Raw genomic sequence first — 43,026 nt, 5'->3', positions numbered from 1 at the left:
GTTTACGGATAGGATTGGCAATCTTTGGCAGACGAGTCATGATGAGCACCCATTCGGCTACATCCAGCCTAAAATCTGCACAAGCTCAACATAACAGGCTTTTAGCTTCTCTTTATAAATCAGCTCTTAGGGTTTAGGGCAAATCTCGACAGGATTTAACCTAAACCGTATTTATGGCGGTGGACTAGATGGGTTCGAGTCCTGGTTGGTGGGTGGAGATTGTGGGCGATCGCCGATGGCCATTGCGGCTACCGTTGACGGAGGGGGCCATGCCCAACTGTTGCATGAGCTGGTTGCGTAGCGCAATCACTAACGGATCGGGGTCGTGTTGCAACATGGGCAGCAACTCGCGCAGCGTCCGTGGCGAGGCCACCTTTAGGTAAGACAACACACTTTCGCGTACAAAGCCGATGGGATGCCGCAACCCGGCGATTGTTTGCTCGGGAGTAATGCCCCAGCGCTGGTGTCGTGCCAGGTGAAAACAGCAGGCCAGCGACCAATCCGACAAAAAGTGGCGTAGCTCTAGCAAGGTGCGCAAGCGATCGCTCGGGGCCAAGGGCGTATGGGTAATAAAATCGGCCAAATCCCGCAGCTTTTCCCGTGGGGTGCCGGGTTCCAGCACGCCCAGCAACGTTTGTTTACTTTGAATATCGAGCGTATTGTCCAAAATTTCCAGGCCGCGGGCGTTGTTCTCGGAAGAGTCGGACTGGAGGTTAAACGCCGCCGCCTGGATGGTGCCAGAGGAGTATAAAAAGCGCATCAACAAAAAAATCCGCTGCTTGGCATCTTCAACTAGGTCAAAGAGCGATCGCCGTAATAGCTCAGCTTCGCGCCCCTGCACCACCTGCGGATCTAAGTCCAGCACGCTAGCGTATACCTGTCCCACAAACGACAATTCTTGGTTGATTAACATTTCAATGCCGCTACGGCCTAACAAATCGGCCACTGCATCAATGCCGCTCTCGTTAGGGAGCTTCAGCAAAATGCGCATAATGGAGCGGCGAGTCGTTCCCCAAGCGGTCATCATGTGCGATACCAGTGCATTAATCGCCTCGACACTGCCAATTTGTCCCAGAGTTTTCCAGGCGCAGGTGCGAAGCAGCTCTGGTTTGTAGATATCCTCTCCCAATGAAACCAGTAGAGGAATCGCGTCATCCCCCAACCGCACCAAAGCTTCCATCGCGGCCTCGCGGGTGGACTTGTACTGCAACCCTCGCAGCAGCGATGGATAAAACTCTTCAAGCCGCGTGGCTGCGATCGCCTCTAACAGGGCACAGCGCACCCGCAGCGATTCGTCTTGCAACAAAGGTCGAATATACAGCCGCAGGGCTTGCAAATACAGCGCCTCTCCCAAGGCCCGACACCCCATCACCCGTTCGCGTTCGCGCTTGTGGGTGAGCATGCGCCGCAGCGTATCGGTTGCTTCGGCTTTTTGCTGGGGATTGCCTCGCCGCAGCATCAGAGAAGCCGCCGTACCGCGCACTTCGGGATCTACATCTGGGGCCAAATAATCGCGCAACTGGTCAATATTGGGGTCGGTTTCCGTCAGCCACACATAGCGCAACGCCAGCGCCAGCACTTCTGGTGTAGGCCGTTGCTCAATCAGCGATCGCACATTGTCTAAATAGGCGGGATTCGGTACCTCGTTCATCGCCTTAAGGCTCATGCGCTGGAGTTCGGGCGACAGCTGCGACAGCAGCGGAGCCAACACCTCCGACACATTCTTGGGGTCAAGATGCATCAACAGTTCAACGCACGCTTTTTGGTCATCTTCGTTGCGTTCGCCCATCGCATCGGCAATCTGCCGCTTAAACGATCGCAAATCCACTTCCGAGAGGCTCAGCTCGCCTCGGGCTGCCGTCATCACTAACAGATTGAGATAGCGCGATCGCAACCGCCACACCGTCAGCAACCAGGCCAAACTGCACAGCGCAATCACCCCCAAAAAGGCCAAACTCTGCCCCTGTTGAATTGTTTCTTCTCCGGCTGGCCCTAGCAGCCTTCGGCAAACCCAAATCACCCCCAGCATTACCACCCCAATCATGCCGGAGGAAATCGGCTCCGCAATGCCTCGCACAAACGATTGCATTCGGCTGCGGTTGATATCGGGAATCGGCTGAAATAGCACGGGGCCAGTACTTGCTAGCAGCGTGTATCGCAGCAGCTCGTCCACAAACCGCAGCACAATCATGCCCCAAAAAATGCTGAACACGCCGCCCAGCGACAGGGCACTCACCACAAAAATGAGCGCTGGAGACGACATCGTGACAATAAATACGCCCAGGCGCTCAATCATGCGGCTAGACACAAACCACTGCACCGCCAACTCAAACGCGCCCAAAATCGCGCTAAAGAAGGCCAAAAAGTCGGCGATCGTACTCACATCCATATTGCGCTCTAGCTGAGCTAAGTACTGGAAATCCAGCAGCAGCCACAGCACTTGCGCCATCACAAAAAACGCCACCAGCAGCACCACATAGCGCTGCATTGGTCCCTTGAGCCGACGCGTGGTGAAGTCGGGTTGGCGCTCTTCGAGTCGTCGCTTAGGTGAATCAGGAAAGAACTGGTGATAGGTCTGGCTTAAGTAATACAAAATGCCCGCCCCAATAAACAGCAGCAGGCAGGCCATTAGGATGACGTTGGGTAGACCAATCCACTGTCGCAAGATGGGAAATGACAGGCCACTCACCACGTCGGCTGCAAGGACGCCACTGCTAATGAGCGGAAAGGTCCGTTTAATTTCGCGAATATTGAAGAGCTGGTTCGCAGTAATGGAAGTATTCAGCTCATTCAGAATGTAAATTGCTTCCATCCACAGCCGCATCAGGAAGACAGTCAGGCCCACCAGTACGGCAGTATCCAGCCCAATCCGTAATAACGGCAGCGGCAACGCCATCAACACCGCAATGATGACAATAGTGCGGCGCAAGGGCAAAAACTTTTGCAACAGGGAGTAAAACGAGCCTAGTACGGTGCCAATGCCCGCACTCACAATGTAAATCCACGGCAGCGATTCTGCCCCATATTCATCCAAAAACAGAGCGGCTACGCTCACCTCTAGCCAAAGAATGCCAATGGAGGTGGCGGTGTAGTAGGCAAACATGAGGAAGGTGCGTTCACTTTCCTCGGGTCGTAAGTTGAGCCATGTCAGCACCCGTCGCCCTAGCATTCCGGTATTTCGGGGGGGAGTTAGTTCTTTTACATCCATACCGTGGTTTATTGCTGGCTTATGTCTTCTTGTATTCCCTGCTAATGCCTAACATCTAACCACGCCTGTTTTGTTTCGGGTCATCTTTGCAGCTTGTGTTGCGTTTTGTTGCAACATAGACCGCCTGGATGTCGTCGTGTGGGCTCGTCTCCCGTAAATCCGCAAAGATAAATCCGCAAAAAATAAGCAGCACCCCATTGGTTTGAACAGGGTGCTGGAGAACTTGGACGGGCGATCGCCCTGACTCAAGCTATTGGACAAATGCGAGGCAGCCCAACCATGCGCCTTAGACTTTTTTGGGGCCAAGCATCATGATCATATTTTTGCCTTCTTGCTTGGGAGCTTGCTGAATTTCGGCAAGCTCCTGCAAGTCGGTTGCCAAGCGGTTGAGCAAGGTTTCAGCAATATCTTTGTGCTGAATCTCGCGACCCCGAAACATGACAGTTGCCTTGACTTTGTCACCCGATTTTAGAAAACGCTCGGCTCGGTTGACGCACACGTTGTAGTCGTGCTGCTCGATCTTGTAGCGCATCTTCACTTCTTTGATTTCGGAAGTATGCTGCTTTTTCCGGGCTTCGCGGGCTTTCTTTTCTTGTTCAAACTTGTATTTGCCGTAGTCCATAATGCGGCAAACCGGAGGATCTGCCTTTTCGCCGCTTACAAGAACAAGGTCTAGATCCTTCTCCTCAGCAATTCTCAGCGCTTCTCGGGGTGGCATGACCCCTAGATTGCCGCCATCTGAGTCAATCACTCTTACCTGTGGGAACCGAATACGTTCGTTAATGGAAGGTAAATCGCGGTTGGGTTTATTCAGAGCCATGGGCAGCTAAGTTTTTCCGTTATCTCTCTAGTAAGTGGGTACGAAATTGATGAATTGGGTGAACGTGTGCCAGATGAGAAGACAAAGAGGTAAGACTATGTTAATTCCTGCACGATGGTGCGGAATTATAGATTTGTTAACGATCTTTTCCTGTTTCTCATTCGCGGTTATCGCGGTGGGGGCGATCGCTCAGTTCAACCCTATAACGGAGTTACGTGTCTCGTCTATCCTGGTTTCAACCGATTTTAAACTTGGTGGTGTCGGGGCGCTGTGCACTGTGTAAGCGCACGGCGGCGATCGCATTTTGTCAGGATTGTGAGCGACAGTTGCATCAATGCCAGTTGGATGCGCCACACGCATGTTGGCAGGGCGAATTACCAATGCTGGCTTGGGGCCGCTATGAAGGAACGCTAAAACGGGCGATCGCCACCCTCAAGTACGAAAACCACCCAGAACTCGCCCAGCCGCTGGGACGCCTAGCGGCAAGCCCTTGGCAGCGAGTGCCCAAGCAAACGGGTGCTGCCGCTCGGCGCAAACTGCTGGTAGTGCCCATTCCCATCCATGCCGAGAAGCGACAGCAACGAGGATTTAATCAAGCAGAATTGCTGGCTGCCGCATTTTGCCGTGCGACCGGCCTACCACTAGCAACACAGGGACTACAGCGCATCAAAGCCACAACGGCGCAGTTTGGCCTATCCGTATCGGCACGGGAGCATAACATGACTGGTGCATTTGCCGTTGGCCCTACGTTCAAGCGACCAATGCGGAATACTGAAATTTTACTCTTCGATGATATTTACACAACGGGATCAACGGCACGAGCCGCAGCCACCACCCTCAGGCAAGAAGGGCTAACGGTCGCTGGAATTGTAGCGATCGCCAAAGCGTTCTAGTGCATAGCCACTCAGGCTCCTAGCGCGATAGGCCTAGGAGGTGCGTTCTACCGACGGAGACGGGGGCCGCTCTTGTGGGCCAAATACCGGAGCAGGGTCAAGTCCTGTAATTTGTTGAAACTGGTCAGGACTGAGGGTGCTGCTAATGGGATCGACCTCCCAAATGCGCAGCTTGCGATGGGTATAGGCCAAAAACTTGGTGCCACGCGGCATGGGCGTAGTGAGCCAATGATCGACCAACGACTCGACCAACGCCAGCTCAACCAGCGGCGACGGATAATGCGACAGCAATTCTTGTAAATACAAATTGCAAGAATCGTGCTCTTCGCCATCCAATCGGTAGCTGTTCACAATGTGTTTTACTCGCTGACGGTTCAGCTCTTCTTGAATATCCATAACCCATCAACAACAAAAATTAGAATTGGCGCGGTTGGGGAGTTGGGGACGGCAGTAAAGCCACCTGTTAGGATGATGCGAATAATTCGGAATACACTGATTCTGAAATCGATCGCGTTTTGACGCGCTACTGTTTTCTCAATTCTTTACATCATAGAGTTATGGCACAAACAGGCTTGCGATCGCGCATTTTCCGCTTTTCTTCGCTATCGTTGGTGGCGGCTGGGGTGACCTTGGCCGGGGTGCCAACGGCTCCGGCGCAGGCATTTTTCACACCTGACTATCGATTCAATCCCAACGCTCGAGACTATGCTTCTTGCACCAGCAGCCTAATTGATACGGGCATTGGTGAAGCCACAGCCGCGAGTGCCTGTGCCTCTGCCCTGAAGCCGCAGGATGTGTCGCGCTGCGTTACGGGCATCAACCGCGATAGCCTAGCAGCAACGGATGTCCTGGAGGCCTGTACGCGGGTGCGTCGTCCAATTGATTTGGCCACCTGCGTCAACCAAATTGGTCAAGAAGAGGATCAGCCTGTGCTGGTAAGCGTCATGGACAATTGCCGCCGCAGCTTGCTGCCTGAGCGCTTTGCTGACTGCGTAACGGGTGTGCGAAATGCCTCTGCACTCACCACCCCTCAAGCGATGCAAACCTGTATTTCAGCGGGCGATCGCTCTCGCCTCACGCAAGAGTAGTCATCATTTTTCAAGCAAACGTCATCGACATGCTCAACGGCTGGTGGGAATTCCGCACCAGCCGTTGAGTGTATTTGGGGGATGATAATTCGCAATGATGATAATTCGAAAGGCGGAAATCGATCCGCAGAATACCGATTACCAACTGCCTTCCCTAAACCTTCTGCACGAATGGCTTGTTGAAGCATGAATCGTTGTCCTGAGTCGGACAACGATTCATGTAGGCAGTCTACTCATCAAGAGCTTTTACTCCCGAATCTTTTGCCAACCTGGCCAATTTTACTGGCCAATTTTTATAAATTGGCGACGGCTTGCTGAGCAGCTTGGCACTCAGTGCGGCTTTGCTGATCGGTCAGTTGGTTAATGCGGCTATTAGTGCGGCAGCTTTCCCAGGCTAGGCGCATACGCACATTGAGCGGTAGCTGAGACACCTGTTCCAGCGCTTGACCAAAGAAGGTTGTACTTTCCTGATCTTTGCCTTGCTTCACCAAAATTTGCGCTTTGAGGTACAACAATTCGGGGTTGTCTGGCGTTTCTTCCAGGGCTTGATTGACCGCTTGTAGAGCTTGCTCTGGCTGGTTAAGGTCACGATAGGCGATCGCCACACCCCGATTCACCAAATAGGATGGCCCTGCATTCGTCTGAAAACGCTCAATCGCCTGGGCCGGGTTCGAAAAGGGCAAATTCACCGCCAGCATCAAATCCATAAAGCCGCGCAGCAAGTTCAGCTCTGGATCGGCAGCATCAATCGCTTCGGCTTGACGCAGGTGATCAAACACTTGCTGAAGCTTGCCCAGCACACGCGGAGTTGCCGCAACCAAACCCTGAGTTTCAATCAGGTAGCCCCCTTCCAAAAAGTGGCCCCCGGCCAAGTAAATATTGCCCCGCAGTGGATCACGCTGCGCCAAACGCTCGGCAGACTCCAGCGTGAGTCGAGCGTACTCTCCAAGCTGGCTCTTGTCGCCATTAAGGTAAGCAATAGAAGCTCTGAGTCCGTGGGTGAGGGGTTCATCTGCCGAGGCCGAGTTGAGAAATTCTGCGGCCTGCACATAATCTCCATCTCGAAACATGGCCTCAAATGCAGCCTCGGCCTGGGAGTCAACTTGGCGAGGCGCACTGCTCCGAAATGGATCGGCCAAGCCGGCTGCAGCCAGTAAACTGAGGGTAATTGCCACACTGCCCGTCAGAGTCGTAACAGCGCGCTTTGCCGTGTACCACCTTGCCCGCAGTGTTTTGGCAGAGGAACATGAACCGGCGTGAATCGGGTTAGAACGAGAAAAATTCATACTCTTTGGCAACGCAATGGTGAACAACAAACACGCAAAAAATGGGGCAGACACGGCGGGGCAATTGAACAATTCTGACGCACTGCCCATCGCATAGTTCCATTATTTGCCACAATTGAGAGAACTTGCCGTGCCCGATTGTTATCCCTCCTCATGCTGAGAATTCAAAATCTCGTTTACCATCCTGCCGCAACACCAGAGCCCATTCTAAAATCCATTAGCCTGGAGCTGGAACCACGGCAGTTGGGGTTGGTGATCGGCCCTAGCGGATCGGGCAAAAGCACCTTTTTAGAGATCATGTCGGGTCTGGCGAAAAAAACCTCGGGCAACATTATGTGGCGCGATCAGGAATTAACTCCTGACGATTTGCAACAGCTGGGTGGGTTGGTGTTTCAGTTTCCAGAGCGCCACTTTTGCGGCAGCACCATTTTGGAAGAGTTGCGGCTGGGCCATCCTGAATTGACCAAGGAGCGCATCGATCAAGCATTGGAGGATGTAGGCTTGGGCCATGTTTCGCTCAGTGAGTCGCCGCGATCGCTCAGCGGTGGGCAGCAGCGACGATTGGCGTTGGCGGTGCAGCTCATTCGTCAGCCGTTTCTACTGTTGCTCGATGAACCGACGGCGGGGTTGGATTGGTCAATGCGGCAGCAATTGGTCAATGTGCTCACCAAACTGAAGACGGAATGGAGCTTGTTGATTGTGTCGCATGATGCGGGCGAGTTGGCGGCGATCGCCGATCGCTGCTGGACGCTCAACCACGGCATTTTGGAATCGGTCGAACCCTCTCAACTGATGAAAACTCAGGTTCCCTCCTAACGGCACACAGATCGGTTTGCCACATGCCCATTTTTTGTTGATTTACCAAAATTTCTGCTTCACGATTCCATGGCTCACCCTTCTGCTCCTGCCCTTCCTGTGTTGCTCGACTGCTGGCAATCGACCCTTGGCTGGCGGCCGACAGACGTGCAACAGGCTCAGTTTCAGGCGCTGTACGAGCAAATTTTGGTCGCGAACCGTAGCCTTAACCTCACGCGCATTACCGAGCCAGAAGAGTTTTGGGAAAAGCACTTGTGGGATTCACTCAGCGGTGTGCAGTGGATGCTGGCCAATCCGGCAGAGGTTGCATCCTCCCGGTTGATTGACATTGGCACAGGGGCAGGATTTCCTGGTGTACCCGTGGCGATCGCCCTTCCCCAACTTTCCGTCACCCTTATGGACTCCACCCGCAAGAAAATCTTGTTCCTGGATGGGTTCATTGAGCAGCTGCCGTTGCCCAATGCCCAAACGGTGAGCGATCGCGTCGAGGCATTGGGACAAGATCCTCATCATCGCGAGCAGTACGACCTGGCGACGCTGCGAGCCGTGGCTGCGGCCAATGTTTGCGCGGAGTATGCGCTGCCGCTGGTGGCGGTGGGTGGCCATGCCGTGCTGTATCGCGGGCAATGGACACCTGAAGAAGAAAAAAAACTGGCGATCGCGGCAAAGAGCTTAGGTGGGGCGATCGCCCAGGTAGAGCAATTCTCAACTCCCCTTAGCCACAGCATCCGCACCTGCATCCATTTGCAAAAAGTTGCACCCACTCCCAGTGAGTTTCCGAGAGGGGTTGGTGTTCCCAGTCAAAAACCCTTGGGGGGTTAGGGTGTTGGGTGTTGGGTGTTTGGGCGGAAAGCGAATACACTGGGCGAAGCCGAACTCCGGCTATTGCTGCGACAGCCGCTTCACATCTGCGCCGCCTAGCAACTGGTGTGCCTCGGCCAGAACTTGGGGAATGATGGCGGCGTTGGGGCTATTGACCAAGCAAGCGCGCAGGTCGAGTTCGTGTACGGTGTCGGCTTTCGTGCCAGGAACCCAGTGGCCCGCATTGCCCAGCATGTTGTAGCGGGTGCGGGCGTACTCTTCTAGCCCAAATGCCAGCGCCAGGTTGCGCAGCAGCAAAATGGTGCGAATGTTCATGCCGCCGGGGGTGTCTTCGCGGCGGGGTAGGCCCACTTCCCAGGTTTTGTACCAGCGTTCGCCCAGCACGCGAATGGCTTCTTGCTCCAAACGCTCCAGAATCGGCGGTAGGACTTCCGATGCGCGATCGAGCAGGGGCAGCGTTTTCAGATGCTCGTCAAAGTCCTGGGGATTGGATGCGCCAATGCTGAGGGTGTGAACTTGAGAATGGCTGAGGCAAAACAAGTTATTGAACACGATTGGGCTGAGCGGAGCGCACAAATCCACTAGCTTTTGCGGGGGTTTGTACAGCATACCGCCTTTGTCGGATGGGCTAATGATGAACACGCCCATATCGTGCTGGGTTGCCGCTTCGATCGCCCTCCAGTTGATTTGGTTGACGTAGTACCAGTGCAGGTTCACGTAGTCGAACTGGTTGGTGGCGATCGCCTCCACAATCACCTCGGTAGGCGCATGAGTCGAAAAGCCAATAAACCGCACCCGACCCTTGGCCTGGTACTGTTTGGCAATCTCCAAACAACCGCCAGGGCGCATGGTCCACTCCAGGATCTCGGGTGTGTTGATGCCGTGAATGCCTAGCAGATCCACGTAATCCAGCTTGAGGTTGGCGAGCGATCGCTCTAAATCAGCTCGAAAGGCTTTTGGATCAGCGTTGGGCGACACCTTGGTTTGCACAATCATGTCGGTGCGGGGCAGCTTGGGTAAAATTTGCCCCAACTGCACTTCCGAGGTGCCATAGCCCCGAGCTGTTTCAATATGGTTGATGCCGACTTCTAGCGCACGGCGAATCGTGGCCTCCAGGTTGTCCTGGCTCGCTTTGGGAATTTGCCATGCAGGCATATCTTTCCACTGATGCTGATAGCGCATGCCGCCGCAGGAAAACACCGGCATGGAAAGTTCAGTTCGTCCAAATCTGCGATAGTCCATTGGGAAAAATACGCCAAAACAAACGTAAAACGGGTAAACGGCTCAACAACGCGGGACTAGATGGCTACGGGCATTCACCCCACAACCGGAGAGCCGTTTGGGTTACACAGCCGCACCAAGGGTTTGGCCTAGAAACCGCTCGTATCCTTGCTTGAATCTCTCTTTCCCATTTTGCTCCACGATACTGCCGTGAGCCACAATCACTCGCTCAAAATCCCAGCGCAACACCCGTTCAACCGCCGCTTTTACGGCTTGCTTGTCGTGGGTTGCCACCTGTTCCAATAACGATGGACTGAGGGTGTTGTAACTGCCGACGATTCTGGTGGCCAGTTGCGTGATGAGGGGAAAGCTCTCATCAAAATTGAATGCCGTATCCGTCAATATCAGTGTCCGGCTTGCCGCATGAAACAAGACGCATTCGTTTAGATCGTCAAATCTCGCCACACCAACGGTTCTAAATCCATCCAGCATCACGGACTCAAGGCCATTCCACGGGCTATTTCCGTTCTGCGGAATGATTTGGTCGATCGCCAAGTTGGGTTGTTTTGTCTCTAAGCCGGGTACTGCCCAAAACGTCGCATGGGGATAAGCTGCTTTGAAATCTGCGGCAAACAGGTAGTGATACAAATTGGGCGCAATAATGTGCTGAACGGTACCTAGTTCCTCCAGCTGGCTCGACAGTTCATTTGTAATCTGAATGGGAGAAATCACGACCAGCTCTTGATTGTCCAGCCGAATCACCGTCATTCTGGTGCCAATGCTGAGTCCAAAGTAGCGAAATGGCTGTTCGGCAACCCAAATGTCTCTATCAACGTCTCTCAGCATTCCAAAACATTAGGCTCTACCTTTCCAAAAGTAGCAACAATCCACCGATTTGCGGGGTTCAGGGCACGACAAAAGCCAACGTAAGTCCTGGCCCAAAAAAAGATGCAAGAAAAACCAAGTGGCTTCCCTTGCACCTTTTGGAGACTGAGGAAGGGCGATCGCCCTTCCCACCTCAACATCAAATTCAATGCCTACATTTCGCGCACAATGGGCATTCCGTCTTTGATTTCGCCAATCAGCACTTTATCAGTGACGCCAACAAAGAGGCCATTTTCCACCACACCGGGAATGTTGTTCAGGGTTTGCTCCAAGCCAGCGGGGTCGTCGATGCCGCCCTCGTACTTCACATCCACAATTAGGTTGCCATTGTCTGTCACCACAGGACCAGCCTTCTTCACGCCCATGCGCAGGGTTGGCATACCGCCCAACTGTTGGATTTTGCGCATGACGGGGGTAATGGCCATCGGCACCACTTCTACAGGCAGCAAAAAGGTGGTGCCCAGCTTATCCACGATCTTGGAACCATCCACCACCACGATGAACTGCTCGGCCAAGCAATCCACAATTTTTTCTTGAGTGTGGGCTGCACCACCGCCCTTGATCAGGTTCTTGTGGGGATCAACTTCATCCGCTCCATCGATGGCGATATCGATGTGATCGACTTCGTCCAGGGTGGTGAGGGGAATGCCGTACTGCTTGGCCAGCACCGACCCCTGAAACGAGGTGGGAATGCCCTTAATATCGGTGAGTTCGCCCGATTTGAGCTTTTCTCCCAAAAACTGAATCATGAATGCGGCGGTTGATCCCGTGCCCAACCCAACAATCGATCCAGATTTGACAAGATCGGCGGCAGCTTTGCCAACCTGTTGTTTCATCACTGTGGAGGGATCTTGCCCTTCAGCCATGAGATTGCTCCTTCTAAACTCCCAATTTCAAAGGCTATCATCTTGAGGGATACTCGTTGCGGATGATTTGGCGTGCGTTCATCAAAAAAGGCCAATGAAGATTGTGAAGCGTTGGATGGGAACGTGCCGCTAGAGGCAGGAGCCGATGAAGGCGATCGCCCATTTTCGCTGTTTGCCGCCAAGTTTACGTTGGCTCAGTGCCAGCAGCAGTTAGCCAGTGCCGCACTATCTGCCCAAGAGCGATCGCACCTATTGACTCGAATGGCGATTCTGTCGTTAAGCCGGGGGGAACCTCAGCAGGCGATCACCCATTGCAACACAGCATTAACCCACCAACCCGATGCACCATTGGCTCACTACTATCGCGGCCTGGCCTGGATAGAGCTGGGCCAGCCCACTCAAGCGCTCTGCTGTTTTGACCAAGCGATCGCCTGTAGTGCTACGCCAATGGTGCAGGTATGGAGCGATCGCGGCCATGTTCAGCGCAGTTTGGGCCAATATGCCAATGCCATCCAAAGCTATACCCAGGCGCTCAAGATTGAGCCAGAGAATGCACTACTACTCAGCGCCATTTCGTCGCTGCTGGCCATCACTGGAAAGCGAAAACAGGCCCATAAGTTGTGCGATCGCGCGATCGCCCTTCAGCCAGAACTTGCAGACGGGTGGAACAGCCGGGGCGTTATTTTCTTAGTGGAGCAACGGCTGCAGTTGGCTCTGGACAGCTTTCGCAAAGCCGTGGAGCTATCGCCAACGTTTGCTCGCGCTTGGTGCAACCAGGGAACCACACTGCTGCGGTTGGGGCGTTGGGCAGAAGCGATCGCCAGCTTTGACCAGTCCCTTGCGTTGGTTAGCCATCCCGAAGCGTGGAATGGTTTGGCCTGGATCAATCGCGGCTTGGCCTATCTGCGGCTGGGGCAGTATTCAGAAGCGATCGCCAGCTTTGATCAGGCGCTTCAGCGCAAGCCCAAGGACTACATGGCCTCCCTATATCGCGTAGGGAGTCTCGTGATGAGTGGAACCATCCTTCACCATGTTGTACATCCCGCTCAGCGACGCGCTCTGGGTCAAAATCTTTTCACCATCCTCAACTTTCTCAAGGTACGCTTGGCGGTGCTGGTGGCCTTGTTTCTGGTGTTTGCCTATGCACAGGGCCAGTGGATGGAGCAGTTGCGGGCTGGGCTGCCGGGGCTTCTGGCAGTGGGCATTGTGGGATTGCTAGCAGTTGACCTGTGGAGGCATCGGTCTCGGTTTCGCGTCATTTGGCAAACGTATTTTCACCATCCTTGGCTGACTTATATACGGGCCTTTGGCATTGTGGTGCTCACGTTGGGAACCTACACCACCCTAGAGCGCAGGGTACCGCCCGTGCTGCGGCTGGGCTGGGCGGATCTCGTATTTGGGCAACCCGGAAATATCATCTTTCAACCCATCAATGCGATCGCCACATCAGCATCCACAAAGGCCATGCCACCTCCATCGGGACCGTTGCCTACACCACCCCCAGAAACGGCCTCAACGGCTTTATCGCATGGCACCGTCCCTTGGGCGGCAATCGTGATTGGGCTGTTTTGGCTATTGCTGCTGTTGGGCATTCCCTTTTGGGCGAGGCTAGAAGAGCGCATTTTTCGCCGAGGCGCGAATACCTGGCCGCAAATTACGGGACGCTCCATGGTGTTTGGGTTAATTCATGTGATTGCCGGCATTCCGCTGATTGGTGGCATTGTGCTGATTCTGCCGGGTTTTTTGTTCGCTTGTCGCTACAAATGGGTGTGCGATCGCACACTCAGGGCCACGGGCAATTTATCTCAGGCTCAGGATGCAGGTGTTGCAGCCAGCACTGCCGATCATGCCATTTACAACGCGATTCTAGTTTCGCTAGCAGTTGGCAGTTTATTGTTTTTAGCCTAAGCGCTATTCTGCTTGAAACCCTTTCCTTATCTGGCTTTGCTATGCCCCACCTTGCCCACATTTGGATTTACCCTATCAAGTCGCTCGATGGCGTTGAGCGATCGCAGGTTTCGCTGTTGCCAGGAGGAGCACTGGCGGGCGATCGCGAGTTTGCTTTATTCGACGCAGCGGGCCGGGTTGTGAATGCCAAACGCACCGAGGCTGTGCACCACATCCGCGCCCAATTTGATTTGCCCAACCGGGTGGTCACCCTATCTACCAAAACGCTCACGCCCCAATCGTTTCATTTAGATGGCGATCGCCCAGCGCTAGAGCACTGGCTCAGCAGCTACTTTGGGGAATCCATCACCCTGCAGCAAAACACCCACATGGGTTTTCCCGACGATACCCACGCCTCAGGCCCTACGGTGGTTAGCACTGCGACATTAGAAACAGTTGCCTCCTGGTTTCCAGGAATGACCGTTGACGAGGCTCGGCAGCGCTTTCGCACCAACTTAGAAATTGGGAATGTTCCCGCTTTTTGGGAAGACGAGCAGTTTACGCCCACTGGCGCTCCAATTGCATTACAGGTTGGCTCAGCGATGCTCATGAGCTGCAATCCCTGCCAGCGCTGCATTGTGCCAACGCGCCATCCCCAAACGGGCGATCGCATTCCTCAGTTTCAAGCGCTCTTTGCCGCTCAGCGCCAAGCGACTCTACCCACCCAGGCACCCACCAGCCGCTTCAACCATTTCTACAAGCTCACCTTGAACACCCAAGTCGCAGCAACTGAGGCTGGAAAAATATTGGCGATCGGCGACAACGTGCAGTCGATGCCAGGTCATTCATACTAAACCAACGTCAGCTCTGGATAAGCCAAAGTCCTCATTTTTGCGTGCACAAAACCAGACTTGACTAAGGGGTTAGGGCCAGCCCTTTCAAGGTGAGGTTGGAGGTTGCTTCAGCAGCTTTGCCGTTGAGACATGCGGTTTTTTAGGGTTCGGTTTGAGCGGAGGCTTTTTCTTTTTAGGTCCTCTGGGCGTTTTTAGAAACGACGCTAAACGGACATGAGCCGCTAACTGTTGCAGGAGTTGGGCGGTCTGAGAAACGGAAAAGGACTCAAACACCTCCCACTGGGCTGGTTCAATGGCAATCATCATGCCCCGATACACATTCTGGACTTCATCGACCAAATAGAAGTCTGATAACCCCGCTTCAACTTTGCCAACGCCATGCACGCTTGCTAAGGCAGCTCGAACGACCGCGAGAATATTGGCCGCCACCAACGCCATGCAGAAGCAAAACAAGGCCGCTTTAGGATAGGACAACGTTTGAATTTCCCCTTCAAAATTGAGCGTCACCGATTGGAAGAATTCCTCAATCGTCCACCGCTCGCGATACAACTGAGCCACGTCCAGCGCCGAAGCCGCTTCAGACACAAGGGGCGTCAGGATGGCGATTTGGCGATCGCCATCGCGGGTCGGTTGGGACAAGTGCACCACAATCCGGCGCAGACTCATCGCATCGTTGTTCTGTTGGATCGTAATCCGCTGTTCAAATACGTCGCCCGTCTGGCTTTTGCCAACTGGTTGAAGCGCATCCAGTGCTTGGTAGGGTAAGCAGCCATGCTGGCGGATGACAAAGCTGGCTTGGCGGTGCTGCAAGCCAAAAAGAAACCCTAGAGTACACAGATTGCGGTCCGCTATCCATAGGTCATGGGGCTCGACACTCTGCAAAACCTCCTCTAGCAAAGCCCGTTCCTGAGCATGGCCGTCCTCACAGAGAAACACATCCGTCGCCAGATGCAACTGGGGTTGGAGGACCACCAAGCTTTTTCCGGGTAGGGGAGCAGCAGCTTCGGTGCGCAAGGGTTTGAGCCGATGCTCGGTTGAGGCTAACCACAAGCCATCGACGAGCTTGACGCGGTAGCCCTCGACCCAGGAGCGGGCTTCGCCTCCCAGTTCCCGCACCACATCGGCCAAGGGAGAGGCGGTGTGCTGAACGAATGCACGACTGAGTTGGGGCTCAATGCCATTGAGTTTTCCGTAGAAGGCACTTAAGCTCACCGTCATATCTTGGGCTTTAGCTCGGTAAGCCGCGTGAACCGAGGGGGGAATCGCACACACCACCAGGCTCATCAGGTCTACAACGTGAGAAAACAGCAGTTCTCGGGTGTACTGAACCTGGGCAGTTGCTTCAAACAACTCATTCATTGACTCTGGGGCGAACACACGCTCCATCAACCCCCGAACCATCACCCTGACTGGGCTTTGCTCGACAAAGCGTTCGAAGATTGCTCCCAACATAGTTCTACTCTCACTGATGCACAGGTTGGCTGTGCCTATCCTCGCAGAAGTAGGCTTCGATTTGGGGCACCTTGAAAGGGCTGGGGGTTAGGGCTTACGCACTTCATCCGAAAAGCCAGGGGGTTGAATAATTTTTGGAGACTTAGCGCTCCAAAAATTATTCAACTGCGTAAGGCCTGGGGGTACGCACATCCTTCAGAAAAAACCTGCGCCGAAACAGACAGCGCGTTCCAGCAAACCAGACTAAAGCAAGAGCCCCACGCAATACATGGGGCTCTTACAGAGAGAATTCAACGTCAAAACCCCAGCAACGGGTTAACGGAACATGCTGCTCACCGAGCTATCTTCATGAATCCGCCAAATCGTCTCTCCAATGATGTTGGCAACAGAGAGTACCGTGAGCTGCGGGAAGCGCCGATCTTCGGGCATGGGGATTGTATTGGTGACAATCACTTCTTCAAACAAACCGCTTGACAGCCGCTCAATTGCTGGCGGTGAAAATACAGCATGGGTAGCACAGGCATACACCTGGCGAGCCCCTTGCTGTCGCAGTAAACGGGCACCCTCACAAATCGTTCCTGCCGTGTCAATCATATCGTCGACCATAACGGCCGTTTTTCCAGCAACATCGCCAATTACGTTCATCACTTCCGCCACGTTGTGGGCCTGACGGCGCTTGTCGATGATGGCTAACGGGGCATCGTCTAGCTTTTTGGCAAAGGCTCGGGCACGAGCCACGCCGCCAACATCCGGCGAAACAACCACAATGTCAGACAACTGCTTGTTGGCCAAGTAGTCGATAATGACCGGCGATCCATACACATGGTCAAACGGAATGTCAAAGTAGCCTTGAATCTGAGCAGAGTGCAAATCCATGGCCAAGATGCGGCTCGCACCAGCTTGCGTAATCAGGTTAGCGACCAGTTTTGCCGTAATGGATTCACGGCCTGCAGTTTTACGATCGGCGCGGGCGTAGCCATAGTAAGGAATTACCGCAGTAATTTGCCTTGCTGAGGCCCGACGGCAGGCGTCAATCATAATCAACAGCTCCATCAGGTGGTCATTGACCGGATGGCAGCTTGGCTGCATCAGGTAAACGTCACAGCCTCGAATGGATTCTTGAATTTGAATGTAGAGCTCGCCGTCCGCAAACCGTTTGCGTACCATAGGGCCCAAATCCATCCCGAGATAGCGAGCAACCTCTTGGGATAAACCTGGATTGGCACAACCTGAAAATAGCCGCAGGCGGCTGTTTTCGGCAAGCGGAGGCAGCGGGGGATGAAGAGTGAGAGTTGCAGAGCGGATCACGACAGTTCCTTCAAGGAGAAATAGTCACCGCAATATTATCACCCTGGACTCAAATCAGCTGTCCAAGTTTGGTGATCATGTTTTGGAAAAAAACACGAAAGTTTATAGAAACGTTTAAGAGAGGTCAGATTTCTAAAAAAAATGCGGCTTCGTTACGATAGCTCAAATTATAGAAAGGACTCCCTAGCGAGAGCAACTCTGGCGAACTAGGGAGACTATAAAGTAGGTTGAGATCGTACAGAAACAATCTGTAGCGACATCAGCCAAAATCTCAGCGGAAATCCGTTCCCTAAGATGTCTAGATGAAGTAATTACAGGTCGCCGCCCCGAGCAGCTAGCACAAAGATTACGATCGGCCCGGATAACATAATCATCGCCACTAGGCCCAACTGAACCATCGCTTCCCAGTTGATGTTGGAGATAAAATCCATTGTTTCCTCGAACCTAAAATGAATTAATTTTGGTGTCTTACCTGAAACCTACGAGACATTTTACCTGGGGAAGGGCTCTATCTTCTCAGAAAACTTATGCCATGTATACAAATCTCAACATATGCTTGCGTTCGGGGCACCAGGCCACGAGGCTCTAGGGAAAAAGACTGTTGAGCGATGATAGCTCAGCCATGTCTACAATCAAGAGGTTCAGTATTTTGTTTCGTGGGGCGATCGCGACTTAGTTCTATGGCAACTTGGCAATGTGTGAAGCAATGTGGTGCGTGCTGTCATCTCGATCCGAGCGATCGCCCCGACCTCGATACCTACCTTTCTCCTCAGGAGTTGGCGCTGTACCTGAGCCTGGTCGGCGAGGATGGCTGGTGTGTGAATTTTGACCATGTCAATCGCGAGTGCCGAATTTACTGCGATCGCCCCTCGTTCTGCCGGGTTGAGGCACCCACATTTGAGGAAATGTATGGGGTAGAAGAATCTGAACTGAATGATTTTGCAATTGACTGTTGCCGCCAGCAAATTGAGGGCGTGTATGGCGATCGCAGTCTTGAGATGTTGCGATTTGACCGAGCTGTGGGCATTTAGGCTTCGGTACTGAGTCAAACAGTTTGAAACCCTAAACCTCCTCCTGCATAAATCGTGGCGCGGTACCGCCGCGCCACGATTCATCTTGCAAAAAGCCATTCATGCAGCAAGTCTTCTGAACAATAAAGAAACAAACCGCCAGCATAAACCAATCAGCATGAACCAAGAGGGCCCTGCGCGACGCACAGAGCCCTCTTGCAGTTATTGCCTTAGAAACTAAACCGATTAAGGAATAGACGCCATCTTCACATCGCTGTTAGCGAGCAAGTCTTGCAGCTCTTCCGAATCGACGGTTTCTCGCTCAACTAGCATTTCGGCAAGTCGATTGAGCACAGAGCGGTTGTCAACCAACACACTCTTGGCGCGGCGGTATGCCTGCTCCACCAAGTTGCGAACTTCGTCATCAATGGCAGCGGCAGTCTCTTCCGAAAAGTCGCGCTCAGCCATGATGTCGCGTCCTAGGAACATGCCGCCTTGGCTACGGCCCAAAGCCACAGGTCCCAGGCGCTCGCTCATTCCAAACCGGGTTACCATCTGGCGAGCCACGCGAGCGACCTGTTGCAGGTCATTCGAGGCACCTGTGGTGACTTCCTCATCGCCAAAGACAATCTCTTCAGCCACGCGGCCACCCAGAGCTACCGCCATTTGGTTTTGCAGGTAGGAGCGGGAGTACAGACCGGAGTCCATGCGCTCTTCGCTGGGGGTGAACCAGGTGAGACCACCCGCACGACCGCGAGGAATAATGCTGATCTTCTGCACGGGGTCATAGTCGGGCATGAGTGCGCCAACTAGAGCATGACCAGCTTCGTGGAATGCCACTAGCTGCTTGCGCTTCTCGCTCATCACCCGATCTTTCTTTTCGGGACCCGCCAACACGCGATCGATCGCGTCGTTAACTTCATCCATCGAGATTTCGGTGAGGTTGCGACGAGCAGCCAAAATTGCGGCTTCGTTGAGCAGGTTGGACAGGTCTGCACCTGTAAACCCGGGCGATCGCCGAGCAATCTTCTCCAGATCCACATCCTTGGCAAGAGTTTTGCCACGGGCATGAACTTTGAGGATATCCAAACGACCCTGGTAATCAGGGCGATCGACCACCACCTGACGGTCAAAACGACCGGGGCGGAGCAACGCCGCATCCAACACATCCGGGCGGTTGGTCGCAGCAATGATGATGATGCCTGTATTGCCCTCGAAACCATCCATTTCGGTCAACAGTTGGTTCAGGGTTTGCTCACGCTCATCGTTGCCACCGCCAAGCCCAGCACCCCGCTGACGGCCCACGGCATCAATTTCGTCAATGAATACGATACAGGGAGCGTTGGCCTTCGCTTGCTCAAATAGGTCGCGAACGCGGGATGCACCCACCCCCACAAACATTTCCACAAACTCAGAACCTGAGATGGAGAAGAAAGGCACACCTGCTTCACCTGCAACGGCACGAGCCAACAGGGTTTTACCCGTTCCTGGAGGGCCAACGAGCAGCACACCTTTAGGGATCTTGGCGCCTACAGCAGTAAAGCGATCGGCATTCTTCAAAAAGTCTACGACCTCGGCCAATTCCAGCTTGGCCTGGTCGATACCTGCCACATCCGTGAAAGTTACTTGAGTTTGGGGTTCCATCTGCACACGAGCTTTGGACTTTCCAAAGTTCATAGCTTGGCTACCAGGGCCGCTTTGGGCGCGACGTAGCACAAAGAACAGCACCAGCAGCAACAAGAAGGGAATCAACAGCGTACCCAGCACCCGAGTCAGGATGTTCTCTTCGGCTTGAGGTGCGACCGAAATGTCCACATCGTTCTGGGTCAGAATCTCGATGAGATCGGGGTCGCTAGGCAGGTTGACTGCGACTTTCTCGCCCTCGGTTGTTTGCGCTAGGGCACGAGTGCGATCGGAACTAATCGTAATTTTTTCGACGCGACCCGTTTGCACAGCTTCAATAAACTGTGGGGCATAGCGCCATGTTTGTATATTGGGGGGCTGCCGATCGAGCAGCGCCGTTGCCAAGAAGATGACAACGACAACCAGAAGGGCATATAGTCCCGCGTTTCTCCACCGCTTGTTCACTGAGGATATTCCTCCTAATGGACTGATTGATGAGGCTATAACGTTTGTTCTAGACGTGCTTCTCAGACAAAGTACCAATGAGGCATCTGGCTTGCTATGGAGCTTTCTTTATAAAAGAATGTCTGCTTAAGACTGAGAGCATCTTGGTTAGTTGTTAACTAATCTTAACTTAATTTCATAATCGATGCAGTCTGGACGAAAAAGGATGAGCGATCGCGACATCAGTTAAAGTCCAGATTTCACCATGGATTGCCCTGTTGGGGGTGTGAGTTCCGCCTGTACGGAATTACTAGGATTATAGATTCTGGCTGCGGTGCTGTGGGAAATCGCTGAGAAATGCAGCGCTAAAGAGCCCTGATCGAGATTTAGTCAGATGACGGAGGAATCGCCTGGTAGGTGCCATCCTCGTTTTGTACGATCGCACCACCTAAGCTCTCAATACGCTGAACCGCGATCGCCCGAGTTTCGTCATCAGGAGCAGTTTGCAACACCATAAACCAGGCTGAAAACTGAGCAAAGCGGCTATCGGGATTGTTGGCCAAAAATGCAGCCGTTTGGCGAGAGAAGTCAGCAACGGAGGCGGCCTCGGGCAAACTGGATGCTTCAGCCCAAGCGGCGGCAGTTTCAAACGACTGCTGAGCAGCAGGAATATCCCCCAAAAACAGCAGCTCATCAATTCCCTTGATGCGCCAAGCGTAAAAAGCTTGGGGCGGAGCCTCTGGAGTCACGTATTGCAGGCTTTGGTTCATAATGCCGACGGCCCGCTCTGGTTGTCCTGCATACATGGAGGTGCTGGTAGACACAAACTGGTAAGCTTGCCAAAATCGCGGATCGCGGCTGAGAACAATGTCGAAAAACTCGGGGCTAAGACTATAGTCGGTGCGTTGTCGCAGCTCTTTGTCGCCAAAGTATTGCAAGAAATTGAGAAACGTCCAGTTGGCGATGAGGTTTTGAAAGCCAAAGGAGGGGAGCGATCGCAAAACATTGAGCCGAGCCCGCTGAATGGTTAAATCTTGTTCAATTTCGGCTTCGGTCGCGGTTTGACTGCGAACTTGAAGCTGGCGCAGTTGGGGCAATTGCAGCACCACCAGCAGACCAAGGCATCCAGCGATCGCCGCTGCGGCAGACAGTTCTCTGATAGGAAGGCGCGATCGCCACGAACTTTGAGAGTTCTGCTCTCCAGCCACACCCTGCATATCCCGCTGAACCATAGCTCTTAAACCCATCCATCTCAGTTCTTGTGAGGACTTTTGGTTACGACATATCAAACGTCCCTATTCGGCTTATCTGTCGGCTTATCCAGGCGAGCCACAGGTCTGAGCCGCTTCAACAAAACAGTACCCAAAACCTTGAAGCTCTGCACAAGTCGATCAATCCTGCCTTATCTTCAACTATAGATCTGGATAGATCTGGAGATATGAAATCAATCTGATCCGTCAACCTTCAAGAAGTTGGGATGCGTTTGACGCATGATGCTTCATTTTGGCCTGTTGGGCAAGCTAGGAGGGCATGCCCATCATCCATAACCTGTAAGCCTCACCAGCCAGCCCTTTGTCAGTTTATGTATTCGCCCATGGATGTGTATTCGCCATGGATATGACCATCGGCACAGCGTATGCCCGTATCCACGCCCAACGTTTTTTAAGGAATTGCCCCCATGAACCCGCATATTCTGATTTATACCGATGACCCCGGCGTGGGCGGTGTGGCCCAGTATAACCATGCGATCGCCCTAGGGCTTTTGGCCGTTGGCTATCGGGTAACGCTGGTGCAAAGTCGGCGCGAGAATCCCTTGCTGGCAGAGCAAGCGCAGGCGGGAGTACAGCACCAATGGCTGGACTACGACACCCAAATCGAATTTAGCCGTACCGTGAGCGACCCCAGCGATGCTCAAACAATTTTTGAGCAAACCCAGCCCGATTTGGTGCTGTTTAGCGATGGCAGTGCCCTATCCAATCTGGCCGCACGGGAAGCCGCGCTGCAAATGGGCATTCCCTTTATGTCCGTGATGGGGATGGTTGCGCCGGATTTGACCTACCACCTGGGACCAGATAGCGATCCAGAACCCATCTTGAATATTTTGGAACACCACTTTCGGGCGGCGCGGGCGGTGGTGGCAGTATCGCAAGACAATTTGGAGGCGCTGCATCGGCTCTACCGACTGCCTGCGAATAAGGGCCAGGTCATTCACTATGGCCGACCAGACTCTTATTTTGCGCCCCGCAGCGATGCAGTTCGCCAACGCTTGCGGAATGAGCTAGGCATTTCCAAAGATGGGGTGTTGTGCTTGACGGCAGCCCGTTTGGAGCCTGTGAAGGGATACGAGATTCTGCTGGCCGCGATCGCCCAATTGCAAGCGACCGATGTGGGGTCGCAGCTGTACTTTGCTTGGGCGGGCGACGGTTCGTTGCAAGACTGGATCCAGGACCAGATAGAGGCGCTGGGGGTGGGCGATCGCATCTTTTTGTTAGGCCAACGCTGGGACATTGCGGATTGGTACGATGCGGCAGATGTGTTTGTGTTGCCGTCCTATTTAGAAGGAATGCCATTGGCGATTATGGAGGCCATGGCGAAGGGGCTTCCGGTTGTGGCTTCAGCGGTGAGTGGCATTCCCGAAGCCTTGGGCGATACGGGCCAACTGCTGCCAAACCCCAACCTTGACCCAAATACCACCGCCGCAGAGCTGGCCGAAACGCTGACTCAATGGGCAAACCAGCCCGATCTGCGGCGAATTCTGGCAGAACGAGGGCGATCGCGTGCTAGGCAACTCTTCCGCCTCGATCGCATGGTGAGCGAAACCATCGACGTGGTGCAGCGATCGCTTCTGCCTATGGGCGACTACGTATCGCCGGGGCTGGCTATTGTGCAGCCAGATGCCGCCTTTCCCCATATGACGCTGGGCGATCGCCATGCCTGTCCCTGGCCCTATCTGCGCCGCGAAATTCCCCACAACTGGTATGTGGATGCGCGATACCCGATCATTGGGTTTTTGAGTCGAGATGAGGCACAAATTTTGCACAATTTGGCTCGGCAGTTTGCGGGCCAGCGGGCGCTAGAGATTGGCTGCTGGATGGGCTGGTCGGCCTGTCATTTGGCGCTGGCAGGCGTGACGCTAGATGTGGTTGATCCCTTGCTGGAGCAGCCAGAGATATACGATAGCGTAAGCGGATCGTTGGCGGCGGCGGGTGTGGGCGATCGCGTGACGCTTTTTCCTGGCTACAGTCCGCAAAAGGTTGAAGACATTGCCAACCAACACCAGCGCCTCTGGTCACTCATATTTATTGATGGCAACCACGAAGCACCCGGCCCCCTGCAAGATGCGATCGCCTGCGAAGCGTTAGCCGCTGAGGATGCCCTGATTGTCTTTCACGATTTGACATCGCCAGATGTGGCGCAGGGGTTGGACTACTTTCGGCAGCAGGGCTGGAATACGCTGGTGTACCAGACTATGCAGATTATGGGCATTGCGTGGCGGGGCAATGTACAGCCTGTGAGCCACCAGCCCGATCCGTCGGTGAACTGGACGGTGCCGCCCCACCTGCAACACTACGAGGTGTGCGGCATGGCATCCCACCCGGTAGCGATCGCCCCCAATCCCAGCGATGTGCTCGGTCAACTGCTGCACCAGGTCGAACAACTGCCCCCCATCCCCATTCCCACCCATACAGATGCAACCGTTGCACCCCAAATTGTTGACCTGGAGCGGGTGGGACGCACAGCCTTTGTCAAGGGAGATTGGGATGCGGCCCAGGAGGTGTTTGAGCAAGCGATCGCGCTAAATTCTGGAGCGGCGATCGCCCATGCCCACCTTAGCCACCTGTACTGGCAACACGGCAACCTGGCGTTAAGTTTGCGACACCACGCCTGGGCCAATCAGGCGCACGAGGCATTGGGGCAATCCACCTACAGCGAGTTTCAAGCGCTGATGGACACCGTGCGCCCCTACACCCTGCTATCGGAATATCGCCTATTTTCGCTGTATGCGCTGGCTAAGCAGATCTGTCTCGAAGATGTGCCCGGCAACTTTGTCGAGTGTGGCACGTTCAAAGGGGGTGCATCGGCGCTGCTAGCGGCGGTGATTCAGCGCTATAGCCAGCGGCCTCGCAAGCTCTATGCCTGCGACACCTACGAAGGCATGCCCGACCCGGTTGAACTGGATAAACACGACGGTATTCCCGCAAATGAGACAGGATTTGGCGCCGGGACGCTTAAAGCTCCCCTGGAAGAAAACTTGCAGGTGGTGTGTGAGGCATTAGGCGTCACCGATGTGGTGGTTCCATTAAAAGGCCTATTTCAAGACACCTTGCCCCAGCATCGCGATGAAATTGGGGCGATCGCCCTGCTGCATGCCGATGGCGATTGGTACGAGTCCACGCTGGATATCTTTAACCTGCTGTACGACCAGGTCGTGCCTCAGGGTGTCGTGCAAATTGATGATTACGGATTTTGGGAAGGCTGCCGTCAGGCGATTCACGAGTTTGAGCGGGCGCGACAAATTCACTTTCCCTTACGGGCGATCGACTTTACCGGCGTATGGTTCCGCAAAGATAGCGGCCTGGATGGAGCAAGCTCCCACTGGCAAATGCTATGGCATATCGCCCGAACAGCAGAACAGCTGGGCGATATGGGGCTAGCCATGCGTACCGCTCAAGCAACACTAAAACTTATACCGGCCCTGGTAGAGGCTGAAACGATGTTAACTCGGCTACATCGCACGTCAGCACCGACTCCAACCGCTGACTTAAGCCAGTTTCGGCTGCGATCGCACAATGTTCTGGCCTTCCCCGATTGGAACCAACCCGAAGAGGTTCTGTTTGACGAGTTGGCACGATTGTTTCGCACGGCGATCGCCCAGCCAGAGCCAGCCGCCAGCACCTTATTGGTCACCATTGGCGAGATAGACCCCGAAGAAGCCGACCTGGCCATTTCTAGCGTATTGCTGCATTTGCTCAGCGAGGAAGCATTGGAAATGGACGAATCCGGGCCAGATATTGTGCTGCTGAGTCAAGTGACAACCCAACAGTGGCGATCGCTCTTGCCCCACGTTGCCCATCGGCTGGATTTACCCCACAACGATGAGGCAGCCATGGCGCAAGCTGGAGCCCATCACCTGCCAATACAAACGATCGCCGCACCAACGCTTGCAGAATCCACCTAAAACCTATGGAAGACGCACTAGAACAGTTACGAACAGGAGATCCCTCTGGCGCGATCGCCCGCTTTACTGACCTCTTAACCGTACAGCCACACGATCCAATGGTGGTCTGGTACCTGGGTTTGGCCTGGTTGCTGCAAGGCGATGCCGAACAGGCGCAGGCCATTTGGCTAGAGGGAATTTCCCTGGATGATGCAATCGCCGCAGAAACCCATATCGACCAACTCCTAGCAGTCCTGAAAACCGAAACCCAGTTTCAACACCGCACTGGTCGTATCTGGCAAGCAACGATCATGTGTCAGCAGTGGATTGAGCTAGCGCCAGAAGACCCACATGCCTATGCCCAGCTTGGTAACCTCTGGTCGCTTCAGGGCAATCTCGATGGGGCAATCGAGGCTTGGCAAACGGCTGTGGAGTGGATTGCGAACACCGATTCCGAAAGTCTAGCGCTGGGTGCCGTCCTCTATCAGCGCCTCGCTGAAACTCACATGGTGTTGCAAGATTACGCTGGAGCGATCGCCAGTTTCCAGGCGTTGCTAACCCTAACACCCCCCACGGCTGAAATCTACATCCAGCTTGGGCATGGCTATGGACACATGGGCGATTGGGAAGCCGCAACCCAGTCGCTGGAGCAAGCCTTAAAGATACCCGTCGAGTCCCAAGCGCAACACTCCGAAGCATGGGGCGATCTGGGCTACGCCTACTTACAATTGGGGGCGCTGGATCGGGCGATCGCCTGTTGGAAGACGGCCTTCTCGTTGCAACCGCAGTATGTGCAGAGTTGGCAACACCATTGGCAAACGTCCCCTCCCTGCCAACCCTTCGATCATTTAATGGCTGCCTTTGTGCAAACGCTAACGCAGTCACCCTCGAAGCCAGAGGTCTACTTGTCGCTGGGCCAGGGCTTACGGCATCACGGCCTGTACCCGTTGGCGATCGCAGCTTTAGAGCAAGCACTGCCCTTGCAAACGGCAGCAGTATTTGTGGCCCTATGCCAAACCTTGTGGGACGCAGGAGAGTACAACGCAGCTCAGGCGATCGCCCAAGAAGGCTTATCGCACCATCCCCAACATGTAGCTTTGTGGATTGAGCTGGGGCGTAGCCAAGCCGCGACGGGAGATGCCACGAATGCGATCGCCCATTACCAACACGCGCTTCAGCTCGATTCCAGCATCACAAAGCCTTACCAATACCTGGGGAATAGCTACTTACAACTGGGAGATTGGGATGCGGCTCGCTCGGCTTTTCAAACCTATGTCAAGACGGATCCTCAAGCTGTGGATGCCTGGTTCAATTTGGCGATCGCCCAGCTGCATTTAAGAGATGAATCTGAAGCAATCACGAGCTTTCAAACGGTACTCCGGCTCAACTCAAACGTCGCTCCAAAAATTTGGGAAGCGATCGCCGCATTCTATGAACAAGAGCTAATTTCTGACTTAGAAGCCTGGGAAAAAATCATTCCCGTTGACACACCAGAAATTGGCTACCCATCCACCCAAGCATGGGTGAACCAAGCTCGGCAACTATCGAGCTATTACTTGCCCATTCATCCTGCCGAAACAATTGCGCTTAAGCGGCCCAACACAAGTGATCCAGAACCTCATACAAGCTTTCGATTTCCTTCTACAATGCCCCTGCCTGAAAGCTTCGTTTCCGTAATTCCCAACGGTCGGTTTTGGATTGACCCCGATCAAAGCAGCACGGCGGTATTGACCGCAGAGAATGCGTTGCTCGCCGATTTATCCCCTGAGTTTCCCATCCTTAGCCCCGATCATCCCAAGCCCTTACCCGAGCAGCACTGGACTTTTCGAGCGGGCAAACTCCCTCCCTTTCAAGCAATTGAGGGAACGGTGGCAGTATTAGCGGGCTTATCCAACCATGTGTATTTTCATTGGATGCTGGATATAGTTCCGCGAGTTGAGCTATTAGCTAACAGCGGTATCGAGTTAGAGGATATTGATTACTTTTTGGTGAGCGATCGCCATTCATTCCAACAGGAATCACTCCAAAAACTAGGCATTCCAACCCACAAAATTCTCCCGCTCGATCGCCATTCCCATATCCAGGCAACCTCGCTCATTGTGCCGTCTTATCCTGGAGCAGTAGCATGGATGCCAGCCTGGGTTTTCTCCTACTTACAGGACATATTTTTGCCTCAAAATGACACGCTATCGAAACAGGCAACGTCATTTGCTAAAAGACTCTATATTAGCCGCAGCAAAACTTCCAACCGTCGTGTGGTGAATGAACCCGAACTCCTGCAAATCTTGAAGGAGTTTGGGTTTACAGAAATGACGCTGGAATCTCTATCCATTTCAGAGCAGGCGATGTTATTTGCCAATGCGGATGTGATTGTGGCACCCCATGGCAGCGGCCTGACAAACCTGGCATTTTGCCGTCCAAACACGACTGTGATTGAGTTGTTTTCCCCAGATTTTGTTTATCCTTGCTATTGGCTGCTCAGCAATTTGGTGGGGTTGAATTACTCCTATGTTTTGGGAACCAAACCAGAAGGCCATTTTCTGCACCGCTTCCTGCACCCCAACCCACGAATTGAAGATATCTATATCGATCCGATTGCGTTAAAAGCTGTGCTCACAGCAACGCTATAACGGGCTCAGGTTCTGTCAATCCAAAATTTTGGGAATGTGGAGGGACGATGGAAGGTGCGATCGCTGCTGTTGTGCTAGCGGGTGGGCAAAGTAGCCGCATGGGGCAAGACAAAGCGCGGGTAACGGTACAGGGCAAACCCATGTTGCAACGAGTGTGCGAAGCAGCGCAGCACTGTGCCCAGTCAGTCATTGTGGTGTCGCCTTGGGTCGCACAATACCACAGCATGATGCCCGCTGGCTGTATAGCACTCGTGGAGCAGGTACAGGGAAAACCCCAGGGGCCACTGGTGGCGTTTGCCCAGGCGATCGCCACGGTCGAGGCAGAATGGGTGCTGCTGCTGGCGTGCGATCTGCCGAACTTGGATGGGGAAGTGTTGGGCCAGTGGGCAGACATGTTGGCCCAAGTGCCTGCCGATGCGATCGCCTATTTGCCGCGATCGCACCAGGGATGGGAGCCGCTCTGTGGCTTTTACCACCAGCGATGTAGGCCAAGTTTGCAGCAGTTTGTGGACAATGGAGGGCGATCGTTTCAGCGGTGGTTGGTGTCTCAAACAGTGCAGCCCATTCCGGCAGTTCCGGCGCAGCTTTTATTCAACTGCAATACGCCAGAAGATCTGCAAAACGTTTAGGATTGTGAGGGATATTTTGAATCCCACTTGAGCATTCGCTTGAGCATCAGTGCCCCAGCCAAGGAGAACTTTGTGGATTTTCGGCAAATTGTCAACTTCAAACTAGTCAGGCAAGAAGCGAACCAACTTTACCAATCGTTTCAGCCATTGCTGGCCGTTGACCCCCAATTTGCCGATTTGATCCTGCTGGACTTGGCCAAGATTGTGCAAATTTGCGCTCGCAGCAATCAGCACATTAGCTCGGCAGAGTCCCTTGCTTTTCTAGTCATGTACGCCTTGATCAAACGGGACAAAGAGATCTTAAATATTGCGCTCAATAAGTGGGATTTTTCAGATAGCGATCGCCTCAAATACGAAAAATTCACGCTACAAACCCTGCTGGATTTAACCAAAAATCAACCCGAAGATCAACTAGTGTTGCCATCGCTCTTGAATCAATTTGATCAAGAGCGAAAGACGAATTATGCCAGCGAATCGGCTAATGCCATTTATAAGTTTGCTCAAGTTTTGGTGAAGTCAGATGCCACTATTACTATGCAAGAAATGGAAGCCTTATCGCATATCTGGCAACTGCTACATAACTACCAAAATTTTGAAAGTTACGAAAAAGGATTAGCCACTTCCCTGCAACGAGTGGCCGTTATTTCTCCACCAACCCCGACCAATTCCGTTGCAGGGAATTCCACACCATCCAACTCCGCGCCTGCAGGAACGAGTGCCAATCCGACTGCACCCACGACACCGCCTCCGCCCCCTGCCCCAGAGCCCGAAGAAAACCTAGAGCAGATTCTAAATGATGCCTTGGCAGAGCTAAACAATCTGGTGGGCATGGACAACATTAAGGAAGAGGTGAAAACCCTAGCGAACTTTTTAAAGGTGCAAAAAATTCGGCAAGAGCGGGGTTTGGCGCAAACAGGGGTGTCGTTGCATTCCGTCTTTTGTGGGCCACCAGGAACCGGAAAAACGACCATTGGTCGATTGATTAGCCGCATTTACAAAGGACTGGGGTTTTTGAAGAAGGGGCACTTGATCGAGACCGATCGCTCTGGATTGGTGGCAGGCTACATTGGCCAAACGGCTAAGCGGGTAGATGAGGTGGTGAATTCGGCGCTGGATGGGGTGCTATTCATTGACGAGGCTTATGCGCTGGTGCCCCGCGATGGCGGCGGTGGGCGCGATTTTGGGCAAGAGGCGGTGGATACGCTGTTGAAGCGCATGGAAGATTACCGCGATCGCCTAGTCGTAATTGTGGCGGGGTACACCGACGAAATGACCCTATTCATTGAGTCCAACCCTGGCCTAAAATCACGGTTCAATCGCTATTTCTACTTCAACGACTACACCCCCGAAGAGCTGCTCGGCATTTTCGAGATCATGTGCAAAAAAGGCCACTTCTTATTAACAGAAGGAGCCAAAGCGAAACTGTTGCATTTGTTTGAAGAGCTATACATGGAGCGCGATCGCACCTTTGGCAACGGACGACTGGTGCGCAACCTATTTGAAAAAAGTATTGAGCAGCAGGCCAACCGCTTGGCGGTCATGTCTTCTCTAACGGATGATATGCTGACCACGCTGGAAGCCGACGATGTGCCCTCTAGCAAGAGCCTGGTTTCTGGTACGGTGGACTGGCAAAGCTTGGCTCAAGCCAATGCCAAATCGCAAGATATTCCTCCAGAAAATGAGTCCCCGAATACTCCCGCATAGATACCCTAGGTTTGATTGAGGATCTATCAAGTTGCGTTCAAAACACTTAAGAGCTTTTCTGAGGTTTGCCCGATGCGCAAACCTCAGAAAAGCCCATTTTTGTAGGCGCGACACGCACGCAAAAATGGGCACTTCAGCTTGGTAACGGATAAGAATCATGGACAAGGATTGCTGAAATGTCTTGCTCGTTGAGACTGTTCCACAGACACCGACCTATCAACACAGCGATCGCCTAACAATGCCTAGACTTGCGCATTGCAACACCCTAGATTTTGCGAACTTGCGTGAGCCCTAGTACTGCTCTGGTGATGGATTGAAAACTTTGGAACTGTTCTAGATGGGTAACGGCTCTAGACGGGTCAATTACTGTCGTGCACGGTACTGTCGTGCAAGGGGACTCCACTGTCTCTGCACAACAGGGATTGACCTAAATACTATGAGTTCTGATTATGCGAGTTTCAGCTTATCCAAAGCTGAATTTATCAATGAGAAGCATAAATAAAAGTTTGGCAATCAATAAAAACAATCATCATGTATTTACTATAGTCATCCACAAAATCATGTAATATCGTCTATGGAACCATGGCTGAGGCTTGGGGCGATCGCTCGACTGGGGATCAGTTACTCGACTGGGGATCAGTTAATGGGATTTGGCTAGGTGTGGGCTTTTAAGCCGACTAAATGGTGATTGGTGGGGGCAGCATTGCGTGTTAGAAGCGTTTATCGCGGCGACGATCATGTGTGGTTTTTTTGGCATCGTCCTCAAAAAGAACCTCATGATGAAAATCATTGCCATGGATGTGATGAGTACTGGGGTAATTGGCTACTACGTGCTAGTGGCCGCGCGCGGAGGGTTGCGAACGCCAATTGTGTTGGATAACCAGCCAATGGCCTATGCCGACCCCGTCCCTCAGGCTGTGATCTTGACGGCAATTGTGATTGGATTTTCGATTCAAGCATTGATGTTGGTTGGCGTGATGAAATTGGCACGCGATAACCCCACGCTCGAAATCTCTGAAATTGAGAAGAACAATACACCATGAACAAGATGATGGGTGTTGAAGATGTGTGGCTGATGGTCAGTGATGGGAAAGCAATGGCGATCGCCTGGTTGGTGCTGCCATTGTTTGCAGCCTTTTGCGGTTATCTGTTTTCTCGACTGAGCCGCTATGTGGCATTTGGCGTAGCGTTAGTATCACTGGCCTATGGGCTTCAGCTCGTGCTGAATGCGGATGTGATGACGCTGCAACTGATCGACAGTTTTGGCGTGACGCTACGGCTCGACTCGCTCAGCGGCTACTTTATACTCACCAACGCCCTGGTGACGATGGCCGTCTTGCTGTATTGCTGGCAAACGAACAAAACGACGTTTTTTTATACGCAGCTCATCATTTTGCATGGCAGTCTGAATGCGGTGTTTGCCTGCGCCGACTTTATGAGCTTGTATGTGGCATTGGAGGTGATTGGCATCGCAGCCTTTTTGCTGATTGCCTATCCCCGCACCGATCGCGCCATTTGGGTTGCGTTGCGCTATTTGTTTGTCAGCAACACGGCTATGCTGTTTTACCTGATTGGCGCAGTCTTGGTATACCAGGCCCATCATTCATTTGCCTTTACTGGCTTGCAAGGGGCACCGACTGAGGCGATCGCGCTCATTTTTCTGGGATTGTTGACCAAGGGGGGCATTTTTGTATCGGGTCTGTGGTTACCGCTCACCCACTCCGAATCAGAAACCCCTGTGTCGGCAATGTTGTCGGGCGTGGTGGTTAAAGCGGGTGTGTTTCCGTTGGTGCGCTGTGCCCTCCTCGTCGAAGAAGTGCAGCCACTGCTGGGCATCTTTAGCGTGGCCTCTGCACTGTTGGGGGTCAGCTATGCCATGGTTGAAGCCGATACCAAACGATTACTAGCCCTGAGCACAATTTCGCAGTTGGGCTTTATGCTTGCCGCTCCGGCTATCGCTGGGTTCTATGCCCTCAGCCATGGACTGGCAAAGGCAACTTTGTTCTTGCTGTCGGGGGCATTGCCCAGCCGCAACCTAAAAGATTTGCACCAAACTCGGATTCATCCTGTGCTGTGGGGGGCTGTGGCGATCGCCAGTCTGTCCATATCGGGGGTGCCGCTGCTGGCAGGATTTGGGGCGAAAGCACTAGCGCTCAAGGAACTTCCATCCTGGCAGGCAATCGCGCTGAATCTATCAGCAGTGGGAACGGCGATCGCCTTCGCTCGATTCCTTTTTTTGCCCATTGCTCTGCCGCCCAAGCTGGCATTGCCTCCTGGAGTAAAGCCTGGATTGATCTGGGCCGTTGGGCTGTTGTTGGGTGGCTTGGTGCTCGCCAATGGGTTTTACACCGAGGTGTACACGGTGCCCAACCTAGCAAAGTCTTTGGCAATTGCTGGGGCTGGCTGGCTGGTGTATTGGGTCATTCTACGACGCACCCTAGCGCAACTGCCTCGCCTGTTTGAGCAGTTCGAACACCTTATCGGCGTGATGAGTGTCATGCTCACGTTACTGTTTTGGATGGTGCTCGCATGATGACCTTTTTGGATCTGCTGTTGCGACTGTCCATCTGGTTTTTGCTCACAGCCGATGGCAGCTTCGCCAATATTTTAATTGGGTTAGCAGTGGTGCTATTGCTACCTCGCGGGCGCATTGCCCCATCGGCCCTGCAAGATTGGCTGCGGGTACTGGGCGAGGTCATCGTCGCCATTCCCCAGGCCTATATCGAAGCGATCGACATTATGCTGCGACCGCACAGGTACGAAGACACCACCCTAGAACGGGTTCGACCAAATCGAACGCCCGGACTGGTGTTCCTGGATATTTTCCTCATTACCTTCACTCCCAAAACCATTGTGTTGAAGTATCACGAGCGGGGGTTGTATGAAGTGCATCGCGTGCGACGGAGGCCAAAGCCATGAGTTGGATTTTGTTTGCCATGATTGCTGCGCTCATGATTCCAATTTATGCTGCCTACCGAGATGACGATATTTGGCAGAAAATGTTGGCCTTTGCCAGCATCGCCACCAAAACATCCATCATGATTTTGATGGTTTCGGTGGTGCGCGATGACTGGATGATCGGGGTGGTGGGAGTCATTATTTTGAGCGTTGGTAATGCCGCCCTCATGCTGTTGGCCCATGTGATCAAACGGGTGAATGAATCATGATGGAGAGCTTGAGTACGATTTTGAGCACAGGGTTGATTGCTGTGGGGCTGGTGTTTTGGTTTTGGGGAACGGTGCCGTTGGTGAGCGATCGCTCGGTGTTGTTCAAGCTGCACAGTCTGTCTGTCTCAGATACGCTGGGGTCGGTCTGCATTGTGGTGGGGCTGCTGCTCAAAATTCCGCGCGAGTGGCCTCTACTGGTGCTAGCGCTGATTTCGTTGGCCATTTGGAACACGGTATTGGGCTATGTGCTGGCCTACTGTTCGACCCAAGGAGAGGATGATGTTTGAATTGGCCCCCAATGATGCTTCGTTGGATATTGCCATGCTGGCGATCGCAGCATTAATGCCCATCACAGCGGGTATGCTCATCGGCCAAACCAATCCCTATCATGCGCTGGTTGTTCGCGGGATTTTGGGCGCGGTGGCGGCGTTGGTGTATGCCCTATTTGGCGCGGCAGATGTTGCCCTCACAGAGGCGCTCGTGGGCACAATGCTTTCTATTACGCTGTATGCGGTGGCAGTGCGATCGTCATTGAGTATGCGGCTGGGAGTGCTAGAACCCTATCCTGCGACGACGGCGGCAGACTCTGCAACCGAGTCAGATTTAGCAACGGCGAACGTCCCTGACTCTAACGAGCAGCCGAATTGCGAGCATTTTGAGCAAGTGCTGGCTGGGCTGCGCCAACCATTATCCCAATATCACATGCGGCTTGAAGTGGTTGCCTATCCCACAATTCAAGCGCTGCAGGCGGCCTTGGCCGAAAAGGATGTACACGCGATTTGCTGGGGCCACCGGACGGAAGCAGCAAGCCATGATAGCGGCATGTCTGGTTTAGAGCCCTATCTGTTGCAAACTCGGATTGCGCGCCTGTACTCACTCTTTCAAATTGATGAGTTGCTATCGATCGCCCAGCTTGAATATGTTGAGGCGGCGATCGCCCCCACGCACTCGTCTCATCCTTCCCCTTCCTCCGGCTTAACCAATATGACTTCGGGCTGATTCGGCTTTTTCAGGAGTTGGCTTTTTCCAACCGGCACCTGCGATCGCACTCTTTTTTTATTGGTTTCCCTCGCTTCTATTACCGTTCCATCCACCCGCCAAGCACAACCAACCATGACATGGATTTATCTTGCCGCAGGCATTGCTGTGTTTATCAAAATGCTGGTGTTTCCAGACTTAGCACCCGATGCAGTTGATGTATCAATTGTGGGACAGGTTGTGCAAGAAAGTGGAGTCCCCAATGCAGTGTCGGGCATCATTTTTCGCAATCGCCTTTATGACACCATCTTTGAGGTGATTGTATTTACCATTGCCATTATGGGAGCCAAGTTTTTGCTGGCGGATGAGCAACCCACCCACACGGTTTACCAGTTTACCGATCACCCATCTGTCGTGCTGGCGAGGTTGGGCGCTACGATTTCGGCACTGGTGGCGATTGAGCTAGCAATTCGGGGCCACCTGAGTCCGGGAGGCGGATTTGCGGCAGGGGTTGCGGGCGGTACAGCAATTGGCCTTGTGGCGATCACCTCCTCCTCTCAGTGGATGGAGGCGATATACCAGCGCTGGAAGGCTGCCACGATCGAAAAGGTGGTGGTGGTGGTGTTCATCGTGCTGGCATTGATCACCCTGGTGGGCTTGGAACTCCCCCAGGGTGACTTTGGCACCTTGTTAAGCGGTGGTATCGTTCCGCTGTTGAATATTTTGGTGGCCGTCAAAGTGGCGTTGGGATCTTGGGCGGCAGTGCTGACGTTTATTCGATATCGAGGGTTGCTGTAAGCCTGCTGTACACAGCCCGTTTGGCGTGGTTTCATTCTCGGCCGTTCCGAAAAAAGCGTCAGTTGCAGTTAAAGGTTTTTCTTAGGGTTGGCGCCGCGCAACCCTAAGAAAAACCCATTTTTGCAGGCGCGACACGCACGCAAAAATGGGCACTTCAGCTGATCCATAGCTCACGTTAAAAAACTAGGGCTTATGCAAGTCCACTAAATCTGATGTGTTTATATGTGGGGTATTCGCATTTAATCCACAACACAAATGCGCAAGCCCTAAAAAACACCGCAAGGGTTATGCCCGTAGGGCTGGGTTTGCGGGGGGCTCTAGAGCTGAGCTGGGGTAAGTGCTTGGGGTCGATTGCCGCACGGGAATGTGCATAGTGAACTGGGTAGCAAATTCCTCAATCGATTCGCACCATAGGCGGCCGCCATGCTTTTCTGCCACAATTTGGTGGCTAATGGCAAGGCCCATTCCGGTGCCACGGCCCACAGGTTTGGTGGTAAAGAAGGGGTCAAAAATGCGCGATCGCACCTCGGTTGGAATGGGTTTGCCCGTGTTGGCAATGTGGACGGCCATCCAGTTAGCATCAAGCTGCTGTGTGCGAATGCGAATCGTGCCGGGGTAATGCCGTATTTCGCTGGGCGATCGCCCTACATTCCATTCTTCGATCGCATCAATCGCATTGCTGAGCAGATTCATAAACACTTGATTGAGCTGGCCTGGGTAGCACTCCACCAGCGGTAGCTCGCCATACTCCTTCACCACGGTAATTCCGGGGCAATCTGGCTGATCTTTGATGCGGTTGTGCAAAATCATGAGGGTGCTGTCAATGCCCTCATGAATATCGACTGGTTTGAATTCGGCTTCATCTAACCGCGAAAAGTTGCGCAGCGCTCTCACAATTTCTCGAATGCGCTCGGCCCCAATCTGCATTGATGTTAGGAGCTTGGGCAGATCCTCCTGAATAAAGGACACATCCAGGTTGGCGATCGCCGCTTGGACTTCGGGATGGGGTTGGGGGTGATGCGTGTGGTACAGCGCAATCAGCGACAGCAAATCTTTGGCATAGGTTTGCGCATGGTTAATGTTGCCGTAAATAAAGTTGACTGGATTGTTGATTTCGTGGGCCACTCCGGCCACCAACTGTCCCAAGCTGGACATTTTTTCGGTTTGCACAAGCTGGGTTTGCGTATTGTGCAAATCGGTGAGCAACTGCGACAATTCGGCGGTGCGCTCGGCTACCCGCAGTTCCAGCGATTCATTGGCCTGCTTGAGCCGAAGTTCGGCAGTTTCTTGCTGGCGAATGGTCGAGGACAAAATCAAAATGGTGAGGCTGACCACTCCCACAAAGGACTGCACCAGCAACATCGCAGCACCGGGCGAAGATTGGGCAAATAGGCCAATGCCTTGCGCTGTCGTAAGCACCGAAATCAGTGACAAGCCCATGACCAGTAGCGTTGAGCCATGCTGCCCAAATCGAAACGCAGCCCACACCATTGGTAGCAAAAACATGTACTCCAACGGTCGGCTAAGGCCAAAGGTTTGCCACGACACGAAGATGGTGAGTCCGGCCAGCAAAGCCCCTTCAACCAGTTGCAGTGAAGAGATGGAGCGATTGCCCAAGCCGCGCCGCCACACCAGCAAAAATGGAGCAAAAACCAAAAAACCAACGGTATCGGCGGTCCACCAGGTTCGCCATACCAAGCCATAGTCGGCTAGAGTAACGCTGCCATTCAACAGCAGCAGGCTCGTTCCCAATGTTGCATTAAACAGCGGCGCCAAACTAACGGCGATCGCAAACCAAAACATGCACCGAACTTCACTGAATAGGTGGCGATCGCCATTCCACCGTCGAATCAAAACAGCAGCAAGCAATGCCTCAATGATTTCGCCGGTTCCCATGGCTAGACCCAGCGGCAGGCTGCCGTACAGGTTGGTATCCAGCACCCAATAGCCAATCACGATGCCTGGCAATACCCGGAATCGGCTGATGAGCAGTGCGGCAAGGGAGATACCCGACAAAGGCCACACCGGAGTGACATCATTCACGGTAGCCAGTTGAAATGCCAGCGTGCCAACCCAATACAGCACAACAGCAATGAGCAGGTTTGCGAGCAGCACTCCGCCATGTTGTAGAGATGTAAAGACGACGGCTAAGGCGGAAGCACCGTGTTGTTTCCCAATCGAAGGCGTGAAGCGAGCCAAAATTAATTTTCATCCTCTAGCGCACTGTTCTAAAGTTCCCGCCAGAGAACCTTAGATAACAGCAGGTCTGTTCACCGCCCTAGGGCGATCGCACATCACCGCCCGAACTTCCGCTAAAACTTCCGCAGCTGAATGATGTTTATAGGCAGCGTTCGCATGTCAACAAACTCGTTCTGGTCAAGCGAATATCCAGACCCAACTCTATGTGTCGCGCTTAGGGACTGGTATAGGTTTGCAAACCTTTTACAACTTAGAGAAGTGAGTGCGATCGCGCCATTGGCTGTAAATGAGGTGCCATGTTCAGGATTCTAAGATCCCGCCACCGACAAAAGCACGCTAGAGCTCAACCAAGCTAGAGTGAGCTGAAGCTAAATTCGCTCACCGTGAGCTGCCCATCAAAGGTTTGCAGCGTAATCCGCTGAATTCCTTCGCCCAATAGGCTTAATTCCAAATTGGGCAATAGTTTTGAGCTAGATCCTGCCAGGTTTGGGCCTGCGGTTTGCGCTTGGGCAATGGGGCGATTATTGGCATCGAAGGCGGCCATCACTGTGCGCCGCGATCCCGTAATCGAGCTTGATACCCAGCTCACAGGCCGATCAAAGACTGCCTCTAACCAACCACTCTTGGGAGATCCCATCAGCACCATTTTGCCGGGCATGGGCTGAAACGCTGGATTGGAAGGCTGAAGGGCGATCGCATTTTTGAACGTAATGCCGAACTTTTGGAAATGCCGTTCTACCCGCTCAAAGGGCTGCAAACTATCAAAATCGAGGCGAACCGTCGTTTCAGAAGTTGCAGGCCGAATATCAACGTCGGGAGAAGCCTCAGGAGAAAGGGGACTAAACAAAGGCCGAGGTGACTGCTCTGGGGCAAACGGTTGTGTTTGCCAATTAGGTTCATCAACCTGATGTTCAAAAAAATCCGCCATAGCTTCTCTTAAGTAGGGTCTACTGAACACACTAGGTACCGATCACTAAGAGCATTGATGAGAACGTCTTAACATTTGTTTAAGCTATCTCAGTAGATTCATCAGGTTACTCCACCTTGAGATAGAGCTTTTCCGAATGTGAAGACAATGGTTTGTCAAAGTTTTCGTTTTTTTAGTTCAACTGAACTCTATGAAGTGGACAGCAGCGGAGAACTAAAAACCCATGCTCTAGTCGCTGTTATAGTCTCGGGCTTTGCATACAAGCTTTCTGTATACGATTATCCTTCCTGAACTGGATTCACTCAACGAAGGCGCTAAGTGGAGCTTAAATTCAAAAATGTAGTAAAAATGACAGAAACTCAGCTTTTTCTTGTGGTTTTACCTTAAGTTTGCAGAAAATCTTGTTGAAAACTTAACTTGGGCAAAGCATACTTCACACAACCTTCATAATGCAAGTGCGTATTTCATGAGGTTGTTTTAAGAAATCCGAAGCAAACGAGGGCGATCGCCTTGCATTCGGCTCTCAAGGCTGGTCGGTAGAACCCACAGCTACAGTTTGTGGCTCAAACTTGCGTCAAAATATGAGGGTTCCTCTATGCTGACGCCGGTAGGTCGCCATGGGAAGCTGGGAAAGTTGGCAGTTGCGATCGCGTCTGGTTCAACACAGACTGTCCGCAAGAACTCGGCAGATTGGGCTTGAGATTGGGCTTACAGTTGCGGTTGTGCCCGCGCTGCTATCGTGTCAAGCTGAGGGTGCTTTTTTGCAACAGCCTGGGAAACGAAGCCTGCTTTTGTCCAGGCAAGCCACTCATCAGATTCGCTCTCGTACGTCTATGTCTTCTGCCTCTACTTCGTCGCTCTTGTCGGATGCCACCCTGCTTCGCTTCGATCGCGCAGCCGATTTTTCTGAAGGGTGGGCTGCAGTCAGAGTGGGCGATCGCAGCTTTTTCATTGATGCAACCGGAGCGACCACATTAGATGTAGACCCCGGTTTGGATGGTGTATCAGCTTTCGCCGAAGATTTGGCGTTGTGTCAGGTCAACGGGGTGTATGGTTTTTTGGATCGCAGCGGCGAAATTGTGATTCCGCCCCAGTATTCCAGCGCTACACCCTTCAGTGAAGGGTTGGCGGCGATTCGTCCGGGTAATCGCTACGGGTTCATTGCCACAGATGGGGCTTTGGTGATTGAGCCTCAGTTTGTGTCGGCCCGCGCCTTTCACGATGGAATGGCGGCGGTCAAGCTTCCGGATGGCCAGTTTGGCTACATCGAGCGATCCGGCCAATGGAAGATTGAGCCGCGATTTGACGATGCAAGTAGTTTTTCCGAACAGCGTGCCGCCGTTCGACTCAATGGCCAGTGGGGATACATCGATTCCACAGGTGAAATTATCATTCCAGCGACGTTGGATGGCGCGTTTGCCTTTGCTGAAGGACGGGCACGTTTTCGGGAGGGGAACCAATGGGGCTTTTTAAGCCCAAATGGAGAGATGGCGATCGCCCCCACCTACAGTTTCGCGTCGGACTTTTCGGAGGGGTTAGCAGCCGTCCTCATCGACAACAAATGGGGCTATATCGACCGTGAGGGCAATGTCGTCATTCCAGCCCAGTTCGACTATGCGGCGAATTTTTCTCAAGGGTTGGCAGCGGTTAAGCTCGGCTCGGCCTATGGCTACATCGATTCAACCGGGGCATGGGCGATCGACCCTCAGTTTCCCAATGCGGGTTCATTCTCCGATGGATGGGCCTGGGCGCAAATCGATCGCGAGTTTGTCTACGTCAACGCTCAGGGTGAGTTTTTGCGCCAACCTGCAATTTAGCCCCAAACAGAAGAAACTGCCGAACCCAATTACAGCTCGGAGGAGACCTCCCGCCGGAATCGTCACGCGGTGGAACCATGCAACGATTCAGACAAAAAAGGGAGCCGTGTGGCTCCCCAGGGTCAACTCAAGAATCAATCCTGACGGGTATTGTCAGTGAGTTAGCGCTTGGCAAGTTTCTTCGACATTTTGCGCAGGCGAATCGACTCAGGAGTAACTTCCAGCAACTCATCGGGACCAATATACTCCAGCGCCCGCTCCAAGCTCATATCGACTGGAGCCTGCAACTGAACCAGTTCCTCACCGCTAGCGGCACGGTGGTTGGTCAGCTGTTTGGTCTTGCACACGTTCAGGTCTAGATCCTGCGGGCGGTTGTGTTCGCCCACAATCATGCCTTTGTACACGCGAGTACCGGGTGTGATGAAGAAGGAACCGCGATCTTCAGCATTCTTCATCGCATAGAAGGTGGCAACACCTTCCTCAAACGCAATCAGAACACCATTACGGCGGGTTTCAATTTCACCAGAGATGGGACGGTAATCCAGGAAGCTGTGGTTCATAATGCCGTCGCCACGAGTAAGCCGCATAAACTCACCCCGGAAGCCAATCAGACCCCGAGCCGGAATCACAAACTCTAACTGAGTGCGACCATTGCCGCCGACGCGCATATCCTGCATTTCGCCACGACGCTGACCCAGGCGCTCAATACAGCCACCCACGCCATCTTCTGGAATATCCAGCACCAACAATTCAAACGGTTCACAGGGCTGACCGTTCACTTCGCGGTAAATCACCTGAGGCTGCGATACCTGAAACTCATAGCCTTCTCGACGCATGGTTTCAATCAAAATGCCCAGGTGCAGTTCACCCCGACCAGATACTGCAAACTTGTCGGGAGAGTCGGTCTCTTCAACTCGTAGAGCCACGTTAGTTTCCAATTCGCGGAAGAGGCGATCGCGCACCTGACGCGACGTGACCAACTTGCCTTCTTGACCTGCAAAGGGCGAATCATTCACCCAGAAGGTCATCTGCAACGTGGGCTCATCTACCTTAATGAGAGGGAGTGCTTGAGGCTCGTTCGGGTCCGTAATGGTCTCGCCAATATTGGCATCGCTAAAACCAGCTACCGCCACCAAGTTGCCAGCCGAGGCCGATTCTAACTCCACGCGCTTCAGCCCTTCAAAGCCCATCAGCTTGCTGATTTTAGCTTTCACAATATCGCCCGTTTCCTTGACCAGAGCGGCTTGCTGCCCAGCGTGAATAGTGCCGTTATGGATGCGACCAATCACAATTCGGCCCAAATATTCGGAATAGTCCAAGGTGGTGACCTGAAGCTGAAGCGGCTTGGTTGGATCACCCACCGGGGCCGGCACATGCTCCAAAATCGCCTCAAACAAAGGCTTCATGTCCAAGCCTTCTTCTTCCAAATCTGTCTTGGCGTAGCCCGCCAAACCAGAAGCAAAGAGGTAGGGAAACTCGCACTGATCGTCGTCTGCACCAAGTTCGATGAACAGATCCAGCACTTTGTCGATCGCCCCAAATGGATCCGCCTGAGGGCGGTCAATCTTGTTGACGACTACGATGGGGCGCAAACCCTTCTCCAGTGCCTTCTTCAACACAAAACGGGTTTGGGGCATGGGACCTTCGTTGGCATCTACAATCAGGATGCAGCCATCCACCATACCCAGAACGCGCTCCACCTCGCCGCCAAAGTCGGCGTGCCCGGGCGTGTCCACAATGTTGATTAGCGTGTCTTTGAAGCGAACGGCTGTGTTTTTGGAGAGAATGGTGATACCGCGCTCGCGCTCCAGGGTGTTGGAGTCCATGACGCAATCTGGAACCTCTTCCCCTTCGCGAAACGTGCCGGACTGTTTGAGCAATGCGTCCACAAGGGTGGTTTTGCCATGGTCAACGTGAGCAATGATGGCAACGTTGCGAATGGGTGTGGTCATGGTAAAAGATTTAACCTGGATAGGAAATTCGAACGGGTTTAGATTTAAGGGTTATGTAGACTAACCACCATTTCAGGCTCCGCAAGGTGTAAATGTGGCGAAACCTGCTGATTTTGACAAGCCTGAACTGAGAACCCTTAAGGGGTCTTCTATCTGTAAAGAAGCCTTAATAATTCTAGCGGATCGATGACGAGATGTGTGGAATTTGTCACGGGCTACACCGAATAACTTTGTTTTCAACTTTAGATTTGACAGGACTTACGCAGTTGAATGATGTTTGGGGCGCTAAGCGCTCCAAACATCATTCAACCTCCTGGTTTTTCGGATGAAATGCGCAAGTCCTATTAGAAGAAATTGCTCTCCAAAGAATCGGTGGGGGAGCGATCGCCGTATGAATGGAGCTAACTGAAAAGCTCCTAGCTCTGCCAGATACCCAGTCTAAGAGGGTGTTTGGAAGGGGTTAAATGTTCTGCAGCCGTGGCCAGCATTCAACGGTACTGGTTATGGGGGTTAGAATACCCGCTATTCAACCCACGGCAAGCTTGTGATTGGAAATGATGCATTCAAGCGTTGAAAGCTTGCG

The 43,026-nt window shown here is 53.1% G+C and carries 34 protein-coding genes; 19 read left to right on the top strand and 15 right to left on the bottom strand.

Features of this window, described 5'->3' with window-relative positions:
* Positions 1 to 184: 184 nt before the first annotated feature.
* Positions 185 to 3,208: an MFS transporter gene (locus ACQ4M4_RS17125; protein ID WP_430685657.1), complete on the bottom strand. Its 3,024-nt coding sequence runs from the start codon at positions 3,206 to 3,208 to the stop codon at positions 185 to 187.
* A 286-nt stretch (positions 3,209 to 3,494) separates the two neighbouring features.
* Entirely contained in the window at positions 3,495 to 4,028 is a 534-nt protein-coding gene (gene infC / locus ACQ4M4_RS17120; RefSeq protein ID WP_430685656.1) for a translation initiation factor IF-3, read from the bottom strand.
* Between the two features lie 215 nt (positions 4,029 to 4,243).
* Between infC and ACQ4M4_RS17115 the strand changes: the two genes are divergently transcribed.
* A complete protein-coding gene (locus tag ACQ4M4_RS17115; protein WP_430685655.1) occupies positions 4,244 to 4,921 on the top strand; it encodes a ComF family protein in 678 nt (225 codons plus the stop codon).
* 33 nt (positions 4,922 to 4,954) lie between these two features.
* Here the strand turns inward: ACQ4M4_RS17115 and ACQ4M4_RS17110 are convergent, their stop codons facing one another.
* Positions 4,955 to 5,317 (bottom strand): hypothetical protein, encoded by a 363-nt coding sequence (locus ACQ4M4_RS17110; RefSeq protein WP_430685654.1) that lies wholly within the window; start codon positions 5,315 to 5,317, stop codon positions 4,955 to 4,957.
* Between the two features lie 161 nt (positions 5,318 to 5,478).
* Here ACQ4M4_RS17110 and ACQ4M4_RS17105 point away from each other — a divergent pair, with 161 nt between their 5' ends.
* Entirely contained in the window at positions 5,479 to 6,009 is a 531-nt protein-coding gene (locus tag ACQ4M4_RS17105; RefSeq protein WP_430685653.1) for a hypothetical protein, read from the top strand.
* A gap of 293 nt (positions 6,010 to 6,302) precedes the next feature.
* On the opposite strand, the gene ACQ4M4_RS17100 is transcribed toward ACQ4M4_RS17105, so the two are convergent.
* Positions 6,303 to 7,295, bottom strand: coding sequence for a Sll0314/Alr1548 family TPR repeat-containing protein (locus ACQ4M4_RS17100; RefSeq protein ID WP_430685652.1), 993 nt, complete (start codon positions 7,293 to 7,295; stop codon positions 6,303 to 6,305).
* A gap of 153 nt (positions 7,296 to 7,448) precedes the next feature.
* On the opposite strand from ACQ4M4_RS17100, the gene ACQ4M4_RS17095 reads away from it, so the two are divergent.
* Positions 7,449 to 8,111, top strand: a complete 663-nt coding sequence (locus tag ACQ4M4_RS17095; RefSeq protein ID WP_430685651.1) for an ABC transporter ATP-binding protein — start codon at positions 7,449 to 7,451, stop codon at positions 8,109 to 8,111.
* Positions 8,112 to 8,180: 69 nt separating this feature from the next.
* Positions 8,181 to 8,933 carry a 16S rRNA (guanine(527)-N(7))-methyltransferase RsmG gene (gene rsmG / locus ACQ4M4_RS17090; RefSeq protein ID WP_430685650.1) on the top strand — a complete coding sequence of 251 codons (753 nt, stop codon included), beginning with the start codon at positions 8,181 to 8,183 and terminating at the stop codon, positions 8,931 to 8,933.
* Between the two features lie 60 nt (positions 8,934 to 8,993).
* Here the strand turns inward: rsmG and ACQ4M4_RS17085 are convergent, their stop codons facing one another.
* The 3 genes from ACQ4M4_RS17085 to rpiA all read right to left on the bottom strand — a co-directional run bounded on the left by ACQ4M4_RS17085 (position 8,994) and on the right by rpiA (position 11,905).
* Positions 8,994 to 10,139, bottom strand: a complete 1,146-nt coding sequence (locus ACQ4M4_RS17085) for an aldo/keto reductase (protein WP_430685649.1) — start codon at positions 10,137 to 10,139, stop codon at positions 8,994 to 8,996.
* A gap of 138 nt (positions 10,140 to 10,277) precedes the next feature.
* On the bottom strand, positions 10,278 to 11,000 hold the full coding sequence (locus tag ACQ4M4_RS17080) for a DUF4336 domain-containing protein (RefSeq protein WP_430685648.1): 723 nt from the start codon (positions 10,998 to 11,000) through the stop codon (positions 10,278 to 10,280).
* Between the two features lie 191 nt (positions 11,001 to 11,191).
* Positions 11,192 to 11,905, bottom strand: a complete 714-nt coding sequence (gene rpiA, locus ACQ4M4_RS17075) for a ribose-5-phosphate isomerase RpiA (RefSeq protein WP_430685647.1) — start codon at positions 11,903 to 11,905, stop codon at positions 11,192 to 11,194.
* A 72-nt stretch (positions 11,906 to 11,977) separates the two neighbouring features.
* Between rpiA and ACQ4M4_RS17070 the strand changes: the two genes are divergently transcribed.
* Both ACQ4M4_RS17070 and ACQ4M4_RS17065 read left to right on the top strand, forming a co-directional pair.
* Positions 11,978 to 13,813 (top strand): tetratricopeptide repeat protein, encoded by a 1,836-nt coding sequence (locus ACQ4M4_RS17070; protein WP_430685646.1) that lies wholly within the window; start codon positions 11,978 to 11,980, stop codon positions 13,811 to 13,813.
* Between the two features lie 41 nt (positions 13,814 to 13,854).
* On the top strand, positions 13,855 to 14,646 hold the full coding sequence (locus tag ACQ4M4_RS17065) for an MOSC domain-containing protein (protein WP_430685645.1): 792 nt from the start codon (positions 13,855 to 13,857) through the stop codon (positions 14,644 to 14,646).
* A gap of 84 nt (positions 14,647 to 14,730) precedes the next feature.
* On the opposite strand, the gene ACQ4M4_RS17060 is transcribed toward ACQ4M4_RS17065, so the two are convergent.
* The 3 genes from ACQ4M4_RS17060 to psb30 all read right to left on the bottom strand — a co-directional run bounded on the left by ACQ4M4_RS17060 (position 14,731) and on the right by psb30 (position 17,837).
* Positions 14,731 to 16,098 carry a transposase gene (locus tag ACQ4M4_RS17060; RefSeq protein ID WP_430685644.1) on the bottom strand — a complete coding sequence of 456 codons (1,368 nt, stop codon included), beginning with the start codon at positions 16,096 to 16,098 and terminating at the stop codon, positions 14,731 to 14,733.
* 315 nt (positions 16,099 to 16,413) lie between these two features.
* Complete coding sequence (locus ACQ4M4_RS17055) at positions 16,414 to 17,406, bottom strand: ribose-phosphate pyrophosphokinase (protein ID WP_430685643.1); 993 nt, start codon at positions 17,404 to 17,406, stop codon at positions 16,414 to 16,416.
* A gap of 311 nt (positions 17,407 to 17,717) precedes the next feature.
* Complete coding sequence (psb30, locus tag ACQ4M4_RS17050) at positions 17,718 to 17,837, bottom strand: photosystem II reaction center protein Ycf12/Psb30 (protein ID WP_430685642.1); 120 nt, start codon at positions 17,835 to 17,837, stop codon at positions 17,718 to 17,720.
* Between the two features lie 249 nt (positions 17,838 to 18,086).
* Between psb30 and ACQ4M4_RS17045 the strand changes: the two genes are divergently transcribed.
* A complete protein-coding gene (locus ACQ4M4_RS17045; protein ID WP_430685641.1) occupies positions 18,087 to 18,437 on the top strand; it encodes a YkgJ family cysteine cluster protein in 351 nt (116 codons plus the stop codon).
* 225 nt (positions 18,438 to 18,662) lie between these two features.
* Here ACQ4M4_RS17045 and ftsH3 read toward each other — a convergent pair whose 3' ends face one another.
* Positions 18,663 to 20,504: an ATP-dependent zinc metalloprotease FtsH3 gene (gene ftsH3, locus ACQ4M4_RS17040; protein ID WP_430685640.1), complete on the bottom strand. Its 1,842-nt coding sequence runs from the start codon at positions 20,502 to 20,504 to the stop codon at positions 18,663 to 18,665.
* Between the two features lie 365 nt (positions 20,505 to 20,869).
* Positions 20,870 to 21,715 carry a hypothetical protein gene (locus ACQ4M4_RS17035; RefSeq protein WP_430685639.1) on the bottom strand — a complete coding sequence of 282 codons (846 nt, stop codon included), beginning with the start codon at positions 21,713 to 21,715 and terminating at the stop codon, positions 20,870 to 20,872.
* 446 nt (positions 21,716 to 22,161) lie between these two features.
* On the opposite strand from ACQ4M4_RS17035, the gene ACQ4M4_RS17030 reads away from it, so the two are divergent.
* From ACQ4M4_RS17030 to ACQ4M4_RS16980, 11 genes are all read left to right on the top strand, one after another.
* Positions 22,162 to 25,662 (top strand): TylF/MycF/NovP-related O-methyltransferase, encoded by a 3,501-nt coding sequence (locus ACQ4M4_RS17030; protein ID WP_430685638.1) that lies wholly within the window; start codon positions 22,162 to 22,164, stop codon positions 25,660 to 25,662.
* A gap of 5 nt (positions 25,663 to 25,667) precedes the next feature.
* Entirely contained in the window at positions 25,668 to 28,271 is a 2,604-nt protein-coding gene (locus ACQ4M4_RS17025; protein WP_430685637.1) for a tetratricopeptide repeat protein, read from the top strand.
* Positions 28,272 to 28,318: 47 nt separating this feature from the next.
* Entirely contained in the window at positions 28,319 to 28,900 is a 582-nt protein-coding gene (locus ACQ4M4_RS17020; RefSeq protein ID WP_430685636.1) for a molybdenum cofactor guanylyltransferase, read from the top strand.
* A gap of 72 nt (positions 28,901 to 28,972) precedes the next feature.
* Positions 28,973 to 30,604, top strand: coding sequence for an AAA family ATPase (locus ACQ4M4_RS17015; RefSeq protein ID WP_430685635.1), 1,632 nt, complete (start codon positions 28,973 to 28,975; stop codon positions 30,602 to 30,604).
* A gap of 707 nt (positions 30,605 to 31,311) precedes the next feature.
* Positions 31,312 to 31,647 (top strand): cation:proton antiporter subunit C, encoded by a 336-nt coding sequence (locus ACQ4M4_RS17010; protein WP_430685634.1) that lies wholly within the window; start codon positions 31,312 to 31,314, stop codon positions 31,645 to 31,647.
* Positions 31,644 to 33,137: a cation:proton antiporter gene (locus ACQ4M4_RS17005; RefSeq protein WP_430685633.1), complete on the top strand. Its 1,494-nt coding sequence runs from the start codon at positions 31,644 to 31,646 to the stop codon at positions 33,135 to 33,137. The genes ACQ4M4_RS17010 and ACQ4M4_RS17005 overlap by 4 nt, the downstream gene beginning before the upstream one ends.
* Positions 33,134 to 33,523, top strand: a complete 390-nt coding sequence (locus ACQ4M4_RS17000) for a cation:proton antiporter (protein ID WP_430685632.1) — start codon at positions 33,134 to 33,136, stop codon at positions 33,521 to 33,523. The genes ACQ4M4_RS17005 and ACQ4M4_RS17000 overlap by 4 nt, the downstream gene beginning before the upstream one ends.
* Positions 33,520 to 33,771 carry a hypothetical protein gene (locus tag ACQ4M4_RS16995; protein WP_430685631.1) on the top strand — a complete coding sequence of 84 codons (252 nt, stop codon included), beginning with the start codon at positions 33,520 to 33,522 and terminating at the stop codon, positions 33,769 to 33,771. Before ACQ4M4_RS17000 ends, ACQ4M4_RS16995 begins: the two co-directional genes overlap by 4 nt.
* Positions 33,768 to 34,058, top strand: a complete 291-nt coding sequence (locus tag ACQ4M4_RS16990) for a monovalent cation/H(+) antiporter subunit G (RefSeq protein WP_430685630.1) — start codon at positions 33,768 to 33,770, stop codon at positions 34,056 to 34,058. The genes ACQ4M4_RS16995 and ACQ4M4_RS16990 overlap by 4 nt, the downstream gene beginning before the upstream one ends.
* Entirely contained in the window at positions 34,048 to 34,770 is a 723-nt protein-coding gene (locus tag ACQ4M4_RS16985) for a DUF4040 domain-containing protein (protein WP_430685629.1), read from the top strand. Before ACQ4M4_RS16990 ends, ACQ4M4_RS16985 begins: the two co-directional genes overlap by 11 nt.
* A 114-nt stretch (positions 34,771 to 34,884) precedes the next feature.
* Positions 34,885 to 35,547: a Na(+)/H(+) antiporter subunit B gene (locus ACQ4M4_RS16980; RefSeq protein WP_430685628.1), complete on the top strand. Its 663-nt coding sequence runs from the start codon at positions 34,885 to 34,887 to the stop codon at positions 35,545 to 35,547.
* A gap of 285 nt (positions 35,548 to 35,832) precedes the next feature.
* Here ACQ4M4_RS16980 and ACQ4M4_RS16975 read toward each other — a convergent pair whose 3' ends face one another.
* Together ACQ4M4_RS16975 and ACQ4M4_RS16970 are read right to left on the bottom strand one after the other, a co-directional pair.
* Positions 35,833 to 37,746, bottom strand: a complete 1,914-nt coding sequence (locus tag ACQ4M4_RS16975) for an MASE1 domain-containing protein (protein ID WP_430685627.1) — start codon at positions 37,744 to 37,746, stop codon at positions 35,833 to 35,835.
* A gap of 352 nt (positions 37,747 to 38,098) precedes the next feature.
* Positions 38,099 to 38,674: a hypothetical protein gene (locus ACQ4M4_RS16970; RefSeq protein ID WP_430685626.1), complete on the bottom strand. Its 576-nt coding sequence runs from the start codon at positions 38,672 to 38,674 to the stop codon at positions 38,099 to 38,101.
* Positions 38,675 to 39,507: 833 nt separating this feature from the next.
* Between ACQ4M4_RS16970 and ACQ4M4_RS16965 the strand changes: the two genes are divergently transcribed.
* A complete protein-coding gene (locus ACQ4M4_RS16965; protein WP_430685625.1) occupies positions 39,508 to 40,491 on the top strand; it encodes a WG repeat-containing protein in 984 nt (327 codons plus the stop codon).
* Between the two features lie 161 nt (positions 40,492 to 40,652).
* On the opposite strand, the gene typA is transcribed toward ACQ4M4_RS16965, so the two are convergent.
* Positions 40,653 to 42,443: a translational GTPase TypA gene (gene typA / locus ACQ4M4_RS16960; protein ID WP_430685624.1), complete on the bottom strand. Its 1,791-nt coding sequence runs from the start codon at positions 42,441 to 42,443 to the stop codon at positions 40,653 to 40,655.
* Between the last annotated feature and the right edge of the window lie 583 nt (positions 42,444 to 43,026).

The sequence above is a fragment of the Leptolyngbya sp. AN02str genome, from assembly GCF_050565595.1.
Classification (GTDB): Bacteria; Cyanobacteriota; Cyanobacteriia; order Elainellales; family Elainellaceae; genus Kaiparowitsia.
Note: the sequence above shows the minus strand (reverse complement) of the source record. Positions and strands in the feature narration are given on the sequence as shown.

What these genes read in the sequence shown, in the direction of transcription:
- ACQ4M4_RS17125 (WP_430685657.1), bottom strand. Translation starts at nt 3,208, where the DNA reads ATGGATGTAAAAGAACTAACTCCCCCCCGAAATACCGGAATGCTAGGG.
- infC (WP_430685656.1), bottom strand. Translation starts at nt 4,028, where the DNA reads ATGGCTCTGAATAAACCCAACCGCGATTTACCTTCCATTAACGAACGT.
- ACQ4M4_RS17110 (WP_430685654.1), bottom strand. Translation starts at nt 5,317, where the DNA reads ATGGATATTCAAGAAGAGCTGAACCGTCAGCGAGTAAAACACATTGTG.
- ACQ4M4_RS17105 (WP_430685653.1), top strand. Translation starts at nt 5,479, where the DNA reads ATGGCACAAACAGGCTTGCGATCGCGCATTTTCCGCTTTTCTTCGCTA.
- ACQ4M4_RS17100 (WP_430685652.1), bottom strand. Translation starts at nt 7,295, where the DNA reads ATGAATTTTTCTCGTTCTAACCCGATTCACGCCGGTTCATGTTCCTCT.
- ACQ4M4_RS17095 (WP_430685651.1), top strand. Translation starts at nt 7,449, where the DNA reads ATGCTGAGAATTCAAAATCTCGTTTACCATCCTGCCGCAACACCAGAG.
- rsmG (WP_430685650.1), top strand. Translation starts at nt 8,181, where the DNA reads ATGGCTCACCCTTCTGCTCCTGCCCTTCCTGTGTTGCTCGACTGCTGG.
- ACQ4M4_RS17085 (WP_430685649.1), bottom strand. Translation starts at nt 10,139, where the DNA reads ATGCCGGTGTTTTCCTGCGGCGGCATGCGCTATCAGCATCAGTGGAAA.
- ACQ4M4_RS17080 (WP_430685648.1), bottom strand. Translation starts at nt 11,000, where the DNA reads ATGCTGAGAGACGTTGATAGAGACATTTGGGTTGCCGAACAGCCATTT.
- rpiA (WP_430685647.1), bottom strand. Translation starts at nt 11,905, where the DNA reads ATGGCTGAAGGGCAAGATCCCTCCACAGTGATGAAACAACAGGTTGGC.
- ACQ4M4_RS17065 (WP_430685645.1), top strand. Translation starts at nt 13,855, where the DNA reads ATGCCCCACCTTGCCCACATTTGGATTTACCCTATCAAGTCGCTCGAT.
- ACQ4M4_RS17060 (WP_430685644.1), bottom strand. Translation starts at nt 16,098, where the DNA reads ATGTTGGGAGCAATCTTCGAACGCTTTGTCGAGCAAAGCCCAGTCAGG.
- psb30 (WP_430685642.1), bottom strand. Translation starts at nt 17,837, where the DNA reads ATGGATTTTATCTCCAACATCAACTGGGAAGCGATGGTTCAGTTGGGC.
- ACQ4M4_RS17045 (WP_430685641.1), top strand. Translation starts at nt 18,087, where the DNA reads ATGGCAACTTGGCAATGTGTGAAGCAATGTGGTGCGTGCTGTCATCTC.
- ACQ4M4_RS17035 (WP_430685639.1), bottom strand. Translation starts at nt 21,715, where the DNA reads ATGGTTCAGCGGGATATGCAGGGTGTGGCTGGAGAGCAGAACTCTCAA.
- ACQ4M4_RS17030 (WP_430685638.1), top strand. Translation starts at nt 22,162, where the DNA reads ATGAACCCGCATATTCTGATTTATACCGATGACCCCGGCGTGGGCGGT.
- ACQ4M4_RS17025 (WP_430685637.1), top strand. Translation starts at nt 25,668, where the DNA reads ATGGAAGACGCACTAGAACAGTTACGAACAGGAGATCCCTCTGGCGCG.
- ACQ4M4_RS17020 (WP_430685636.1), top strand. Translation starts at nt 28,319, where the DNA reads ATGGAAGGTGCGATCGCTGCTGTTGTGCTAGCGGGTGGGCAAAGTAGC.
- ACQ4M4_RS17005 (WP_430685633.1), top strand. Translation starts at nt 31,644, where the DNA reads ATGAACAAGATGATGGGTGTTGAAGATGTGTGGCTGATGGTCAGTGAT.
- ACQ4M4_RS17000 (WP_430685632.1), top strand. Translation starts at nt 33,134, where the DNA reads ATGATGACCTTTTTGGATCTGCTGTTGCGACTGTCCATCTGGTTTTTG.
- ACQ4M4_RS16995 (WP_430685631.1), top strand. Translation starts at nt 33,520, where the DNA reads ATGAGTTGGATTTTGTTTGCCATGATTGCTGCGCTCATGATTCCAATT.
- ACQ4M4_RS16990 (WP_430685630.1), top strand. Translation starts at nt 33,768, where the DNA reads ATGATGGAGAGCTTGAGTACGATTTTGAGCACAGGGTTGATTGCTGTG.
- ACQ4M4_RS16985 (WP_430685629.1), top strand. Translation starts at nt 34,048, where the DNA reads ATGATGTTTGAATTGGCCCCCAATGATGCTTCGTTGGATATTGCCATG.
- ACQ4M4_RS16980 (WP_430685628.1), top strand. Translation starts at nt 34,885, where the DNA reads ATGACATGGATTTATCTTGCCGCAGGCATTGCTGTGTTTATCAAAATG.
- ACQ4M4_RS16970 (WP_430685626.1), bottom strand. Translation starts at nt 38,674, where the DNA reads ATGGCGGATTTTTTTGAACATCAGGTTGATGAACCTAATTGGCAAACA.
- ACQ4M4_RS16965 (WP_430685625.1), top strand. Translation starts at nt 39,508, where the DNA reads ATGTCTTCTGCCTCTACTTCGTCGCTCTTGTCGGATGCCACCCTGCTT.
- typA (WP_430685624.1), bottom strand. Translation starts at nt 42,443, where the DNA reads ATGACCACACCCATTCGCAACGTTGCCATCATTGCTCACGTTGACCAT.